This window comes from Bacillus cereus group sp. MYBKT14-1 (assembly GCF_051915185.1).
GTDB classification, from domain to species: domain Bacteria; phylum Bacillota; class Bacilli; order Bacillales; family Bacillaceae_G; genus Bacillus_A; species Bacillus_A cereus.
This window is the reverse complement of record NZ_JBQAEF010000007.1, coordinates 230,292-287,787: the sequence shown is the minus strand read 5'-3', so window position 1 is coordinate 287,787 and position 57,496 is coordinate 230,292. Positions and strand designations below refer to the sequence as shown.

Here is a 57,496-nt window from a genome sequence, read left to right as displayed (position 1 = left end):
AATGATTGTCCTTTTCTTGCCATAAAAAAATCCCCTCCAGATAAAACAGTATTGAGTCCATCATATCAGATGGACTCTTTTTTTACTGTCTACCTATAGGGGATAATACCAAAAAAAGGTCTCTTTTATTTGTCCATGTTCATTGAAAACAGCTACAGCAACTCCTGCTAGATTGAGTGGCCTTGATCCGACAACTTTTCTAAGTTCTTCAATATATCCCATTGTATGTAACCTCCGTAAGAAAAAATAAGAGCAAATAAACTATTCGTTATTATGTAAATATATTCCTCTTTATAAGGGGAGAGATGACATATAACTTATTTGTTTTATTTGGTAAAATATACATCAAAAAAGGTCAAACAAAAACTTTGACCTTTTTTGACCAAATGTTATAATAAAGGCAGAAAGAGATAATCTTTCATTCATAAATAATAAGGAGGAAAAAATATGCGTAATTTATTTCCAGAGATAACAAAACGTCAAAATGGCATTTTTGATTTTGGGCCTTCTTTATTAGAAGGGATGACAGATGCTTTCTTTAAGCCACTGAACATGGATACTTTTAAAGTAGATGTTCATGAGCAATCTGGTAAATATACTGTGAAAGCAGATTTACCAGGTTTTCAAAAAGAAAACATTCAAGTTGATTTTGAACAAGATATATTAACGATCCAAGCAACGAATCATAATGAAGTAGACGAAAAAAATGAGAATGGCACATATATTCGTAAAGAACGTTCTATAGGTTCTGTAACTCGACGCTTTAATTTTAAACAAGTTGAGGAAGAAAATGTTAAAGCAAATTATAAAGATGGCGTATTGACAATTGAATTGCCAAAATTGAAAGAAGAAAAAAGTAGTAAGACAACAATTAATATTGAATAAAAGAGCTGATAAATTCAGCTCTTTTTTTACGTAGTTAATGAATAAATGAGTTGAAATCGTAATGAGATGAATAAAGTTTTAACGTATAAAAAAATTTCACGATTTGCTCCCCCTTAGGTTATTAAAAAGGGTATATTTAAAGGGAAAGGAAAAAGAACACCTAGACATACTGCTTAAGGTGAATTAGTAATAGAGTCAAAATACATAGTAAGGATAGTGGCATTTTAGATTAGGATAATAGATTTTTCTGGAACAAACTTAGGCGATTATGAATTTTTTAATTAGTAAGGAAGTGGTTAAATGAGCTTATTAACGTATACTGAAGAATTTTTTAATTATGTAAGAGAGTTTTTACTTTTAAGATTTTTACTATTTGCTTTAGTTTTAATCATTATTTCTTTTGTAATAAACCGTATTATTGATTGGTTTTTTAGGAAATCAAGCTTTTTTGATGAAGAGGTAGAGCAGACGATTCAAAGTGTAATTCGATCTATTTTTAGATATATCATTATCATCAGTCTTATCATATATTTAATTAGCCAATTTGTAGATATAAAAAGTATTATTGCAGGTGCAGGGATAGCTGGAGTTGTCATCGGTTTTGCTGCACAACAGATGCTAAAAGATGTTATATTAGGCTTTGCAAGATTAGCGGACAAAGAGTTTCGGGTTGGTGATTTTGTAACTTTTAACGGAACAAATTCAGGAACTATTGAAGAGATTAGTATTCGTTTTATGCAAATTCGTGAATGGTCAGGAAAATTACTTACCATCCCGCACGGAGAGATTAGAACGATACAAAATTTTAATAAAGGATGGATGCGTGTAATTGAACGCATCACGGTAAGTTATCAGGAAGATCCAACAAGAGTGAAGGAATTGTTAGAAGAAGTATGTGTTATATGCAATGAAGAATTGAATCAAACTCTTTATAGAGTAGAGGATAAGGCTGTTGAACCATTTAAATACGTCGGTGTTACAGACTTAAATCCTAACTTGAAATATGTTGGCTATGAATTTTGTATTACAGGTTTAATAAAGCCAGAAGATTATTTTGAAACTTCTAGACAAGTAAGATTTGAATTAATGTCTATGTTCCATAAGAATCAAGTGCAAATGCCAGCAGCGAATATGGTTGTTACTACTGAAGGTTTACAGCATATCCATGGTGGACAATCTTTATCGGACAGCTAAAGTAGAATCGTTTGTTAACAAAAATTCTGCTTCCAACATTGGATAGAATAACAATAATAAAATGATTGATATAAAGAAAGGGCTGAAGGAATTCGGTTCTTTTTTTATTTATAGAATTTAGAAATTTCTTAATGTTATAATTGTAGTTGGTGATGAGAATGAACTTTGAAGAAAAAGAGATGCGTCGTTTAGAAGCATTAAAAGAAATTGCTGAATTATTAAATGAAGCAACAAACTTACAGGATATGTTAGAAAAAGTGTTGCATACATTGTTACAAGTAATGAATTTACAAACAGGGTGGATATTCTTTATTGATGAAAGTGGAAAGCACAGCATGCTTGTAGACGAAAATTTACCAGAGGCTCTTACGTGGCAAAAGAAGAAGCCGATGTGTGAAGGAAACTGTTGGTGTGTAGAACGTTTTGTGAATGGGAGATTGGAAAAAGCGACTAATATTATTGAATGTAAGCGAATAGAAGATGCAATTGAATGTAATTGGGGAGAGACAGAAGATGTTACACATCATGCGACAATTCCGCTTAGGTCTGGATCAGAAAAATTTGGTCTACTAAATGTGGCTGCACCTCATAAGACTCATTTTTCTGAGGAAGAGTTAGCGTTATTAGAATCAATTGCATTTCAAATTGGAACGACAATACAACGTATTCAATTAGTTGAGAAAGAACGTAAATATGTAGTGGTAGCGGAAAGAAATCGACTTGCACGTGATTTACATGATTCAGTAAAACAATTGTTATTTTCTATTATGCTAACAGCGAAAGGTACTCTGAATATGACGCAAGATAGAGAGTTGCAAGAGATGTTAAGTTATATTGGGGAATTATCACAAGAAGCATTACAAGAGATGACGCTATTAATTTGGCAATTAAGACCTGAAGGATTGGAGAAAGGATTAGCAGAAGCAATTCAAAATTACGGGAAGTTATTAGGAGTTCAAGTGGAAGTTCGAATTGATGGGATGGTTTCAATTGGGGATGAAATAGAAGAAGTTTTATGGCGTATTAGCCAAGAGGCGCTACATAATTGTAAAAAGCATGCTTCGTGTGAAAAGGTACATATTCTTTTGAAAATAGAAAATAACCAGTTACATTTTTATATAGAAGACAATGGAATAGGATTTATACAAGAACAAGTAAGGGAATCAGCACTTGGCCTGAAAAGTATGAAGGAACGTATTCAGTTAATGAAGGGATCGTTTCAAATTATAACAGAGCTGAAAAAGGGTACAAAAATAGAAATTCAATTGCCGATTTGAAGGGGAGAATAAGGTTGAAGATTAAACTGCTACTAGTTGAGGACCATCATATCGTTCGAAGAGGACTTGTATTCTTTTTGAAAACGAGAGAAGAATTTGAAATTATTGGGGAAGCGGAAAATGGCGAAGAGGCATTACATTTCATGCAAAAAGAAAGACCAGATGTCGTACTAATGGATGTATCGATGCCGAAAATGGATGGAATTGAGGCAACAAAACGTCTAAAGCAATATGATGAGACAATAAAGGTACTTATATTAAGTAGTTTTTCAGAGCAAGATTATGTTATACCAGCACTTGAAGCTGGAGCAGATGGTTATCAATTAAAAGAAGTACAACCTGAGCAACTTGTCGCTTCTATTATTGCAGTACATCAAGGAAATGCGAATTTTCACCCGAAAGTAACACCTGCATTAATGGGGCGTTCTGCAGTAAAGAAGGAAGTAGAAAATCCTTTTTCAATGTTAACGAAAAGAGAGCAAGAGGTACTTCGCGAAATTGCGAAAGGAAGAAGCAACAAGGAGATTGCAGCAGAACTTCATATTACAGAACAAACTGTGAAAACACACGTTTCAAACGTTTTAGCTAAATTGGAAGTGGATGATCGTACGCAAGCCGCATTATACGCAGTGAAACATGGGGAGAATTATTCATAAGCATGAATAATTCTGTTATATCGTATGACAGAATACAAAGGAGCAATTAAAATTTATAGTAATCCCTAATATAGGTTTTTCTTCTTTCGATAATTAGGTACAATAAAGTGAAACTCTAATCAGTGGGGGACCATCCCCACTGATGATTAGTTTAACTAATCGGTTTTTACAGGATAAAGCTACGATGGAAGGGGAGGATATGCTATGCCTGGTACAAGAAGTGGGATTGGAAAGATTCAGGCTTCGTTAAATGGTTTATCACCGAAATTGCGAAGTATTGCCGAACATATTTTGAAACATCCACAAGATGTTGTACATAAATCTATTACAGAATTAGCTGAAGTTACGAATAGTTCCGAAGCTACGATATTCCGCTTATGTAAACACCTTGGTTTGCAAGGTTTTCAAGATTTAAAGATTACATTAGCTCGTGAAATTGTACATACACCGATGCAAAATATTCATGAAGAGGTATCAGCAGAAGATAGTATGGTAACTGTTGCTAAAAAAGTTTTTCATTCGCATATTACAGGACTGCAAGATACTTTACATTTGCTTAATGAAACGGCACTTGAGCAGGCTGTACGAGCCTTACAAGAAGCAAGTCGAATTGAGTTTTATGGAAATGGTGGCTCTGGTATTATTGCAATGGATGCGTATCATAAGTTTATGAGAACGGGTATTTCTTGTATCGCTCATACTGATTCGCATTTTCAAATTATGGGAGCAGGTTTACTCTCGGAAAATTCAGTTGTTATTGGTATTTCTCATTCTGGTAGCAATAAAGGATTACTTGAAGCGTTAGAAGTAGCGAAAGCAAGAGGAGCCAAAATTATTGCGATTACGAGCTATAAGAAATCAGCATTAAGTCAACTTGCTGATATAACGTTATATACATCAACACGTGAGACTGAATTCCGCACAGAAGCAAGTTCATCACGATTAGCACAGTTAAGCTTATTAGATACTTTGTATGTAGGGTTGTCGTTGCAGCGACAAGAGGAAACTCTAAAAAATTTACAAAGTATACGTGAAACGATTTCGATGAAGCGAATATAAAAAAAGCTCTTCAAATGAAGAGCTTTCAGACTGTAGACAAACTATTTTTGGAGAGTTCAAATGCTAAAAATAGTTTGTTTCTTATTTTAGGGATAATTTATCCAATGGAATTTATATGTAGTGCTTTCTATACTATAAGTGAGGAAGATGTCTTATGAAAATATCTGTTTATGTTGCAAGTGCATTTAGCAAGGATCATAAAGGCGGAAATAAAGCAGGAGTGGTATTTATTGAGAATACAAATACATTGACCACTACTCAAAAAATCGAAATAGCCAAACAACTGGGTTATGCGGAAACCGCATTTATATCAGAATCTGAAATTGCTGATTATAAATTTGAGTATTTTACTCCAAAAGAAGAAGTTGATTTATGTGGTCATGCCACAATTGGCTCTTTCGCGATACTGATGCATTTAAATAAAATTTTCAGGAATCGCTATACGATTGAAACGAACAGCGGTGTTCTTACTATCACTATAAAAGATGACATCATATTCATGGAACAAAATAAACCGAGATTCTATGATGTTGTATCTCCAAACGAGTTCATCGACTGTTTTGATAGTAAAGATATAGACAATAAATACCCAATTCAAATTGTCTCCACTGGCTTAAAAGATATTTTAATTCCTATAAAAAGCGAAATACAATTACATGCACTGCAACCTAATTTTGAAAAAATTAAAGAAATCAGCAAGTATTATAATGTTGTCGGGATGCATTTATATACTTTTAATGACAATCGAATTATATGCAGAAATTTTGCTCCACTATACGACATTAATGAAGAAGCAGCGACTGGAACTTCAAACGGTGCATTAGCTTGCTATCTTTATGAACAGCACTATTTGCAAAAAGAAGTCTATGTATTTGAACAAGGTTATTCTTTACACTCGCCTTCCGAAATATTAGTTAAATTAGCAACCAATAGCAAGAATAAAATAGAAAAAGTTTATGTTGGTGGCAAAGGCTATTACTGTGAAACTAAGTGTTTAAATATAGAAAATATTGAGTGAAGAGCTTTTTTATCGATGAGAAGTTTGTTACTTTATTTTCTTTTAGAAATGTATGACTTACTTATAGTCAGTGATAAACTCTCATTTTTAAAAATTTAAAATAAAGACCGATTTATGTAATAATTCAAATATTGTTCATAATTTCACAAATTGTTTATGAAGTGTCATGTTATGATGAAGATGTAATGATGATTGAACACTTAAATTTGGTACAATAACTAGCCAAAGTAGTGAAGAAAGTAGTTGTGAGATAAACTCATTAAAATGCTAAAACACTAAAGGGGAGATCACATATGAAAGCAGTAGTGGTTAATAAAAACAGCAAAGCAAACATCGAAGTGATTGAAAAAGAATTACGTCCGTTACACTCAGGTGAAGCGTTAGTAGATGTAGAGTATTGTGGAGTTTGCCACACTGATTTACACGTTGCGAATCATGATTTTGGTAACACTGATGGCCGTATTCTTGGTCATGAGGGTGTAGGTATTGTTACGAAAATAGCTGATGATGTTACTTCACTAAAGATAGGTGACCGTGTAAGTATTGCATGGATGTTCCAATCTTGTGGACGTTGTGAATATTGCGTAACTGGTAGAGAAACATTTTGCCGTGAAGTTAAAAACGCTGGTTATTCAGTGGATGGTGGTATGGCTGAACAATGTATCGTTACAGCTGATTATGCGGTAAAAGTACCAGAAGGATTAGATCCTGCTCAAGCATCATCAATTACTTGTGCTGGTGTAACTACATATAAAGCTATTAAAGTATCAGATATTAAACCTAGTCAACCTATTGTAATCTATGGCTGCGGTGGATTAGGTAACTTAGCTATCCAATATGCTAAAAATGTATTTGGTGCAAAGGTAATCGCAGTAGACATTAATGACGATAAATTAGCCTTAGCGAAAGAAGTTGGTGCTGATATGACTATCAATCCAATTTCTCAAGGTCCTGCTGATAAAATTGTGCAAGAGAAGTTTGGTGGCGCTTATGCTGCGGTAGTAACAGCAGTCTCTAAAGTAGCCTTTAACTCAGCAGTTGATGCAGTACGTGCTTGCGGTAAAGTAGTTGCAGTAGGGCTACCAGTAGAAACAATGGACTTAAACATCCCACGACTTGTACTGGATGGAATTGAAGTAGTTGGTTCTCTAGTTGGTACTCGTAAAGATTTGGAAGAGGCGTTTATGTTTGGGGCAGAAGGAAAAGTAGTGCCGGTTGTTCAAACTTGTTCGCTAGATAAAGTACAAAATGTATTCGAAGAAATGGAACAAGGTAGAATTCAAGGGCGTATGGTAATTGATTTTAAAAAACATAATTGTGATTGCAAATAATTCACTTTAAATATAAAAAACATGAGTCTAGCAAAGGACATGTAAAAAAGTTAGACAGCATAAGAAGATGATCCCTGTATTTAATAGGGATCATCTTCTTTATTTTCTACTAATATCGATGCCAATTAATACTTCATTAATGAGAAATGATTAAAGGTTTACTTTATTTGCAAACGAAAAGGAATCTTTATGTTTAACAAATTTTTTATGATCTGGAACGTTTTGAATTGCTACAATTTGCGAATCTCTTGCTTTCAGTGCATCTTGAATCCCGATGGTCATAAGCTTAATAAATAGAATCGTAATAAAGAATGAAGCGAGAGTATAAAAAATAATCCACCATGAAAGATTCATTTCATTACGATTTAATCCAATAAGACCTGCCCAATCATTAGATAGAGAAACAGGTTTGAGCACTCCGTCATAGAGTTCACGCATTTGTATGCCGCCAATTACAATGTTAAGCAACGCTAAATGGATAACAAGTATGAGTGTTTGGACGATATGTTCCATAAATAATACAAATAAGCGGTCAAGTAATAAGACTCGTAAGTGTTTTTTTATAATATGAAAACGACTAGCCCCCAGTAATTGTGAACTTAAGATGTAATCTTGTTTCATAAATTCATCAACCTCTGAGGATATGTATAAAGAAAGTGTAGGCAGAGCGACGAAAATAAGTACGAGTACTTGATAAAACGTAAATGAAATATTTGGATCTACCCCATCAGCATTTGATGTGATTATAATATTAACGGGCGTGATGAGTATGAATGCGATAAATAGAGTTGGAATGTAATAAAAAACTTCTGAGCATGACTGGAAAAATCTCTTGAGTTTTGGAGCAAATAAACTTAAGAGGATTCCTATACATGTTCCGCATAAAATTCGAAAGAAGCTAATTGCCATGGCTAATAAAATAGTGAATTTTGCTCCTTCTACAATTTGTAAGAAAACAGACTCTCCAAAACGATCAGATCCAAAAGGTGGAATTAACGATGGCGGAAAGGGGGCTTTTCCAAGTAATTCGTTATTGTCATTGTAAAGTAACTGAGGAGGTTTTGGGATGTTATCTTTAAAGAACCAACTATAAATAAAACTAGCTGAAATAAGTATGAATAGATAAGTAAAGCCGATTAAAAAGCGTTTTGATTTCCAAATAGATTTCATAATGATACTCCTTTCAATTGCTTTTTCCATCTATTCATCATGAATGAGACTATTTGGAAAATAGCATAAAATGGTAAAATAATCATAACAAGTATGATAAATGCAGCTGGAGGTGAAACAAACGCCTTATTAAATAAAAATTGAATAATGCCTTCCATATTAAAAACAAATTCTAAAATGAATAAATTAGAAAGTAAGAAAACAAAAATCGTTTTTAAATGGTGGAAGAAGTGGATAGATATATTTTTGAATAAATGAATGCATAGTATATAACTTGATGAAAGGCCTTTTCCATATGCAACCTCTACGTAATGTTTTCCTTGCTCTTCTTTTATGTATAACACCATCATCCGAAACATTTGTAATGTAGGTAAGACAGCTAATGATAAAATAGGGAGTAAATAAGCTCGATTTTCATTAAAGGAAATAATAGTGACAGGAGATTCCCCAAATTTCTGAAGTACCCATATGAAAAATATTTGCAAACAGATCATCATCATCATATCAGGGACAGCTTCTAATATGAACACAATTCGGTTTATCCATTTTTTTATATAATCTTTTGCTAAAAAATAAAAAAATGCCATGCTAGATGATAAAAAGAGAGCAAGAAAAAAGGCTAAAAATAATATAGTAAATGAATATAGGTAAGGTTCTAAAACAGTTGGAAATAATGGTGTTTTTTTGAAATGGCCAAACTTCGGGTCTGATCCTATAATCACTAATGATTCAGGGGAAAAAACTTGTTTTAACATAGTAACGGTCTGATTAAAAAAATAAATTAGTTGAAAGGTAAATCCTTGTTGAGTGATAAATAAATAAGGTAAATTTAATAATAGTAAGAGTGATAAAAGAATTGATGAAAGCTTAATTGTGAATTGAGATATTTTATTTAACATTAAATCCCTCCGACATCTTTTTACAACATTATACAATAAATTTCGTGTTATTGTTTTTATTTTTCTGAAAAATAAAAATACTTTTCGGTTTTATAGTATGCAAGATATATTTACAAGATAAAAAAGTGATAGTAGGGGGCCACGCTCTATGTTTATCAAGATAAAAGACTAGTGAACCTAAAACAATAAATATGAGTAAAATGCACAGAATTCTCATTCTGCGGTTAGTTACTTTTCTTGGCTTGATGGTGATGTTACGTGACCGCTAAAAATGAATATTGCTTTTCAACTTTTTCTTCAAGCAAATAAGTAGAACGTATGGAGGATTATGTATGTGTTGTTAATGAGAGGAAAGAGTGTATTGCGTAACGAATATAACGTAATTTTACCGCATGGAAAAGCTAAATTTAGTATATAAGTGAAATGGAATGAGGGGATTTATTTTTGGTATGAAAAAAATTTTCTTTTTATAACTTGATAAATGAAAAAATATTTTATATACTAATTCATGTAAACGGTTTACTAAATCGTATTTTGCTAGTAATGAAGGGAAGATTCGCATGGAAACAAGGGGGAGAGTAATCGGGATTGATATCGGTACCACAAGTACAAAAACGGTTGTGTTCACAGAAAAAGGAAAAGTCATTGCATCACATGCAATCGATTACCCAATTATTCAACCGAATGTAGGATGGGCTGAGCAAGATCCTGATGTAATATGTGCCGCTGTATACAAAAGTGTAAGCGTTGCCATTGAAAAAGGTAATGTATTACCAGAAGATATTTCTTCAATCGGTATTAGTACAGCTATGCACGCATTAATTGCAGTAGATGAAAATGGTACGCCATTAACGCGTTCTATCATTTGGGCAGATAATCGAAGTACGAAGCAATCAGAAAAATTATTACAACAAATGAATGGGCATGAAATTTATAGACGTACAGGTACACCGATTCATCCGATGTCACCACTTTCTAAATTGTTATGGATGAAAGAAGAGGAACCAGAGTTATATACAAGTGCCTATAAATTCATTTCCATTAAAGAGTATGTGATTTACCAATTATTTTCACGCTACGTAGTTGATTATTCGATTGCTTCTGCTACAGGGTTATTTAATTTAGAAACATTAAACTGGGATGAAGATGTTTTAACTATGTTACATATGTCATCAGAAAAATTATCAACCCCTGTACCAACTACATATATTTTATCAGGTATGAAGCCAGAGTTAGCACAGAAGATGGGGATAAGTGCAGAAACACCAATTGTCATCGGAGCAAGTGATGGGGTTCTTGCAAATGTAGGAGTTGGTGCGATATCACCGGGTGCGGCTGCAATTACGATTGGAACGAGTGGTGCGGTTCGAACAATCTCATCAAATATAAATACAGATGAGAAAGGGAGAACGTTTTGTTACGCATTAACAGATGAGCACTGGGTAATCGGTGGTCCAACGAATAACGGCGGAATATTACTGAGATGGTTACGTGATGAATTTGGTAGTCCAGAGCAAGAAGTAGCAAGAAAGCTCGGCATTGATCCTTATGATTTATTAATTAAATATGCAGAAAGCGTACCAGCTGGAGCGGATGGGCTATTGTTCTTACCTTTCTTATCTGGAGAACGCGCACCTTACTGGAATGCAAATGCTCGTGGTACATTCTTTGGAATCAATCTTCAACATAAGCGAGAACATTTTATACGTGCAGTGATGGAAGGTGTTTGTATGAGTGTATATTCAGTAGCACTCGCAATCAGGGATTGTACAGGGCCACTTACTGAAATACGAGTTTCAGGAGGGTTTGCAAAATCTGCATTTTGGAGACAAATGTTGTCCGATATGATGGGAAAAGAATTGCTTGTACCTGAAAGTCATGAAGCATCTGCGCTTGGGGCAGCGGCAGTTGCTTTATATGCTGTAGGAAAAATTGATTCTCTTGAAGAGGTAAAGGATTGGATTGATATTGTCCATCACCATGTACCGAATAAAGAAAATACGGCTATATATTTAGAAATGTTTTATATGTATGAACGACTTTACAATCGCTTGAAAGAAGAATTTGATTGTATAGCTGCTTTCCAACGTAAACAATAGGGGGATTGGGAGAAATGGTAGTTGGGATCGTACTAGCGGCAGTTGTCATACTACTTTTACTTATTACGGTAGTAAAATGGCATCCATTTGTCGCATTAATTTTAACAGCAATTGGTGTAGGATTAGCAATGGGAATGCCTTTAATTGGAACTTCACCAAAAGATCCAGGGATTATTGATTCTATTAAACTAGGGCTTGGTAATACGTTAGGGTTTTTAGCGATAGTTTTAGCACTAGGAACGATGCTTGGAAAAATGATGGCCGAATCTGGTGGTGCTGAACGTATCGCTAACACATTAATTAATCGTTTTGGGAAGAAACGAGTTCACTGGGCGATGATGTTCGTTGCATTTTTAGTAGGGATTCCGGTATTTTTCCAAGTTGGATTTGTACTATTAATTCCGTTAGTATTTACAATTGCGTTAGAAACTGGGGTATCACTTATTACAATTGGTATTCCGCTAGTAGCAGGACTGTCAGTCGTACACGGACTTGTTCCACCGCATCCAGCGGCAATGGCGGCAGTTGGTATTTTTAAAGCAGATGTAGGGAAGACAATTTTATATGCGTTAATTGTCGGACTTCCAACTGCAATTATTTCAGGTCCACTTTACGGGAAATGGATTGGTGCTCGTATACATAAGGAAGTACCATTAGATATAGCGGAGCAATTTGTTGAAAAAGATAATAAAAAAGAGCTTCCTAGCTTTTGGAATACATTGTTTACAATTTTACTTCCAGTATTTCTTATGCTTGGTGCATCAATAGCAGAAGTTGCATTAAATAAAACGAGTCAACTAGCACAAGTATTACACTTTATTGGAGATCCGATTGTGGCTTTATTAATTGCAACCATTTACTCTTTCTTTAGTCTTGGATATGCAAAAGGTTTCTCAAAAGATAAAGTGTTACAATTTACAAATGATTGCCTTGGACCTATTGCAAACATATTGTTAGTGATTGGTGCAGGCGGCGCATTTAATAAAGTATTATTAGATTCTGGAATTGGAACGACAATTGCAGATATGGCGAAAGAATCACATATTTCACCGATATTATTAGGGTGGGGAATTGCGGCACTAATCCGAATTGCAACTGGATCGGCAACTGTTTCTATGATGACAGCAGCTGGTATTGTTGCGCCGATTGCAGCAAGCACACCAGGTGTAAATGTTGAATTATTAGCACTTGCAACTGGTGCAGGGTCATTAATTTTATCACACGTGAATGATTCAGGATTTTGGATGATTAAAGAGTATTTCGGAATGACTGTGAAAGAAACATTATTAACATGGACTGCAATGGAGACTATATTATCTGTAGTAGCACTTGGGCTAATTTCGATATTAAATATATTTGTATAGAATAGGAGATTGATTAATATGAAACTAGGTTTAATTGGATTAGGAAAAATGGGATTCCCATTAGCTGAACACTTATATGAAGACAAGCATGAAGTAGTTGTATACGATGTAAATAACGAGCTTGTTGAAAAGGCAGGAAAACTAGGAATTACTGCACGTCATACATTAAAAGAAATGATTGCTGAACTAGAAGCTCCTCGTACAATTTGGGTAATGGTGCCTGCAGGAGAAGTTGTAGAGTCAGTACTAAAAGATGTATATCCATTATTAGATGAAGGTGATATCGTTATTGAAGGCGGAAATTCATTCTATAAAGATACGTTACGCCGTGCTGAAGAAGCAAAAAGCTTCGGATTACATTATGTAGATATCGGTACATCAGGCGGTGTAGAAGGAGCTAGATATGGTGCTTGCTTAATGGTTGGTGGAGAAAAAGAAATTTACGACCAATTAGAACCTTTATTTAAAGATTTAGCAGTAGAAAATGGCTATTCTTATGCTGGCCGTGTTGGTAGTGGTCATTTCTTGAAAATGGTTCATAACGGTATTGAGTACGGCATGATGCAAGCAATCGCTGAAGGATTTGAAGTACTAGATAAGAGTGACTTTGATTTCAATTATGAAGATGTTGCAAAAGTATGGGCTAACGGATCAGTTATCCGTGGCTGGTTAATGGACTTAACTGAAAAAGCATTTGCAGAAGATCCGAAACTAGATGGCATTAAAGGTGTAATGAACTCTTCAGGAGAAGGAAAATGGACTGTTGAAACTGCACTTGAACTTCAAGCTGCAGCACCAGTTATCGCTATGTCATTATTTATGCGCTATCGTTCTCAGGAAGATGATACATTCCATGGAAAAGTAGTTTCAGCATTACGTAATCAGTTCGGTGGACATGAAGTTGTGAAAAAATAAGGATGTTTTTAAAAAGAAACTTGTGTATAAGCGCAAGTTTCTTTTTTATAGTTTAAGAAATTACTAATTTAAAAATACCAATCAATCATCGTTTTTTTGTCACAAATGATAGCTTCAACGTTCATTGAATGAACAATATATTCTATATTTTCTTCTTTAGCTAATAATAAGGTTGTAAAGGAATCGTATATACTCATAAACGCATACTCATTATCTTCGCCAGTAATAATTAACTCATTATTGCTAATGTCCCAAATATCTAATGGAGTAGTATTATTTACCTGTAATAATCGGTTTGTATCAAGAACTGGTTCAGAGAAATATAGATTTTTTGCACCTTTAGAACCGAGGAGTTTAAGTAATTTGTGTAATAAAAATATAGACGTATAATCTTCTGTTGGGTAATAAAGATCTTTTTTTAAGTTTGAATGTAGCTTTTCAGCTAAATCCTCTCTTTTATATTCTTCTGAAAGGGCACTAATGGAAGTCAACATGGCCATTGCTAGGTCTGCGTATGAATGTAATCCACTACAAGACATCATTTCCTTCCAAGAAACGGATTTCCCATTATAAATGATTTCTTCAGCGCTAGGATAGATGTGCTCATATGGTCTTTTTCTCACAGACTTTTTCCATCCTAAAGGCATTTGGATAAAAGGATGTAGCAATATAGCTGCAGATTTAAAGTTTCTTGATAGTTGTTCTAAAATTGGTGATTTGTCATCTAGCCAAATGTAATCCAACAAAATATAACCTCCTCTTAGACTTTGAAATGTACGGATTCCCGTATTATGTTTTTTGTATTGATTGTATCAAATATAAAGCGAAGCATGAAATATGTCTCAACATAAAAGTAAGAATAAATAAAATGAAGTTTTCATAAATAGTAAAAGGGTGCTTATGTCATCAGTATAGCTAAGAAATGTTGTTACATATGAGAAGAGCGTGTTAATAAAATATGAGGTGGTTAAATGGGAAATGAGCAAGTGAAGTCTGTAAAGGAAGAAAAAAAGTTATGTCTTTGTATGATCGTTAAAAATGAGTCTAGAATTATGGAAAGATGTTTAAATGCAACAAAATCAATTGTAGACTTTGTTTCTATTTGTGATACTGGATCGACGGATAATACGCCTGAAATTATTGAAAATTGGTGTAAGGAAAATGAGATACCTGGGACGGTTCATCATGAGCCGTTTAAAAACTTTGGTTATAACAGAAGCTTAGCTGTTTCGTTAGCGCAAAAAACATACCCAGAAGCAGATTATTTATTAATATTAGATGCGGATATGATTTTAGAGGTTGATCCGAATTTCGATAAAACGAGCTTAACGGAAGATCATTATCTTACATTACAATATGATGTTCATATTAAATATTGGCTTACACGTCTTTTAAAAGCTTCTTTACCATGGAAATCTGTCGGTGTTACTCATGAGTATTGGGATATAGATCGTTCAAAAGTTGGAGCGAATTACAATACGAGGGTAGCTCGGTTAGAGACTCTTGTCGTGAATGATCCCGGAGATGGCGGGAGCAAAGCTGATAAATTTGAAAGAGATGAGAGGTTGTTGTTACAGGGAATAAACGACCCAGAAACAACGCCAGATTTGCATATAAGATATTTATTTTATTTAGCTCAGACTTATTTTCATTTAAGTCAATTTGAGAATTCAATTAAATGGTATAAAAAACGAGTGGAAGCAGGAGGATGGGTTGAAGAGGTATTCTATTCGTTATTGCGAATAGGATTTTGTTATGAGCAGTTAGCAAATCGTTCAGCAAATAAACAAAATGAAGTGACAGATGCGGATGAAAAAGAAACTGTTAAAGGGCAAGAAGAGCAATATTTAGCATTAGCTGTTTTTTATTTTCAAAAAGCTTGGGAATATAGACCAACCCGGGCTGAACCATTATACCAACTTGCAAGGTTGTATCGATTACGATCTCAAAACAATATTGCTTTGATGTATGCTCTGCAAGGGAAGGAAATTCCTTTTCCAAAGGATGATCTACTATTTGTAGATTATCATGTGTATGATTACTTATTTGACTATGAAATTTCTATTAGTGCTTTCTATATACCTCATAAAAAACATTTAGGGGCGGTGTCGCAAAAGTATTTGGAATCGATAAAAGAAAAGATTCCATTTCATATAGCAAATATAGTAGAGAATAATGCGAAATTTTATTAAATACATTTTCGATTAAAGGAGTAGTGGAGTAACCATGGAATTAATGCGATGGGCGATTGAACTAGGAGAATCGGTGCATGGAAATACGTATGAAGAATTGATGCCACTACTAGACTATTATTATGATCGTGATCATTTAAAAGCGTATTGTATCGCAAATCTTCTTTTAAACATGGATGTATTAGATGAGGACCGGGAAAGAATCGAATTAAGAAGATGCATCGCTGCTTATTATGCTGGATTATATAAAGTAGCAAGAAAACATGCAAATGAGTTGGTACTTAAACATCCAGATGTAGATTTATATAAAAATAATTTAAGATTAATGGAAGTTTATTTGAATAAAGAATATGATTATTGTCTTTTTATATGCCCAAAGACATACGGTAGTTTCATAGATGTTGCGCGAGCTTTAAAGTGGCGGTTGGAGCAGGAGGGAAATACAGTAATTATATCAGAAACAATACTGGAAAATGTAAAGAATACAGTTGTTTTTGGAGCCCATACATACGCATATAACCCGAACCTTCTTCCGAAAGATGCAATTATTTATAATTTAGAACAGCTATACGAAGGAAGTCCATATGCGCACCCCCTTTATTTAATATTATTAAAAGATAGAGTGATTTGGGATTATAGTAAACAAAATATAGAATGGCTTAAACAAAAAGGGGTAGGAAAAGAAATAAAACATGTAGAAATGAACTATGCTCCAACTTTGGAAATAAAAAAAGATGCGTTTGAAGATGAGATTATTGAAGATATTGATATTCTGTTTATAGGTGCTCTTAATCCGAGGCGGCAAGCTATTTTTGACCACCTAAAAGCGGTTGCGCCGAATTTAAATATAGTTTTTAAAAATAATGCGTGGGGAATTGTTAGAAATGAATTGATTGCTAGAGCTAAAATTATATTAAATATTCATTTTTACTTATCAGGAATTCTTGAAACACCTCGCGTGTCTTATGCAGTCGCAAATAAGAAATTTATTATTTCCGAAAATAGTAATCCAGAAGATGAGGTAGAGTGGCCAGGAATTGTATTTACTCCGTACGAAAAAATAATTGAAAACGTAATGAAATATATAGAATTACCAGAAGAACGGAAAAGATTAGCGGAAAAAGCATATAATCATTTTGAAGCAAATGAAAGTTTAGGTACATTGAGCATGAGAGATGAATCAAAGTAATTGTACGAAACTCATACGAAAGTATGAGTTTTTTTTTGTTTATCATACTATTTTATGAAACAAGTTAACTCTTTATATTGTGTTTTGTATAGAAATTTCTGATAATATATAAGTAGAACTTGAAAACAAAGGGGAGAAATAATCATGAAACTAGTCGTTATTAACGGTACACCAAGAAAATTTGGTAGAACTCGCGTGGTGGCAAAATATATTGCGGATCAATTTGAAGGGGAATTATATGATTTAGCAATTGAGGAGTTACCTTTATACAATGGAGAAGAGTCGCAACGTGATTTAGAGGCAGTAAAAAAATTAAAAACGTTAGTGAAAGCTGCGGATGGGGTTGTATTATGTACACCAGAATATCATAATGCGATGAGCGGTGCGCTGAAAAACTCTTTAGATTACTTAAGTAGTAGTGAATTTATTCATAAACCAGTTGCGTTGTTAGCGGTTGCTGGTGGCGGTAAAGGTGGAATAAATGCATTAAACAGCATGCGAACGGTCGCTAGAGGTGTTTATGCAAATGCAATTCCAAAACAAGTTGTGCTTGATGGATTACATGTGCAAGATGGTGAACTTGGGGAAGATGCAAAACCATTAATTCATGATGTAGTTAAAGAATTGAAAGCATATATGAGTGTATATAAAGAGGTGAAAAAACAACTAGGAGTGGAATGATATGTCCTCACTTTATCATGATTCTCGCTTGTATTACATTCTAGGAGCCAATAGTCTATCTGCTATTGGTTCCGGAATTGTTATGATAACGATTCCTTGGCTGTTAATTAAAGAGAGTGGAGGAGAGACAACATTTGGTTATGTTTCTATCATTGCAACCCTCATTATGTTTTTATTAACACCATTCATTGGGCAAAGTATTGATCGTTTTTCAAGAAAATCTTTATTGCTATGTAACGAAGGAATCGGAATAGCCGTAATCGGAATAATGGTTATATGGGGATTTGCTGGGCAACCTTATCATTCTATTCACTATATTCTTATTTATATAGCCGGATCATTCTACTATTTATTGTTTTATCCTACAATATTTGCGTTCAACCAAGAGATATTTCAAGCAGAACATTATAAAAGTTTAAGTGGAACGATGGAAATACAAGGACAGTTAACACAAGTTATTTCTGGAGCGGCTGCGAGCTTCTTAATTGAAATTGTATCTTTGAAGTGGATTTTGTTAGTAGACATGTTAACTTTTGCTGGAGCATTTTTTCTTTTCTTATGTATACCGTACGTAAAGAAAAAAGAAGTGAAAAGAAAAATAACATTTAAGAAGCAATTGTTTGAAGGAATTCACTTTATGAAAAAACGTCCTAAGCTCTTTTGGTTCTTACTGGCCACTTATATGCCGTTTATAGGCGTTATGATGGCAAATTATTTAATACCAGTTTATATTTCGGATATACTTAAAGCCAATGCCTCTGTATACGCAATAGAGGGCACGATGTACGGTGTCGGAGCGGTTGTTGCAGGAATCTGTATTCCACTCATAATGAAATATGTAAAAACAGAAGTTTCAATCGTTATGACGATGTTCATTTATGTAATTTCAATTACCGCAATGATTATTGAACCTTCCGTAATTTTCTTATATGGACTTGCAATTTTTCATGCAGTTGGAAATGCGGGTACAAGAGTGGCGAGAAATGTATTGATGATGGAGGAAATTCCAAACGAAGTAATGGGACGTGTAGACAGCTTATTTCGCCTAATTGGTACTGGAATACGAATTGTATTATTAATGCTGTTTACAGCGGGTGTATCTAAAGCCGGAGTAATGCTTCCGTTTTACGTATTAAGCTGCATATTGATCTTCTCATTAGGAATCGCTATTTATTATGTACTATCACAACGTAAAGTAGCGGCGAATGTTTCTAATAAATCAATCGTTTAAAAAACACTTCTGCCGCCCTTTCTTTTTCTGTATAATAAAAAGAAAGGGAGTGCAAACTTATTTATGAATAAATGGATCTTTCTTATCATTTTATTATTACCGCCACTATACATCATTTATATGACGTTTAGAATGAACAAAGTTGCTCGTGAAAAGTTGAGCTATCACTCTCCGTACGTTCTTATACTGGGTGCAAAGTTATTTGGAGATAGACCGTCTTTATCTCTTCAAAATCGTTTGGATGTAGCGGTGGAGTATTTATTTTCCCATCCTGAAGCGAAAGTAATTGTTTCAGGTGGTCAAGGAGAAGATGAAGATATACCGGAAGCTCACAGCATGAGAAACTATTTAATGGTACACGGTATAGATGAGAGTCGTATTTTAATAGAAGATCAATCTACAAATACGTATGAAAACTTAAAGTTTAGTATGGATTTATATAATGTGAAACATGCAGTAGTTGTAAGTAATACGTATCATTTATATCGAACGAAAATAATTGCAAAGCGTTTAGGCATGAAGATGGAGGCACTAGCTGCTGAAACACCAATTCGTTCTAAGAGAAAAATGTATGTTCGCGAATATGCTGCTATTATGAAAACAATATTGTTCGACCGTTAGAGCTCAAATGTGAGCTCTTTTTTAATTTAAAAGCGTATCATTTGAAATGAATGCCATATTCCATCAAAATAAAGGAAACAACATTAAAGGAGTTGTATTTGTGATTCAATTTAATCATGTGTCAAAATCGTATGAAGATGGCACGAAAGCAGTGGATTCATTGCATTTAGAAATTAAAAAGGGAGAATTTTTTGTTCTCATCGGTCCGAGTGGATGCGGTAAAACAACGACAATGAAGATGATTAATCGTTTAATCGAAACGACTGAAGGATCGATTTTAATCGATGGAAAAGATATTCAACAATATAATATAAACGAATTACGTTGGGATATAGGATACGTGTTGCAACAGATTGCTTTGTTTCCTCATATGACAATTGCTGAAAATATTGCGGTTGTTCCTGAAATGAGGCAATGGAGCAAAAAAGAAATTAAAGCACGCGTCGATGAATTGTTACATATGGTTGGATTAGATCCGGATATTTATCGAAATCGTATGCCTGATGAATTGTCAGGAGGACAAAAACAACGTGTCGGTGTCGTGCGAGCATTAGCTGCAAACCCGAAAATCGTTCTTATGGATGAACCATTTAGTGCGTTAGATCCATTAAGTAGGGAACAGCTTCAGAAGGATATTGTACAGTTGCAAAAAAAGATTCAAAAAACAATCGTATTTGTAACACATGATATGCAAGAAGCATTATCACTTGGAGATCGCATTTGTATTATGAAAGAAGGAAAAGTTGTTCAACTAGATACACCAGAAGGAATTATACATAATCCGAAAAATGAATTTGTAGAGGAGTTTATTGGAAATCGCGGACGAACTTGGTATCAGGGGAAAAGTATAGCAGATGTATTGCCGCTTGATCAAAGTGTGCAATTAGAAGGGCAGGCGCTATCATTACATTCTTCTTTACAAGAAGCGTTAGTTCGTGTGCGTGATGAGGAGGTCGTTCCAGTTGAAAAAAACGGTCAATATATTGGAGCGTTAACAAGTCGTCATATTGTCAATTACATTGTTGAACAAATGAAGGAAAGAGGCTAAACAGTGACTAATTTTATACAAACGTTCCAAGAACGAAAAATAGAATTACTAACTGCATTAAGTGAGCATTTACAAATATCGCTTATTTCATTATTTTTTGCAGTAATTATAGCGGTGCCACTTGGCATCTTATTAACAAGAAAAGAACGAATGGCTGAATTTATAATAGGAACTTCTGCAGTAATGCAGACAGTGCCATCACTTGCATTACTCGGACTATTAATTCCATTAGTAGGAATCGGAAAACTTCCAGCGATTATCGCATTAGTTGTGTATGCACTATTACCTATTTTACGAAATACATATACAGGAATAAGGGAATTAGATGAATCTCTAATAGAAGCCGCGAAAGCTATGGGGATGAATAGTTGGAGAAGATTGTGGAAGGTAGAACTTCCTCTTGCATTGCCTATCATTATGGCCGGTATTCGTACAGCGATGGTATTAATTGTTGGAACGGCTACATTAGCAGCTCTCATTGGTGCTGGTGGGCTCGGTAAGCTTATACTATTAGGTATAGATCGAAATGATCATGCACTTATCATTTTAGGGGCCGTACCAGCCGCGTTACTCGCTTTATTCTTTGATATAGTACTTCGCATACTTGAACGACCGAAACGCTCTTCTAAGCGTGTTATATTGACGATATGTATTGTTTGTATAATGATTGCTTCTCCATTTCTTTGGAGTACAGAAAAGAAAGATATTGTTATTGCGGGCAAACTTGGATCAGAACCTGAAATTTTAATTCAAATGTATAAGCAGCTTATTGAACAAGATACAGATTTACACGTACAATTAAAACCAGGTCTTGGAAAAACAGCATTTGTATTTGAAGCGTTGAAATCAGGGGAAGTAGATATATACCCAGAATTTTCAGGAACAGCTTTATCTACTTTCGTGAAAGAAGAACCAAAGAGTACAAATCGTGATGAAGTATATGAGCAGGCTCGCATTGGAATGGAAAAGAAATATAATATGATTATGTTGAAGCCAATGGAGTATAACAATACATATGCACTAGCTATGCCGAAAAAAATAGCAGATCAAAAGAATATAAATACAATTTCTGATTTAGGGAATGTTGCACAGGAAGCCAAAGTAGGATTTACATTGGAATTTGCTGATCGTGAAGATGGTTATAAAGGAATGCAAAAATTATATAACTATAAGTTCTCGAATGTTAAAACGATGGAGCCGAAGCTGCGTTATAGCGCAATTGAATCTGGAGATGTTAACGTAATTGATGCATATTCAACAGATAGTGAATTGGAGCAATACGGACTGAAAGTGCTGAAAGATGATAAAGGGTTATTCCCACCTTATCAAGGAGCACCATTATTAAGAAAAGAAACGTTACAGAAATATCCTGAACTTGAAAAGGTATTAAATAAATTATCTGGAAAGATTACAGATGAAGAAATGCGAAAAATGAATTATGAAGTTAACGTAAATGGTAAAAGTAGTGAAGAAGTCGCAAAACAATTTTTACAAAAAGAGAAGTTACTTCGTTAAATTTACAAGAAATATACAAATTTATATGTTTGAAATGACCGTTCATTACAAAATGAGCGGTTTTTTTGTGCATACTTATACATTTTTTCAAAAAAGTATTCCATTTTTGCTCATTTTCTTTTAGAATAAGTAATGTTTTCCTGAAAAAATATAAGAGAAACGTCTATTAGAGAAAAAGGTGACTTTAATAGTTGAACGAACATAACACCTAGAATGACAGATGGGGTGGTACAAATAGAAAAGAAGTTAGGATTTTTTCCATTAATCGCATTAGTAGTTGGAACAATGGTTGGTGGCGGTGTTTTTAGTTTACCGCATGATTTAGCAGTAGGAGCAAACAGTGGTGCAATAATAATTGGCTGGTGTATTACAGCGATGGGAATGATTCCACTTGCGCTCGTATATCAAACATTAGCAAGACAAAAACCGGAACTTGAAGGTGGAATTTATAGTTATGCACGTGCTGGTTTCGGTGAATATATTGGGTTTAATAGTGCTTGGGGATATTGGCTAGCAGGAATCTTAGGTAATGTCGCAACAATTATGTTACTGTTTAGTACATTAGGTTATTTCTTTCCAATTTTCAAAGGAGGAAATAATGTTGCGTCTATCGTTGGGGCATCACTTTTATTATGGACACTTCATTTTTTAATTTTATTTGGAATCCGTGAAGCTTCTATTATGAATGTGATCGCAACAATAGGGAAGTTAGTTCCAATCGTTTTATTTATTGTTGTAATGGTAACAGCCTTTCGCTGGGACACATTTACACATGATTTTTGGGGAGAAGGAACGATCTCACTTTCCGCTATACTTGGCCAAGTGAAAAATACAATGCTTGTAACACTTTGGGTTTTCATTGGAGTTGAAGGAGCGGTTGTATTATCTGGAAGAGCGAAGAATAGTCGAGATGTTGGTAAGGCAACAGTATTGGGACTTATTTTAGTAATGTCCATTTATATTTTAATTTCTGTCCTGTCAATGGGAGCTATGACAAGAGGCGAACTTTCTGTGTTAGAAACTCCGTCCATGGGACATGTATTAGAGCACGTTGTTGGTCCATGGGGTGCAGTTGCGATTAACATCGGATTAGTTGCTTCACTTGTCGGTACATTAATTGGCTGGTTTTTACTTGTTTCTGAAATTTCTCATGTAGCAGGAAAAGATGGCGTATTTCCGAAAGTCTTTACGAAAACAAATAAGAAGCAAACACCGCACATGGCATTATGGATTTCAAATGGTGTTGCCCAAATTATATTTATCATCGTTTTGTTTTCGGAATCAACATATCAAATTATGTATTTCATTGCATCAACATCAATTTTATTACCATATTTATTATCAGCGTTATTCCAATTTAAATTAGTCATTACAAACGAACTAAAAGACGCTAAATTAAAAAACGGAGCGTTAGCTTTAATTGCTTCTATTTACTCTGTATGGCTTCTTTATGCAGCTGGTTTAAAGAATTTACTACTCGTTTCAATTGTGTATGGAATTGGAATTATTGTTTACACGTTTGCAAGAAAAGAACAAGGGAACCGTTGCTTTGTAGGTGCAGAGAAGTATGTGATGTGGGCAATTATTGTTGCGGCTATCACATCAATATATATGTTATTAACTGGAAATATAAAAATGTAAAAAGTCCTTTTGATTTAAAGGGCTTTTTTCTTTGTTTAGAGAATATTTACTACATAAGATATTCAGGAGGGATGAGAATGGAAGAAAAAGAACAGTTGTCTAGAATAATTGATTTAGCTAGTGAGTTAAGGAAAGTATTAGTGCAAGAATCTTTTTTTAATCATCATCCTGAACTAAGAGGAGTCATTGAAAATTTAGCAAGTTCTGTTGAAAATTTGGCGGAATTACAAATAAGTAAAGATGAAAACGCTGAAGATCGATTACGTTACGTACTTGCGAAAATGAAAATTGCTCATAATGCAATTTTACAAGAGAAAAAAGCATTTCCTTCTCATTAATATAAGTTTTTATTTTGAACCTGGCGGATAACGTCAGGTTTTTTATTTCTAGTTTTTCGTTTCTTTCATACACTAAGAATAGTATGAAAAAAGAAGGTGACTAAGGTGAAATTACATAAAGCTCTTCAGCCAAGTTTTATAAAACGAATGTACTATATGAGATTTTTAGGGAAATTTACAAAAGCTGAGAAAGAGAAGAGTGGAGAGAATTTCTTTGTACACTGCTTATCGCCAATACCATTCACTTTACAGGAACAATTTACAAATGAACCATATGTATTTGAAGGGTTATGTAGCAATAAAAAGAATGAAAAAATCTTTTCGGAATTAAAGAAGAGGAAATTAGAAAAGCAATTAGTAATGTTTCGTCTTTATTATGAAAGAGGAAATGTATACGTGGAGTTAATATGTACAGAAGAACCGAAAGAAATAGCAAGCAGCTATAAAATGATTCCGGCACCTAAAGTTACAAATCATAAAAAAAGAGAATCTTTAGAGCGAAAACTTAGCAACGGTTATTTATCATTTCTTATGCCAAAATTTCCGAAAGACTTTGAGCCTCCCGAATTATTGTGGCACGATGGAAGACTGTACGGAAACATATCCCTAAAGTCATCAATTAGCTCAATCGCCTATTTTGAACAGAAACGTGAATGTAAATATATAAACTGCAGTGACTGGACGAAGTATGTAGAAATAGCGGTAGAAGATCAATTATATTTTGTAAGTGATTATGTATATGAGCAATTAAAAAAACGAATGCATGAAGAAGGTAAGCTAGTTGAAGTAGAGGATATAAAAATACAAAAAGATGAATGGGAATGGGATGAGCGTGAGTCGTCCTTTTTACAGTATGTACAAAGTATGGTGCATAATAAAGGGTTATATTTGGATGAAACGGATATTTATAATTTCCATATAAGTGTAAAAACAAATATGTTAACGATTCTTGGTGGTATACCGGGCGTTGGGAAATCACGTTTTGTGCAAACTTATGCAGAAGCATTAGGGTTACAGTATGGGGAAGAGTTGGTTTGGATTCCAATTTCGCCATCGTATCAAGAACCACATGATTTACTTGGTTACCTTCATCCAAATGGTACTTTTATTGAATCTGAAGCGAAGTTAGTTAGGACATTAATGAAGGCGAAAGAAAATCCAAATCAACTGTATATAATCGTTTTTGATGAAATGAACATGTCTCATATTGAGCATTGGTTTACTCCGTTTCTATCTGTTCTTGAACTTGAAACAAAAAATCGTATTTTAAACTTGTATGAGGGTGTACAGGACATAGAGAATTCAATTCCATCAACAATTGAAATTGGAGAAAATATTATATTTGTAGGTACTGTAAATTTTGATGAAACAACGAAAGAGCTCTCTGATCGATTATTAGACCGAACGAACCTAATAACGTTACAGAAAATTCCGTTTTGTGAGATGGGCATGGAACAGGGGAAAGTCGTATTACATCCACCTTTGAAAGTAACGGCGGGAGAATTTCGGATAAATTGGATGAGAAATAAAGCGATGATTGAAGTGTTTTCTGAAGAAGAATTAGAGCTATTAGATAAGTTGCATGTCGTATTGTCATCACATGACGCGTCTAAGGGAATTTCTTTCCGATGTGCAAATGCAATTGCGACTTATTTGCAAAACATACCGTTTCAAAATAACCATACCTATATGATTAGTAGAGAAGAGGGGTTTGATTTACAAATAAAGCAGCGTGTATTGACGAAAATCAGAGGGACCGAAATGATGGTTGGGCCTTTACTTTCTGAAGAAGCAAAAAGGGGGGCGACCTTAGTACCTCTTTTGCAATCTACACTTGCAAACAGAGTATCTACATTTGAACATTCTTTAGCATATATACGAGAAAAACGTAGAGAACTGGAGTTGTATGGATATGCAAAATGAAGGGCGTTATGAAACAAAAATCGTTGATACGAATGAAACGCTCCCTTTTGTATTAAAGTTAATCATTGGAAATGAGGGGAAAGGAGATTATATTTTATTAAATCGTCTTTGTACATCTACTACAGCATTAGTTCAATGTATTTATAAAGTACAAGAATTAAAACCAATAAGATTGCAGTACAATTATGAAATCCCAATGAATATTACTTTTATATGGAATAAAGTATATGAGGGACAGAAAAATATAAAAGAGGCTCAATATGAAATAAATGAAAAAAAACAAAGAGTATTAATATATGAACACGGGAAAACAGAATTCTTTTATCCATGGCGCTGTGGTCTATACCATTTTGAAGTGCGTATAGAAGATACAACGTATTATGGCGCATTTCAAATCGTACCGAAAAACTTTTTTGATGATCAATTTGAAATGATTCAAGACTATGTGAAGTCAATTTTAAATGAGTTGATTTTGGATAGAGGTTACTATAAAAAAACCTTCTCTGCACTTAGCGATATTGAGGATTCTTCTTATTTAGTGTTACTTAGAAAGTTACCGCAAAAAATGAAAATGATAAAGCAAATCTTTAAGAAAATAGAATCAAGCTCAAAATTTATAAATGAATATAAATGGGAAGGAAAAGAGCGAAAGCCAACAAGAAAAGGAACTATAGTGGCAGAACGAAAACCTTATGCCAAACATTATAATCGTAAGTTTATGGAACAAAAAAATAGTAAGGAAAATGCATTTCTTAAATATAAAGCGATGCAATTTTATCATTATTTAATTGAAGCTAAAAGTTTTTTACGTCAAACAATTGAAATATTAGAAAGAGAAAAAAAGAAAAAATCAGAAGAGTTTCAAGCTGTAAAAACGATTATACAAACAATTGAGCGTAATGGATCAGTAACCGATAGAGAGAAGCAAAAATATAAAAATATACATTTACTAAAAGAAGCCGATTTACGAAAGAGCTCAATGAAAATACAAGAATATAAAATATTGGCGCATATTGTGCATGAAAATGTACAATACTTTCAAATGTTAATGCACTCTTCATTTTGGAGGGAAGTTACTGAAACAAGTAACATGAACTTACATGATTTATCGATACCACATCAACAATTACTACATCATTTAGAAGTACTCCCGCAATATACGGATCAATCTCCATCATTATTATTTGTTTATAAGCCAACGTTTTTAGTGTATGAATATTACGCTTTTTTTATCGTTATTTTACTTTTAGAGCAAATTGGTTTTGAGGCTAGAAACTCCATCCGTGAACAAATACAAGAACATTTTTATGTAGATGGATTACAAGATGGAACGACAGTAGTTTTAGAACGAGATGATATAAAGGTGCATGTCGCATTTAATGACTTAATTGAAACACATCCTCTTATTGCATTAAGTAAAGGTAGTAATTTTTACAATGGTGAGGATACGAAGAAGCCAGATATTCGCTTAGACTGTTATGTAAAAGAAGATGGGAAATACGTATATAAATCTTCTATTATTATTGAAGTGAAGTATAGTCCAATGTACAATATTTTTCAGCACGTCGGAAATACGAAAGCAACTGAGCAAATGTATAAGTACTGGTCTATAAAGTATGTAGAAGAACAGGATGGAAAGCGAGTCTATTATCGAAGGTCAATTTATGAAGTCATTTGTGTATATCCAGGAAGCCATATGCATAGTAAAAAAATTGAGTCTGGATGCGGTGTTTTCTTGCAGTTATATCCATATAAGACGAAACAAGGGGAAGAGAAATTAGCTGGAAAACATGGGATGGTACAAATTTTTGAAAAATGGCTAAAAAGCATTAAGAAGTAAAAGAAATCCTTTTTCATAAAGGATTTCTTTAGATTAAGAAGAATTATATGCTGTATGGAAAGAAACGTAGTGTAATTTAGATTTGAAAAGTGCTACAAATGTGTTATTAAAAGGAATGTGAGCGCGGGATAAAAGTCGATTAAATTGGAATCTAATTCATTTTGCAGAATATAATAAGTCATAAATATTTTTAGTTGCATACGAAGATTTGTTCTTATATGATAGATAGTGAAAGCGTTATCAAAAAAACAGAGCGGCGATGGGAAAGGCGGTTAAATATGTTCCAGCGTGTTCAAACAAAGGAAGAACATTTTGGGTTCGAGCAACTATGGGGAGATTTTTGTGAAGAAAGAAACTTAATGTTCGTAGAACGTAATTTAAATCCATCACGATTTTTATTAATAGAAGATGAACATCCTATTGGTACAGTAGAATGTATTAAGTATACGGTACCTGAACAATCGAATTCTGAGTTTTTCTATCCGTTTTCTAAAAATGATTTAGTAAAAGATTTGAAGAATGTATATGAAATAGGCAAGTTAAGTATTTCGAAAACGTCTCGTGGAAGAGGACATTTCAAAAGGCTAACAGCTATTTTATTTATACATGCGTTAGAAACAAAAGCTGAATGGTACATTGCAGCAGTAACAAAAAGAATGTATATGTATTTACTTACACTTGGTTTTCCAATTGAACCAATAGATAATCCTTTTCAGTTTCATGATACTTTACAAGGTGTACCAGTAAGAATTCATGCTCGAAAAGGGGTTACGCATTTGTATTCTTTAAAAGAATTTCGTGATGTGATTCAAGGGAATGCTCATGCACAGGCATTAATTACAGAATACAGTAAAAATATTATGTTAACGAAATAAAGCGAAGTGAATATGTATAATAAAGAGAATAATATTTGTATAGGATATAACTCTTCATTAAAAAAGACCCTTATTATTTTAATAAGGGTCTAAAAATTATAATCCAAATATACTAAAAATCATTTTGCGGCGCTTCGGTTTCTTTTCTCGTTCATATGTTGGTTTTGAATCCGGAGTAATATAAATGGGTTCTTCTTTCGTTAGGGCAGCTTCTAACTTTTGAATTCGCTCTAACATTTCCTCCATTTCACGACGGTGTTGTAAAAGTTGGTACGTGACGACATCATTTGCCTTATCTTGCATTTGTTCTTCCATTCGATCAAGTCTTCTCGTAATAGTGTTTAATTGATTAGCTAATTGCTCAAAATCATTCGATGATATGTTTTGAACAATTGTATTAACTTGAGTTTTTAATTCCTCAACTTCATTTGAGGAAGCCTTTTGAGTAGATTGAGAATTTCGAGATTTCTCTATTTGAAATCGATGGTGTTCTAACATTTGATCGACATCCTCTTGTGTGAAAATAAAGTGGCCATATTTGTTTTTCTCTATCGTAAGATTTAATTGTTGCGCGATCCGGACAACAGCCTTTGGGCTAACACCTAATTTCTTTGCGATAAATGGTGTTTTATATTCCAAAATAATCCCTCCTATATATATCCTGTTGAATGATTTCGAGCTATGAAGTAAGTTCCCTTCTAGTGCGACAAAAGAAGTGTGGAATCGGCAAAGAAAGTGTTTTTTCACGAAATTGAGTTGAGGAGAATAGTTCTTTTAAATAAAAATGTCTTATCGTAACATTTAGAATAATTTGACGAGTGTAAATGAATTAGATTATCATAATGATAAATATCTTTTTTATGTATGCATATAATATATAAAAAGGTGGTTGCTAATGTAGAATTTTGTTAGAGTATTAGAATGCTTACTTCACTTGAATAAAATTAAGTAGGAGGTGGCTTCCTTGCTTACAAAGTAAGTAAGGAAAAGTATTTGGACATATATAGTATAAGTATAGTGATTGTTTTAATTGCCTTAACGGCATTTTTCGTTGCAGCAGAATTTGCAATTGTTAAAGTGAGAAGTTCACGAATTGACTATTTAATTGCAGAAGGAAATAATCGTGCAACATCGGTCAAAACAGTCATTACAAACTTAGACGAATATTTATCTGCTTGTCAGCTAGGAATTACTGTTACAGCTTTAGGAATTGGGTGGTTTGGTAAACCTGCGTTAAAGCAAATGTTTGATACGCTTTTTGCAAATTGGAATATCTCTACTCAACTAGCAGACATTTTTGCTGTAATTTTAGTATTTTTGTTAATTACTTTTTTACATGTTGTAATAGGGGAATTGGCCCCAAAAACATTTGCAATTCAAAAATCTGAACAAGTGAGTTTGCTTGTTTCTAAACCGTTAATTTTCTTTTATCGTATTGCATTCCCATTCATTTGGCTATTAAATGGTTCAGCTCGAATCATTACGAAGCTGCTAGGGCTGAAACCGCCGAAGGGGCATGATGAGGTTCATTCAGAAGAAGAATTACGGTTGTTAGTTTCAGAAAGTTATAGAAATGGTGAGATTAATCAATCTGAATATAAATATGTGAATAAAATTTTTGAATTTGATGATCGGATTGCAAAAGAAATAATGGTACCTCGAACTGAAATGAATATTATAAGTAAAGAGATGCCTGCTGAAGAAGCTTTGCAAAAAATGTCTCGTGAAAAATATACAAGGTATCCAGTTGTTGATGGCGACAAAGACCACGTAATAGGTTTTGTGAATTTTAAAGATATTTTTACTGAATTTGTACAACATAAAGCTGTTAATAAGAAGACAGTAGAGCAATATATGAGACCAATTATTTTAGTTATCGATTCTATTCCAATTCATGATTTGTTTTTAAAAATGCAAAAAGAAAGAACACATATTGCTATATTGATAGATGAATATGGTGGAACATCTGGACTTGTTACTGTTGAAGATATTCTGGAAGAAATTGTTGGAGATATTCAGGATGAGTTTGATACGGATGAGCAGCCAGAAATTCAACAAGTTAGTGAAACGAAGACGATACTAGAGGGAAAAGTACTTGTTAGTGAAGTGAATACGTTATTTGGTTTAGGGATTGATGATGATGGTGTTGATACAATCGGTGGTTGGATTTTAACGAAGAATATAGAGATTGCTGAAGAGGATTCCATTGAAATTGAAAATTATAAGTTTTGTGTGAAAGAATTAGATGGACATTATATAAAAAGATTAGAAGTTACAAAGATAGTAGAATCGATTGTTATTTTAGAAGATGAAAAACAAATTTCGTTACAAGAGCAAATTAGCTCGTAAACTCTGCTATATAGCAGAGTTTTTTTGAGCATAATGTTTTTTGAGGGATAAGGGCTATGATACAATGACATAAGTCAAACCTTTCACTAGGTGAAGTATTGTTGTATACATATATTTGGAAGGAGAAGAATTATGAAAAAGCATTTATATATAAATGGAGATTGGAAATCTGTAAACACGTATAAACCATTATACGCACCATATTCTGAAGAAACATTAGCGGAAATTGCACAAGGCACGGAAGAAGATGTAAAAGAGGCTGTTACCGCTGCAAAAAATGCAATGACAAAAATGAATAAATTATCTGCATATGATCGTGCGACTATTTTAGAGAAAGTTGCACAAAAAATGGATGAAAGAAGAGAAGAATTTGCAGAGATTATTGCAAAAGAAGCTGCAAAACCAATACGTGCTGCAAGGGGAGAAGTAGATCGTACTGTTCAAACATACAAATTTGCAGCTGAAGAAGCGAAGCGTATATATGGTGAGACATTGCCATTAGACGCCGCACCTGGTGCAGATGGGCGTATTGCATATACAATCCGAAAGCCGATTGGGGTTATAGGGGCTATTACACCATTTAATTTCCCATTAAATTTAGTAGCGCATAAAGTTGGACCAGCAATCGCTGCCGGAAATACAGTTGTATTAAAGCCAGCTGATCAAACGCCATTATCATCGTATGCATTAGTTGAGTTATTTGAAGAGGCAGGATTGCCAAATGGAGCTTTAAATATCATTTCTGGCCCTGGCCCCACGGTTGGTGAGGCAATCGTCAAAAATGATTACGTTGCTTCTATTACTTTTACCGGAAGTCCAAAAGTTGGAATCGGAATAAAACAAAAGGCTGGGCTAAAACGAGTTACGTTAGAACTAGGCTCAAATGCTGCTGTTATTATTGATGAAGATGTAGAGTTAACAGATGAAATAATTGAACGTGTAAAATGGGGAGCATTTGTTAATAATGGGCAAGTTTGTATTTCAGTACAACGTGTTTTTGTACATGAAACGAAAATACATGAATTTCTCTCAAAGCTAAAGAAAGCGATGGAATCAGTTGTTGTTGGTGATCCATTGCTTGAGGAAACGGATGTATCAGCTTTAATTTCAAAAAAAGATGTAGAGCGAATTGATATGTGGGTTCAAGAAGCAATTAAGGAAGGAGCAACTGTTTTATGTGGTGGTAAGAAGCAGAATGCAAGAATTTTTGAACCGACTGTATTAACAAATGTTCCAGATCATGTATCTGTGCAGTGCCAAGAAGTATTCGGTCCACTCATGACAGTAAATACATTTAAAGAATTTGATGAAGCGATTGAGCAAGTAAATAATTCGCGTTACGGCTTACAGGCAGGAGTATTTACAAATAATTTATTTAAAGCAATGCGTGCAATTGATGAGCTAGAGGTTGGTGGTGTCATGATTAATGATATTCCAACGTTCAGAGTAGATCATATGCCTTATGGTGGTGTGAAAGAAAGTGGCACGGGACGCGAAGGAATTAAATATGCAATAGAAGAAATGACAGAAATGAAATTAGTATGTATTAAAAAATAAAGTGGAAAAACTTAAAACTTGCACTAAAAAACGAGTAGGAAATGTTTACGATTCCATACTCGTTTTTTACGCTTCTAGTAACTATTTAATTAAGTGTAACTTTTACTTCATTTCTTGTTTGAAAATAGTATCTTCTACATAAATTTGTTCTTTATCTATAGCAGTAGCATGAGTTAATACTAAACCGATTGGTGTTTTTGTATCTTTATTTTGAACAATTGTAAAAGGAACATTTTTTTCGTTTGCTAATTTAATGTATTTTGATAAATGTGGGTAAGCAATGCCACCATTTAGGAGGAGTTGTAATGATTGAGAAGAGCGCATGCTACCCGCCACTTCAGAGTATACATTACTTTGCATTACTTGACCGATTGTTAAAGCGATTTCCACACGCTCACGTAATGTAGTTAAATACATATTACGTTCTTCTGGTTTGTTTTGCTTTTGGCCGTAAATGCCTTCTTGGAGATAATCTTCCACATTTTTATTTACCATATTTTTCACACCTTTCATTTTCTATTGTACGCAAGAATTAAAAATGATGCAAAAAAAAGTCGTTTTGACTACGGAAATAATGAAAATATGTGAAGGAAAAAGGGGATTTGTATACAATTAGTTAAATAAGAAAGAAAAAATAATTTTATCAACAGAAATTAACAAAATGTGACAAAAATCTATTAACGAATCGTATTTTTTGTGTTAATATTCAAAATATAAAGGGTATTCGTCGTATGGAAATGGAGGGAATGGAGGTTTTTCCAATCGATAAGGATATTAAAGAAATATTTTGTTCACACTTGAAAAACAATAGGCACCAATTCGTAGAGAACTGGAAAAACAAAATGATAATTTCCGAAAAAGATCCATTTAAACTAGAAGTAGTTCAAAATGGAGAGGATTTACTAGAGTTAATTATCGAACTTACTATGGAAGATAAAGATATAAATTATCTTCAACCGTTATGTGAGAAAATTGCTATTGAACGTGCTGGAGCAGATGCGAATATTGGAGATTTTGTTTATAACGCAAACGTGGGAAGAAATGAACTTTTCGAAGCGATGTGTGAATTAGATGTTAGCGCTCGTGAATTGAAACCAATTATGGCAAAAATACATACTTGTTTTGACAAATTAATTTATTATACCGTTTTAAAATACTCGGAAATTATATCGAAGAATTTAGAGGAAAAACAGCAATATATTAACGAAACACATAAAGAAAGGCTGACGATTTTAGGGCAAATGTCAGCTAGTTTTGTACATGAATTTCGTAATCCGCTTACTTCCATTATGGGGTTTGTTAAATTATTAAAGGCGGATCATCCGAGTTTATCGTATTTAGATATTATTTCGCATGAATTAGATCAATTAAATTTTCGTATTTCGCAATTTTTACTCGTATCGAAAAAAGAAATGTGGAATGAATCGGAACGGTTTTGGCTTAATGACTTGTTTCAAGACATTATACAATTCTTATATCCGAGTTTGGTCAATGCGAATGTTTTGATTGAAAAGAATTTACCGTATCCAATTCCGCTTGTTGGTTATCGGAGTGAAGTGAGACAAGTATTTTTAAACATATTAATGAATTCAATTGATGCTCTTGAATCAATGAAAGAAGAACGAAAAATTATCATTGATGTATTTGAAGAAGATCAAGCTATTCGAATTGTGATAAAAAATAATGGACCAATGATTCCAGCTGAAAATGTAGAAACGATTTTTGAACCATTTGTAACTACTAAAAAGTTAGGAACTGGTATTGGATTATTTGTATGTAAACAAATTGTGGAAAAACATAATGGATCCATTATGTGTCGATCAGATAACGATTGGACAGAATTTCAAATTGCATTTCAAAAATAAACAGTCTACACCAAATGAATGGTGTAGACTGTTTTAATTTGTGAGTATAACGGCTTCTAATTTAGGATCTTTAGTTGAATAACCTACTATTGAAATTGTATAAATAACATTTGGTTCAACATTGAATTTTGGTATAGTCAATAAAACGTTTTTATTATCTGCGAGTGAAATTTCAATATCTGCTGTACCAGGGTTAACTTGCAAAAAATCTGTTATTTGTTTAAAGAGTACATTTTCAAATAAATGATCCCCATCTTTTAAATCTACGTTTACAACAGGGGTATCTGGAGCGAAATGTGCAAACCGTATTTTGGCTTGACCAGCTGGTAAATGTGTATTATCAAGTATAGGCTGTAATTGTAGGTGATTATCACTATTTATTGCAGCAAGAGTATAAGTATGATTTCCCATTATTGGTACCAACGCTGAAAAGATTGGAGTTTCATTTCCGACAGGAACAATATCTATACGGTATTTACCTTGCACTAATGATAAATAAGGGCTGAATTGCTTAAATGAAATATTTTTAATAACCTTTTGTCCGTTTACTAAAATGTCAACCGCTGGTATATTTGGATCGGCATGAAAAATTCTTATATGTGACGGTAAAGCAGCTTCTTGTGAGTCTCTTGTTTCATACGCCTGTACAAGTTTTGATAGTGCATCGTAATATTTCATATATAATTCTATATATTTTTTAGGATTACGAAACTGATAGTAACGTGCGAGTTGTTCGTATTGTGTAACTTCTTGTCCATATTTTTCGATTTCAGATTGAGACATGAACATTCCTCCTTTGTCATCATTAAAACTATATGCGAAGCAAGAAAGCGGTTATGCAAAAAAAATGATTTTATAAAGGGAAAATTAAAAATTGACAACAAATATGTTTTCATAAAGAGGTGCTGGTGCTTACGAGAATTTCGCAGAGTAAAGCAGTACATATGACTGTACGAAAGTAAAATAAATGCCAAATTGAAAGTGCATTTCAATTAACATATTGAATACATGTCCAAAAATCGCTAGAAAACTAGGGATTTTTTTAATTATAGGCAAATACACATACAAAGTGATAATTGTCCTACATAAATTATAAAGGAAAGATACTTTGAATCTGAGGAAAGGAGTGCTACTTCGGGATAGGGATATCCCGATAGTAATTGTGAATGAAGTTATGAAAAGGTTTTGTGTTATAGGCTGTAGGATGAATTTGTAAACTTCATTTTTCTATTTATTTTAGCAATTGACAGTATTAACCCATAAGAGAGCGTCATGACGAACTGATTAGTGTGGTTAATCGGTTCTTTTTTTATAGTTTAAAACTGAAAAGTTTACATAATGAATAGGAATCTGAATTGATTAGTAAGGTGGGTGTCGAAATTTGTTTTAAAATATGCAATTTAAAGTAGGATAATAGGAAGGAGTTTAACGGGAGTTCCGTCGAAGTGTACAGAATGTCGGCATTTAAGGACAGTTGGCATTATGCTATAAAAACATTTGGTGATGTAGTCATTTCATATAAAAAGGAGGGTTATTTGGGCGTATAGAAAAGGGTTGGTCTTCGGTTTTTTAGTTCTGAATTTTCTGTTTTATAAAAATTTTTAAGCACTCATTTGTATATTTTATAATAGTTTTTTGATAAATTCACTGCTTTTGCAGAGGATTCTTTTTTATGAAAGAAACGTCAATTTTCTTCATATATATATACAAATTGGAGAAATGGGGGAGCGCTATGCGCGATTACTTAATTAAACCACTTGTTGGTCAGCCGTATCCAATGATTTCACATGGAAAAGGTGTTTATTTGTATGATCAAAATGGCAATAAATATTTTGATGGTTCGTCAGGAGCAATTACGGCAGGTATTGGGCATGGCGTAAAGGAGATTGCAGACGTTATTAAAAAGCAAGCTGAGGAGATTGCTTTCGTTTATAGATCACAGTTTACGAGTGAACCAGCTGAAAAATTAGCGAAGAAGTTAAGTGATTTAAGTGTAGGAGATTTGAACTGGAGTTTTTTTGTAAATAGTGGCACGGAAGCGAATGAAACAGCTATGAAAATTGCAATTCAGCATTTTCAAGAGCGAGGTATTCAAGGGAAACATAAAATTTTATCAAGATGGATGAGTTATCACGGTATTACGATGGGTGCTTTATCGATGTCTGGGCATCCACTACGTAGACAACGTTTCGTATCTATTTTGGAAGATTATCCGACTATACCAGCTCCATATTGTTTCAGATGTCCTGTTCAAAAGGTATATCCAACTTGTCAGCTGGCATGTGCGACTGAACTAGAAAGATCAATTGAAAGAATTGGTGCAGAGCATATTGCTGCTTTTATTGCTGAGCCGATTATCGGAGCAGCTGGAGGCGCGGTTGTTCCGCCGAAAGACTATTATAAAGTCATTAAAGAGATTTGCGACCATTACGATATTTTATTTATTGCGGATGAAGTAATGACTGGGCTTGGTCGTACTGGAGCATGGTTTGCGATGGAGCATTGGGGCGTAGAGCCGGATATTATGACACTTGGTAAAGGGTTAGGAGCGGGATATACACCGATGGCAGCGACAGTTGTAAGTGATCGTGTTATGGAACCAATATTACGTGGATCACGTTCAGTAATGAGTGGTCATACGTTAAGTGCAAATCCATTGTCTGCAGCAACGGCTTTAGCTGTTATTGAATATATGGAGAAACATAATCTTCCTGAAAAAACAGCAGAAAAGGGAGAGTATTTAATAAAAGGCTTACAGAAAGTTCAGCAACAATCGACAATCATTGCTGATGTGCGCGGAAAAGGGTTGCTAATCGGAGTAGAATTGCAACCGTTTACAAAAGCGTCAGAGCTTATTTCAGTTGCAGCTAAAAATGGTCTGCTTTTATACCAAGCAGTTTCAGGGCAAGCAGGAAAAGAAGATAGTGCACTGCTTGTAGCACCGCCAATGACAACTACATATTCCGAGTTAGATGAATTACTTTCAATTTTCTCTAAAAGTGTGGAAGAGATGATGCAAAAAGGAGGGCATAGTATCGCATGACAACTATTACAAATACATTCGGTAAATTAAAAGAAATTGAGGAAGTAATTTCTTTGTTCCATGATGATATGACATTGATGTTTGGGGGATTTGGAGGGATTGGATCCCCTCCATCTTTAATACAGGCAATTTTAGAAAAAGGCGTTACAAATTTAAATTTAATTGGAAATGACACTGGATTTCCTGATGTAGGTATCGGTCGTCTTGTTACAAATGAAAGAGTTAAATCAATAATTACTTCTCACATTGGCTCCAATCCAAATGCAGGAAGGCAACTAAACGAGGGAAGATTACAAATTGAGTTTTCTCCGCAGGGAACATTAGCAGAGCGTATTCGCGCTGGTGGCGTTGGTCTTGGTGGTGTTTTAGTTGATGTTGGTGTTGATACGATTGTGGAAGAGGGAAAACGAACAGTTGAAATGAATGGTAAGACCTACTTAGTTGAAACAGCATTAACTGCTGAAGTTTCAATTGTATATGCGAAAAAGGCAGATCCGTTTGGTAATCTTGTATTTGACAAAAGTGCACGAAATATGAATCCCCATGTAGCTATGGCTGGGGATATAACAATTGTAGAAGCAGAAGAAATAGTCCCGCTTGGAAGTTTAGATCCAGAGGAAATTGTCGTTCCAGGTGTTTTCGTAAATTATATTGTACCGTCGGAAGGAGTGAACTGGAAATGGGTATGGGCGTAGAAGTGAGGGATAAGATTGCTAGGCGTGCGGCGAAAGAAATACAAAATGGTATGATTGTAAATTTAGGTATTGGCATACCATCGCTTGTACCAAATCATTTGCCTGACGATATAAATGTTATGTTTCATGCGGAAAATGGAATCGTCGGCATGGGACCAACGCCAAGTAAAGGGAATGAAGATGAAAATTTGTGTAATGCAGCAGGTTTACCAACTTCTCTTATAACAGGAGCGAGTTATTTCGATAGCTGCACAGCGTTTGGGATGATTCGAAAAGGTTTGCTAGACATAACGATTCTTGGTTCATTACAAGTAAGTGAAAATGGTGATTTAGCAAACTGGATTGTACCTGGAAAACGTGTTCCAGGTATTGGTGGAGCAATGGATTTAGCACAAAAAGCGAAGCGGGTCGTTGTTGTAATGAATCATGTTGATAAGTACGGAAATGCAAAAATTGTTTCAGAGTGTACATTGCCATTAACTTCAAAGAAATGTGTAGATTTAATTATTACTGATATGGCAGTCATGGAGGTAACTCCGAGTGGACTTATATTACAAGAATTAATGAGCCCATACACAGTAGAAGATGTAAAACGACATACAGAAGCTGATTTTCAAATTAGTTCTAACTTACTAGTAATTGAATGAAGGGAGATGTAATATATGGAGCAATTAAAAAAGCAAGTTTGTGATTATATTGAGAGCCATGAAGAGGAAAGTGTGAAATTTTTAAAACGATTAATTCAAGAAAAGAGCGTATCTGGTGATGAAAGCGGTGCGCAGGCAATTGTGATTGAAAAATTACGTGAATTAGGTTTAGAGCTCGATATATGGGAGCCTTCTTTTTCTAAAATGAAAGATCATCCTTATTTTGTATCACCCCGTACAAGTTTTTCAGATAGCCCAAATATTGTAGCAACTTTAAAAGGAAGTGGCGACGGGAAATCTATGATATTGAATGGGCATATTGATGTAGTTCCAGAAGGGGATGTGAATCAGTGGGAACATCATCCTTATAGCGGTGAGAAAATCGGAAATCGTATATATGGCCGTGGAACAACGGATATGAAGGGCGGAAATGTCGCACTTATGCTTGCGATGGAAGCGATTATTGAATCTAACATTGAATTAAAAGGAGACATCTATTTTCAAAGTGTAATAGAAGAGGAAAGTGGCGGAGCAGGGACATTGGCAACTATATTACGAGGATATAAGGCAGATGGTGTCATTATTCCGGAGCCTACTAATATGAAGTTTTTCCCGAAACAACAAGGTTCCATGTGGTTTCGTCTACGTGTAAAAGGGAAAGCTGCACACGGTGGAACGCGCTATGAAGGGGTTAGTGCAATTGAAAAAAGTATGTTTGTTATAGAACATGTAAGAAAGCTAGAGGAGAAAAGAAATAGTCGAATTACAGATCCGTTATTTAAAGAAATTCCGATTCCAATTCCAATTAACATTGGGAAAATTGAAGGAGGGAGTTGGCCAAGTTCTGTTCCCGATGAATTAATTTTAGAAGGAAGATGCGGTGTTGCGCCGAATGAGACTATAGAGGCGGCAAAAGAAGAGTTTGAGAATTGGATTGCTGAATTAAATGATGTGGACAATTGGTTTGTTGAAAATCCAGTAGAAGTAGAATGGTTTGGAGCGAGATGGGTTCCTGGTGAACTAGAAGAGAATCATGAACTCATTACGACACTTCATCACAACTTTGTTGAAATCGAAGGGAACGAACCAATTATTGAAGCATCTCCGTGGGGGACTGATGGAGGTTTATTTACACAAATTGCAAACGTACCAACAATTGTATTTGGTCCAGGAGAGACGAAAGTAGCACACTATCCAAACGAATATATAGAAGTTGATAAAATGATAGCTGCCGCAAAAATTATTGCATGTACATTACTAGATTGGTGTGAGGTGAAAAAATGAAATACTATGAATCTTTTAGAGAACAGACGAATTGTTATACAGTAGAAGGTGTTTTAGATTATTTTAATAAGCGTATTCGGGTAGATCACTATACAGGAAATGTTGAAAGTATTATACAGACCATTGACGAACTAGCAGAGAAACATTCTTTCACTAAATGTATTATTAAAGGAAAGGGAGAGCATGTTTCAACATGGCTCTCTTTCGGTTTTTTGTTGGAAGCAACGATACCTCATTATTTTCAAGGGCACGATGCATACTTTTTTGTGAAATATAATAATGATGAAAGACGAAATAGTATGCATTGGACTGAGGAAGATACTATATTAAGCGGTGTAAAAGGAAAAGAAATAAAAGAAAAAGTAGTTCCAGAGAAATTTTTGCTGAGAAAAGCGACTGAAGAAGATGCAGAAGAATTAGCAACTGTATTCGGAAAAGTATTTGAAGTGTATCCGACACCTTTAAATGAAGCGAGTTATGTATTACAGACGATGAAAGAAGACGATACAATTTACTACGTGTATGAATTTGAGGGGAAAATTATTAGTACAGCATCTGCAGAAATGAACATAAAGGAAGGGAATGCAGAATTAACGAATTGTGCTACTTTACCTGAATACCGTAAACATGGATTTATGAAAAGTTTACTAATTAAATTAGAGGAAGAACTTCAAGAAAGATCTATTTTCTGCTCCTATACAATTGCTCGATCGCTTTCTTTCGGAATGAATGCTGCCTTTCATCAATTAGGCTATACGTATACAGGAAGACTGGCGAATAATTGCTACATTTTCGATAAGTTGGAAGATATGAATATATGGGTGAAAGATCTATCTAGCTATTCGAAAGCAGTAAAACTTCCGCCTCAAAATTTGGCTGTAAAGCAAAACAGTTAGGTGGAGCTGGGTGTTTGAAAAAGCCGTACTAATTAGAGTTTCGAGTTATCTAATGAAAATATAAAATTGATTAAAATTATAGAACGGAATCGTCATGCTTACAATCGCACATAGGTGTGCCGAAAATTCGGCATGTAATTGCTGGATTTTCGGCAAGAGGGGGGATGACATTGCTAGCAGTTTCGACACAAGAAGTCATTGAAGCGATTTTGGGCAGTATTGATGAGGCTATACACGCTGTAGATGAAAATGGAATTACAATATTTTATAATTCTGTAGCTGCAAAACACGATGGATCGAAGATTGAAAAAGTGTTAGGGAAACATCTGTTAGAAGCGTTCCCGTCTTTATCAAGGGAAACGAGTACATTGATGAAAGTACTAGATACAAAAAAACCTATCGTACATCAGGTACAACATTATCAAAATTTAAATGGTGAAGATGTTTGTACAGTAAATACGACGTTACCTATTTTTATAGATGGGAATATTGCTGGGGCTGTTGAAATTGCAAAGGATTACTCTACAATTCAAAAGCTTACTGACACAATTGTTGACTTACAGTCGAAAATAAAGCGATCATCTAGAAAAAAAGCGATTAAAAAGCACGCTGCATTTGAGACGATAGTGACAAATGATACGCGGTTTAAACAGACGAAAGAGTTAGCACAAAAAGTAGCACCAACAGACGCGAATGTTTTAATATATGGTGAAACAGGAACAGGAAAAGAACTGTTCGTACAAGCAATTCATGAAGCTTCTAAAAGAAAAAACAAGCCATTTATTGCACAAAACTGTGCAGCTTTACCAGAGTCGCTATTAGAAAGTTTATTGTTTGGAACGACAAAAGGAAGCTATACGGGAGCGATTGAAAGAGCTGGGCTATTTGAACTTGTTGATGGTGGTACATTATTTTTAGATGAACTGAATTCAATGCCTCTTGATTTGCAGGCAAAAATGTTGCGAGTGTTAGAAGATGGAGTCATTAGAAGAATTGGTGATAATAAGACGAGAAAAGTAGATGTTCGTGTTATTACCGCGATGAACCAGCCTCCAGAAATATGTTTACGAGAGAATAAAATTCGCACTGATTTATATTATCGCTTAAACGTATTTTCATTATATATCCCACCGCTTCGTGAAAGAACTGAGGATGTACTATTATTAGCATCTTATTTTTTGAAAGAATATAATAAAAGTTATAAAAAAGGTGTACTTCAAATTGATGAGGAAGCGAAAGATAGACTGCAAGCTTATCAGTGGCCTGGAAATGTACGGGAGTTAAAACATACGATTGAACATGCGGTTATTATTGCAGAAGGGAATACATTAACAGCCAATTGTTTACCACGTACATTTCGGAAAGAGAAGTTTTCGAAGAAGAAGGGTATAATGCCACTTAGAGAAGCACTTCATCAAACAGAAAAAGAATTAATAGATCAAGCGTTGATTGAAACGGAAGGGAATATATTACAAGCCGCAAAAATGTTGGGTATCCCTCGTCAAACGCTTCAATATAAACTGAGCAAGTACGACAAAACCGCCGAATAATCGGCGGTTTTTGTGTGTTTGCACCAATAAAAGAGCGTTTACATATATAAAAAGTAATGAATATGATGTTAAGTATTGATTTCATACAACGCTTAAAAATATTTTTTCGCTTATGTAATAGGGTTCTCCGCACATTTACTTATCAACAATGTAAAGTTGGCATAACTATTGCTTATATAAAGGATGAGCGTATAAAAAGGGGGAATAGCAATGTTACATGATGTATACAAACCAAATCGTCACTGGAAGGATATCGAATTATGGAAAGATGTTACTGAAGAGCAATGGAATGATTGGGTTTGGCAATTAACGAATACGATCAAAACGTTAGATGACTTAAGAAAAGTAATTAACTTAACACCTGAAGAAGAAGAGGGCGTTAAAATTTCAACGAAAACGATCCCGTTAAACATTACACCGTACTATGCTTGGCTAATGAATCCTGATGATCCACGCTGTCCGATTCGGATGCAATCAGTACCGATTTCGGAAGAGTTATATAAAACAAAATATGATTTAGAAGACCCACTTCACGAAGACGAAGATTCACCAGTTCCAGGGCTAACACATCGTTATCCGGACCGTGTACTATTCTTAGTAACAAATCAATGTTCTATGTATTGTCGTTACTGTACACGTCGTCGTTTTAGTGGACAAATTGGAATGGGTGTACCGAAGAAACAATTAGATGATGCAATTGCTTATATTCGTGAAACGCCACAAGTACGAGATGTATTAATCTCCGGTGGTGACGGACTTCTAATTAACGATAAAATTTTAGAATATGTATTAAAAAATTTACGAGAGATTCCGCATGTTGAGATTATTCGTATCGGAACGAGAGCACCAGTAGTATTCCCACAACGTATTACAGAAAACTTATGTAACATTATTAAAAAATACCATCCAGTATGGTTAAATACACATTTCAATACATCTATTGAAATTACTGAAGAATCGAAAAAGGCATGTGAAATGTTAGCGAATGCTGGTGTTCCAGTCGGAAACCAAGCAGTAATTTTAGCTGGTATTAACGACAGCGTTCCAATTATGAAAAAACTTATGCATGACTTAGTAAAAATCCGTGTACGTCCATACTACATTTATCAATGTGACTTATCTGAAGGTATCGGTCACTTCCGTGCACCAGTATCTAAAGGTCTTGAAATTATTGAAGGTTTACGTGGACACACATCTGGTTATGCTGTTCCGACATTCGTTGTTGATGCGCCAGGCGGAGGCGGTAAAATTGCACTTCAACCAAACTATTTAATCTCACAAAGTGCAGATAAAGTTGTACTTCGTAACTTTGAAGGTGTTATTACGACGTATCCAGAGCCAGAGAGCTATATTCCAGGAAGAGCGGAAGGATACTTTAAAGAGATTTATCCGAACTACGAAGAAAAACGTTCAGATGTTGGTATCGCAGGTCTTATGAGCGATAAGAAATTTAACCTCGTTCCAGACGACTTACAGCGTATGAACCGTCGTAAAGACTACGAAGATAATGATACTCATGCATCTTTAAAAGATAAACGTGATAAGCGCGATCAATTAAAAGATAAAAAATATCAAGCACAAATGGCTAAGTTAGAAGAAAACGACAAAAAAACTGAGGGTGATGCAGTATGAATTGTATGTGGTGTGACAGTACAGAAGCGAAAGAAAGCTTGAATACTGTATATTGGGAATTACCAGATGGTACGAAAGCCATTGAAATCCAAGAGACACCATGTATTTCTTGTTCCTCGTGCGGGATGGACTATCAATCAGACCATACAGTAAAAGAAATTGAAGATCAATTATTCTTAATTTACACGAAAGATTTACCAAAACAACTAACATATGAAGAATTAATGGGAAGACCGCGTCTATTAAAAAGAAATTATTTCGACTTTTAACCAGCTTTTATGCTGGTTTTTTTCTTTTTTGCCTTGTATAATGTACCCAAGTTAGAAAGGTAGGGAATATTTTTGAAAAAGACATTTTACCATTATATGATGAAGCATCGTGCAGCTTTATTTAGAAATGAAATTTCAGATTTAGCAGAGGCGATGTATGATGATTTAAGTTTTCCGAAGCAATCTGAAGACTATGATGAAATTAGTTCATACTTAGAGTTGAGCGGAATGCTAGAAAGTATGTCTATATTTGATGAAGCCTGGGATTTATACATACAAGATAGATAAAAACTATTTGAAAACATACAGAATACATTACTTTATTTAAAGTGAAGTATTCTGTATGTTTTTTTATTATGAAATTTGTTGATTTAAAGCTAGTCTAGTTACTAGCTTTTGTTTGAGTGTAATGTGAATTTTATAAGATTATAATTTTTATTGAAAAAATTTATGAATATAAGCTTCTGTGATAAGCGTTTTTATGTAGGTTGCATATACTGATATCAAAATCACGACGTCAAAAAAAGGAGAGATAGAGATGGCAAGAAAAAAACAACCTAAATACAACGTAGGGGACATAGTCGTGATTACGCTATATGGAACCGTTGGGAAAATCACAAATATGAAGGTTTTAGATGGAGTTTATGTATACGAAGTCAATAATCACGATGGATTTTACGTAGAGCAAACATTGCAGCACGTTACAGAGCAAGATATGAAAAAGGGCGATACGGAGTGGATTGAATTAAATTATAATTTCACGTTTGGTGATCTTGTGCAAGTAACTGGATATGATAAAGATGTTTTCCGTATTGTTGGTTTTCGTACAGAAGTATGGAGATATAAGAATGACGCATGGGAAGATACAATTTATGAATTGTCACGGATTACGGATGGTGAATGGTTAGAAGCGGATGAATCAGATTTAACGTTACTCGCCAATGCTCAAACGGCAAATGCAATTTTGAAGAAAATGAAACAAGATAAAGCCGGTATGAATAAATTAGATTTAGGAAAGTTAAAGTCAATTAACAACTCGAAAAAAGTGAGTGTTAAGACGAATCGTCAAGAAATCATTGATGGATTACTTGATATTTATAACGATTATCAATTATTGTTCGATACATTTAAAGATGAAGAATATAAAATTGTAATGGATGTTGTTCATAATTATTTAGTTAAATTGACAGAGAAAAAATAGTTAACTAGAAAGAGAGAATAAATTGAACAACAACATATGCAGTATAAGGTATGCCTACAACTATTAAAAAAATAAAAAGCCACTTTATAAGAGAGTCTGCCCATTGATCTTCATGCATGAACTCTTCTTTTGTTTGTCCTACTTCATATTGATTTTCCATTATTATTTCCCCCTTTGAATAGCTTGTACTACAATCGTATGCATCTCGTCCAAAGCTTATGACCTATAAAAAAATAAAATCTATTTTTCTAATCTCATATACATAATTTTGAGATTTTTTCATAAAACAGAAATAAAGGAGTGATGCTCATGAAGGAAATTGAAGTCGTGATTGATACGGAAGAGATTGCGGAGTTTTTTTATGAGCAACTAATTGAAAGAGGGTACGTCCCAAAACGAGAAGAAATTGAAGATCTCGCAGATATTACATTTGAGTATTTATTAGAGAAATGCATGATTGATGAAGTTTTTGATGAAGAGGATGAATGAAAGTAACGACGGGCATAACTCGTCGTTTTTTACTCTTTACAAACCTGTCACAAATATAGTCAATAATTATTGGTATAATGAAAAGGAAATTTTACTCAAGAGGTGAAGGAATGTTCAAAAAAATTATTGATTCTTTATTAGGAAAGAAAAAATATCGTTCGTATTCAAGTAGTGATTATCGTCGTAGAGGGCGCTCGTATTCAAGTAGCGATTATAAACGACGTTCATCTGGTTATGGACATCAACATTATAAAAGAAAACGTAAAAGCCGTAGCTTCTTTTCAAGTAGCTGATGAAATGGCGTCGTGTACTAGCATTATTTGATAGACCACTGCGAAAAAATACAATTGTTGCAGAGCGTTATAAAATTGAATCAGTAATTGGAATGGGCAGTTATGGGGTTACATATGTCGTTAATGATTTACAAATAAATAGATATAAAGTCTTAAAACAATTAAGACAAAGTAAACAAAGATATGAGTCTGGTAGAAAATCATTTGAACAAGAGAAAATGATTTTACAAACATTAAATCATCATGCAATTCCTAGTCTATATGATCATTTCCTATGGGAGAAAAAGAGCTTCTTTGTGATGGAGTACATGCCTGGTAAAAATTTTGAAGATTATATTTTCATAGATGGGTATGTATATACAGAACGTGAAGTTTTTGAGATTTTATATGAAATATTAGAAATTGTATCGGTGTTTCATAGTGAAGGCATTATTCATCGAGATTTACGCATTCCAAACATACTAATGAAAGAAAATCAAATTAGTATTATTGATTTTGGATTGGCTAAATGGAAAGGTGAGGATGATGAGCGAGCTACAACTTACGAAGGTGAACAAGCTTTGATGCGAGAAGTTCACTTTCGTAGCGACTTTTATGCGCTCGGTCATTTCTCATTATTTTTATTATATGCAGGATATGAATCTAATGAAAAACAGGAAAAACCATGGTACGAAGAATTAACTTTGGAACATTATAATGGTGAAATGCTTATGCGAATGTTACAAATAAAAACGCCGTACTATGAGAATGTACAAGATTTAAAACAAGATGTAGCTTCTGCTTTAGAAAGGATGGAGACTCCATGTTTCAAAAGTTTTTAGCAAGCGTTGGTATTGGAAGTGCAAAGGTAGATACTGTTCTTGAAAAAGATGAGTATATTGTTGGGGAAGAAATAGTTGGAAAGGTTCATATAACTGGAGGTTCAGTTAGCCAACAAATTGAAAGCATTTACTTAACATTATCGACGTCGTATGTACGAGAAGTGGATGATAAAAAAGTAACAGCAACATATGATTTAGAGCGAGTACGCTTAACAGAACCTTTTTCTGTAGAACCGAATGAAAAAGTTGAAATTCCATTTTCTTTTCCAATGCCAATTGAAGCACCACTTACACTTGGTATGAAAACGGTTTGGATTCATACAGGTCTTGATATTAAACATAGTATAGACCCAAGTGACCGCGACTACGTTCAAGTGTTACCTAATGTATTATTAAGTAGTGTTTTAGATAGTGTAAATGAATTAGGGTTTAAAGCACGTCATATAGAATGTGAAGAATTACCGCATCGATTACGTAAGCAAGTTCCATTCGCACAAGAATTTGAGTTTATTCCGGTTTCTGGAGAGCATTATGGGAAATTAGATGAATTAGAATTATTAATCTTGCCACGTGCATACGACCGACTAGAAATTATTATGGAAGTAGATAGAAAATCCCGTGGTTTAGCTGGATTATTCGCTGAGGCGCTTGATCTTGATGAGAAGGTGATTCGTTTTACCGTAACAAGAGAAGATATCCCTGAGATGAAGCAAAAAATTAATAATTATATTTTTTAATAAACTATGCATAAAAAAGAAATGGAGAGGAAAACTAAAACAACCGCTCCATTTTTTTGCATAGTGAGGTTATGTATGTGAAACGATATCGACATTTATACTTGCTAAGTTTTACGTTACTCATTTGTTTTGTCGTATTATCACTTTCGTATCATACCGCTTGTATTGAGAACTTTGACAATATAGTCGCACATTTTATTCAAAGCTTTCGAAACGATTATTTGACGATCTATTTTACTTGGGTGTCTTTTATCGGTTCCAAAAGAATATATTTTCCATTACTCATTATTCTTGTAATGTATTTTCTCGTTAGAAAAAAGTTGCTTAGTGCGTTACTCCTAACAATTAATTACTACGGATCTCGTTATTTAAACAGTATGCTTAAACTATGGTACGAACGAGCAAGACCTGATGTTACGCAGCTTGTTACTGCAACTGGATATAGTTTTCCGAGCGGTCATACGATGAATGCTACTGCTTTTTTAGGATTTATTGCATACGTCACAATTACTGAAGATCGTATTTCATTGCATAAAAAATTATTAATTATTCTTATAGCAAGCTTTGTTGTATTATCTATTTCAGTTAGCCGAATATATCTTGGCGTGCACTATCCATCTGACGTATTAGCAGGATGGGCAGCTGGCGGTAGCTGGCTCGTTTTATGTGTTATATTTCATAAAACGTTCATAAAAAAAGAACCTATGTCATAATAGGTTCTTTTTTCATTGGCTCAACATGAATGTGTGCATGGTAAATTCCGAACTTTTTGCGAAGCATAGCCTCGATATTGTCAGTAATACAGTGACTTTCTCCAACATCCATGCGAGCATCTACTTCAATTGTAATATCAACATACGTTTGATTCCCGTACATACGTGCTCGAATATCTACAATGTTTTCCACACCGCCAATATGCTCAATAGCATCAGCGTATTCTTCCATTTTATCAGGATCAATTCCATCTGTTAGCATATGAGAAGATTCTACGAAAATCTCCCATGCAGTTTTACAAATAATAAGACCAACAATTAAAGCGGCAATAGGGTCTAAAATAGGCATTTGGAACTGAGAACCGACAATACCTACTACAGTACCAATACTTACGAGTGCATCTGATAAATTATCCTTTGCAGCGGCTTCTAATGATTTACTTTTTGTTCGTGCTGCAATTTTTTTCGTATACAAATACACGCAGTACATAACGACAGCAGAAAATAAAGCAACCCATGCAGCGAGTACATTAGGCGCTGCTTGTTTCGGATTTAAGAAAGATTGAATGGCACTAATAACAACTTCTAATCCGACTGTTGCCATAATGAAGGACGCAACAAGTGATGCGATTTGTTCGGCACGCGAATGCCCATACGGATGATCTGGGTCACGAGGTTTACGAGATATTTTTAGACCAATTAATATCGCTAAAGAAGCACCGATATCCGTTAAGTTATTTAAACCGTCAGCGCGTAATGCGCTAGAGAGGGTAATATAACTGATGATGATTTTCATAGAGGATAAAAATATGTAGGCCATAATGCTGACAATAGCACCTTTATCAGCTTCTTTATGAGAAAGAGTATCCATTTTAATCACTCACCTTTCTTTAAAGGAATTTCTTTCTATAAATAGAGTATCAAACGAAAGTCGTGTGGGTCTATACAAACATTGTTGACGTTTTATAGCTTTTTAAGAAGGGGATAACAAAGTTTCGTAAAGGAAAAATATGTTGAAAAGTACAAAGTCAAGGTGTGAACCGAATTGGAGTTTATTTACTAAAGAGATAGGAGGGTAGATGGATGAGGAAACGAATACTTTTCTTACTACGTATTATTCTTATCATGACAAGGTGTAATTCATTAAACGATGAAAAAATTCAAAAGATAATTGTGAAAATAGATGAAAACCCTCTGAAAAATATTTTCCAGAGGGCTTTCATTTTAGTATGCTTCTAAAAACTCAGTAACTTGCTCTTCTGTTTTTGCATTAGCACTATGTAAGTGGCCTAGCTTCTCACCGTTTTGGTATACAAGTAAACTTGGAATACCCATTACTTGATACTCTTCAGCGATACTTGGAAACTCATCTTTATTGATAGAGTACCATTCAAATTTATTGAACTCTTCCATTACATCTCCGATAAAGTTGTCCATACGTACGCAATCTGGGCACCATGTAGTAAAGAACTTAACAACTACAGGCTCCTCGCTTGCGATGATGTCTTTGAATTCCTTGTCAGATTTGATTTCTCTCATGTTTTGTTGCTCCTTTTTCACTTGTAATATTTTAGTTTTTTTAGGCGGTGTTTCTGGTTAGAAACGAAAAATTTTCTTTCCCAATAATTCTTTTGCCAATTGATCCACCACAGTCTTTTGAAATCCTGATATAACTTGCGAGTAGGTGTTCGGCGTGATACCTACTTGTATGTTCCAATCGTTCACTTACCATCTTTGGATGAATATGCCTTAGATTATGGAAACGAATATCAGGAACCTCACTTTTCTTTATAAGCTTTTTCTAGAGCTGTGTCAAACTTCTGAAATTACATGGGTTATCGTTATAAGGTGGGCATACCAAAATATATTAGTATTATTTTTATAAGACAATATAATAAAAGAGGAACAAGGTAAGGGACAGTGTGACTTTTTAACAGATAGCTGTGTAATTGAATAAGATAAAAGTAATTATTTAATGTTGGGATAGGTTATAAATGGAGAACCAATTAAAAGAAATATTTGGTGCATTGATAGCAGCTATAGGTACAATAACTTCCGCTATTGGAAGTACACCATTCTATTTTATAAGTAGTAATGTAAGGGAGGATCTGAATGTATATGGAAACACATTACAAGCAGTTGGTAACGCTTTAGAAGCTGATGGTCAGGGCGAAATATCTCTTGAAAAAATTGGGAACGAAATACAATCAACGGGTAATGTAACTGTAATATCAGGATTGGTTATTGATTTTAAAGATGAAACTAAAATTAAATTAGTGATTGCTGGAAATTGGATACAGGCTTTAGGAGGACTTACAGCATTAGCAGATGAATTTGAAGATGCTTCAGATAAAGATGAAACTTTTAATATTGTAGGAAATTTATTACAAGCTATAGGGAATTCCTTGCAGGCAATTGGAGGAGTTTACGAGCTGAAAAGTATTAGAGGAGAGCAGCATGATAGTAAAGAAGATCTAGTAAGTGATACAGGGGAAAATTTAGACAATCAAGTAAATAGTGACCCGGATAAAAAGAAAGAAGGTCAGTCAATAGATATCATAGGAAGTTGGATCCAAGCTGTAGGTTCTGTATTTTCATTAATTGGACAAATACGTGAAGAAAGTGAGGAGTTAGAAGGGGATGATAAATAGACTAGTTTTAAAAGAATCTCATATAGTGCGCATATTTAATGGTAAGAAACTTTTTTATTGAATTCTAAGTTTAAAATTATATGATGCAGTAGGTAAAATGGGTTTAAGGAGTATTATTAGTTTAATAAAAAAGAGCTGTTAGTAAAAACTAAAAGATTTCATAAAAACTGGTAATAGAAACTGCTTTTTAGAAAATAACTTATACTTATTAATAATGGAATAGTAAATTTAAATTGAGAGAATGAAAGAGAGCTCCTATGGAAAGAGGCTCTTTAATTAATAAATTATTGTAATGGAACCAACGCTAAAATCAAATTAATTCCGCTATTTGCGGGCAGTAAGATCCCTACCTCAAAATTAAGCGCAAGCAAAGAAGTTAGGTGGGGATCAGGCTGCCCGTAAACGCCCAATTGGTGAGGACTGATTAAAGTTTCACTTTATTAATACATTTTAGTGTTATCACTATATTTTTGAAAAGACATATGAATAACCTTGCTTTTTGAAGAATGATTTCTATATAAAAACCATAAGCTATTTTGTAAGAAAAGAAAAGAAAATAGCTTATAATTTATTAAATGCTCATTAAGAGTGCCTTTTGTATATGTTTGCAACCTTGGATGTGACTGCTTTTTTATTGAACATAATGACCGTTTAAATAGAAGGTTAATAGTGCGGAAGACATTAGAAGAATTAGAAAAATGTTATTAAATGAAGGAGTAGAATATGTAGCTGTTCAGATTAGAATGGATGGATTTTCTAGTGATGAAGTAATTGTTAACGACAAATATAACATATATTCGAAACTAGCATATTACAAGGAAACGTACAATGAGGATTTAGAACATAGATGGAATCCAGGAGTTCGTATTTTAGGATTTGCATATGGTTATTCGTTCTCAGGAATTATACATGAATTAGGATTATTAATTTAGTAGTGATGAAACTTATGGTGAATATTTCAATAGATACCATTATCCAACTGGTGTCTTTTTTAATGTTAAGGAATAAAAAAGAGAGCTTAAGCCCTCTTTTTTATAACTATCTAACTTATTATGCACAAATTGGAATTCCTAATGCTATTAAAGTCAATGCTACTTGAAGAGAAAGTTCTAATCTAGCAATTTCGATTCCAGCAACTGAAACGACTAAAAGAGGTTGTCCATTAACGAACAAAACACAACTTTCCATGCTTACACCTCCTTTCTAGTAATCTAATATAGTATATGGATTAAACTTAAAAAGTGTAATAGTTAAATGTATGGATTTAATATAATTAATAAATTAAACTATTATATTTAATAAATTAAAATTAACCTAACAGCTGCTTTTTTGTCACTTTATAAGAAGGGTCAGAATATATTAGAAATATAAAAATTATAGGAGTGATAGATATGTTCTTTGCAAAGTTGCGTGGTAGAAATGAAGTTCCACCAGTAGAAACAGATGCTCGAGGAGAGAGTTTCTTTAAATTAAGTCGGGACGAGCTTAGCCTAAGGTTCAAGTTAGATTTATTCAATATAGAGGATGTAGTAGCTGCCCATCTGCATCTTGGATTAAAAGGAACGAACGGCCCTGTTGTAGCCTTTTTATTTGGACCGATAACAAATCCAGTTTCAATAGAGTGCGCAACTCTTACGGGAATGATTACTCAAGAAGATTTGGTTGGACCGTTAGCGGGTCAAACATTAGGCACTCTTGTAAATGAGATTATATCTGGAAACATATATATTAATGTTCATACAGTACAACATCCTAATGGTGAAATTCGTGGACAACTAAAGTATTGCTAATGAATAATGGTAGTAGGAACATTTAGCGAGAAACAAAAAGCATCCGTTGAGGGTGCTTTTATTTGGAGAATGATATTTATATTAAAAATGTTTAAACTTAATAAAAGCTAGTGAATTAGCTTTCAGCACTCACTGAAATATAGAATCATAACATACTTTGTAATAAATTATACGGAAGTGAGTTGAAAATCATGTTTTATTCATATTTTAATTCTGAAACTGGTATGCGACCAGCATATGGTACATCTATAACGTATAGTGGAGCACAAAGTACAGTCCAAGCTATTCAACAAGCATTGCAAATGCAACAACAATTGCAAATGCAGCAGCAAGGTGTACAACCGTATTATTCATCCGTAGAGTATTTTTACCCAGTACATCAAGTTACACCGTACGGAAGTTCTTTTCTGACTATTCCATATGGGACTGTATACAACTTATAACTAGTAAGGAATGAAGTGGTGTATATAAATAAGGGTGCAGGTTAATAGCGCCCTTATGAATAATAAAAATAGCTAGTCCAAACCTTATAAATCAATCTTACATAATATGTAGTAATAAGTTTGAAAGGGGAATTAGTATGTCTTGTTATTACTACTGTAAGTATTGTAAAGAGTATAAAAAGAAGCATCATGATTGTTGTAAGAACACTAGTAAGTGCCATGATAACAAGGACAATCTTGTTAGAGCATCGGCATTTAGAGCTAGAAATACTGTGAATCAAAATGTTCCTGCTAATACTTTTGTGAAAGTGTTATTTCAAAATGAACAATTTGATTTAGCGAATGAGTATAATCCAGCAACATCTATTTTTATGCCGAAGACTAAAGGTGTATATTCTATTATTGGAACGATTGGTTTCTTTCCAAACGATCCAACTTTAAATTATAGAGCGCGTGTAGAAATTCGTGTGAATGGAAACGCAGCGATAGCTATAGATAATGACTTTTTTGGTCCAATAAGTTTTGGAAATGTCGTAAGTGTTTCGACGATTGTTCAATTGAATGCAGGGGATGAAGTTGAGATTTATGCACAAAGTAGTATAGATGGAGTTTTAAGTCCTTTAGAAGATGGTGCACATTTTGAAGCAGCAAGATTTCCTTCTCCAATTAAATAAAGTCATTAAACAATGAGTTTGCAGAAGCTTAAAGGTAAACCCTCACCGAAATGGTGAGGGTTTTTTAATCTATTAAAAATAGTAACAGGTCGTCCAAGCTATTCTAATCTATATAGCATACTATGTAAAAATAAGTGTAAAGGGGGACTAACTATGTCTTATTATTACTGTAAGTATTGTAAAGATTACAAAAAGGAAAGTCATGATTGTTATAGGAAAAGTAGTAAATGTGATAGGAAGTATGTAAAGGTCAAGTGTTGTGATGATAAGAAAGAGGAGCTTGTAAGGGCATCGGCATTTAGAGCTGTGAATACAGTTAATCAACCTGTTCTAGCAAATACTCCTGTTAAAGTATTATTTCAAAATGAACAATTTGATCTAGCGAATGAATATAATCCAGTAACGTCGATTTTTACTCCGAAAACTAGAGGGGTATATAGTGTATTAGGAAATATAACATTTTCTCCAAATGATTTTAATGTAAATTACAGAGCTAGAGTAGAAATTCGTGTAAATGGCAATCCGGCAATAGCGATAGATAATGATTTCTTTGGAACAGGAGTATTTTTTAATAATGATGTTTCCGTAACTACTATTCTTCAATTAGAAGCAGGAGATTTAGTTGAAGTTTTTGCAGAAAGTAGTATTGCTGGCGTAATTGTACAAAATGTTAATGGTGTAAATACGGTTCACTTTGAAGCGGCAAGATTTCCTTCTCCAACTAAATAAAACTGATTATTAAATGTTTTTTAGTAGGTTTAGTTAATCCCCTTACCAAATGGTGGGGGATTATTATTGTTTTTCTAAAATATATAAGTAAATAGGTAAAACGTAGTTTAATTTGTAGGGGCTTCAACCTTCTTCAGATAATAAACAGAATAATAAGTAACATGCTTGTAAAAACGCATTGTTAGTAAGTTTACTAGTTTTCTTATAGAACAAGAAAGACGGAATACATAAAAGATCGTATCATTATGTTTTTTCTTTACTATATAGAAATTATATATTGAACATAGATTTGTGTAGGGAATGCTAATACACTGAAAAGAATAGCATAAAGGCGATTACACTATATAAAAACAAAATCAATCCTAAGATGAGTAGTATTGGATGCAACTTGAACATATTTGACCTCCTTGAGTATATAAAGAATTTTAATATATTGTTGGTCAATTTAGAAGGGGGACGGTTACATAAAAAAAGAGCATACATAAAAAGTACGCTCCAAAGAAAGATAGGTTTTATGAGTGGATAATCTCCATACGATAATATATGTTCTTTTCATAAAAACGTGTAAAAAATCAATGAATTATCAATGGAATATCATAACATGAGTAATTTTAGTCTAGGAATGCAGTTATTTTCTTTCTCGGTTATTTTAGGTAATAAAGTTGTGAAAATCGTGCATTATGCGGACTAACAACGGGATAGCGATCGTACTTCCGTTACATATTTCTTAAAGTCTGGGTATTGCGTGATAGTTTGACATTTAGGGGTGCATAGTTGATTAATTATAGACACATTTGTAATTACTTCGTTACAAGGACCGAAAAATGTAATTTTTAGCTTTGAATTTGGTGGGATTTTGAACACGATAGGTTTTTTTTCCATGAAATCAGCTCCTAATATTGAGTATTATTAATTTAATGGATATAGAGTCGTATTAGTATAATATGAAATTTCAGTGGATTTGCTTATAATAAAGAATTTTATAGTAGTAAAAGTGCTTAAAGATGTAAAGGGGAAATTGAGAATGGGAAATAAAATGTTTAATTAATATAATCAATAAATACGCAAATGGTTAATATAACTAATGCATTTTTTTGTTTGTTACATATTATGTTAGTAAGAATGGTATAAGGAGGTAGTATAAAATAGTGGAAGAAAATGTACAAGCTCAGCTTTCGCCACCGTGGATCACATATTTTAATGAATTAAAAAATTCAATAGGTGCTGATCCAACTGTTACAGTTGGGCCGCTTATTCCTGTTGGTGGTAATTATATTATTTTAGTGCATGCGTTAAGCAACGAAAAAGCGAGAGCATTAGCAACGCTTTTAAAATCTTTTGTACAATTTGGGAATGTAAGTGTGACAGTTATTGTAACGAATAATGAGAATGAAATTGTAAATCCATTTCCTTGTCCACTAGATGCATTTGAAATAGCTCATTTATTTCAAGTAGCACTAGAAAATAATCCTTATTTTGAACAAGTTGTGGTACAGCCTCAGTTCCCTGGCGGACCGAATGTTGTTTTTCCGGTTTTCGCTGCGGAAGTCATTCAGTTTTTCAATGACGATATTTCTAACTTATGTCAAACGTTTACAGGTGTTGCGGCCAATGTGTTTCGTGATGTAATGAATGATGAGGTTTGTGGTATCCCAATTCTATTTTCCACAAGTTGTGTTATGAGCAGTGAAAACTCACAATTACAAAATACAGATTTAGCACCAAAGTTGTTTTATTAAACTGTAAAAAGACATTTTCAGTAATAGAAAATGTCTTTTTTATGCACCAATAGTGTTCAGGTTGGAAAATTGCAATTTAATAGGAGTAAACTTCAATTAATTAAAATTTTTCTAAATCTCAAATTTCATGTAGAGGTAGTAATTTTGACTTAAGAATATATAGAAAATGAGGGATGAAATTTTTTAGTTGAAAGGAAATCGATACTGAAAGTTATAATTTAATAATACAGGAGATTTTTTTTAATATCTGTAAAAATGATTGATAGGACGAGATTACATAATAAATGAATAGTAGGGTATATTTCGAATGTTTTATGTGGCATACATGTTAAAGTTGATAGAAATATTTCTGAAAGAGAATATATTTTGAAAAACAGTAAAGATTCTTTTTATTTATATTATAGATAGCTAGTTTTAGAGAGAGGAGGCTTACAATAAAACAAGTTATGAATAAGACATTCAAAAGGA

At 33.9% G+C, this 57,496-nt stretch carries 57 protein-coding genes and 3 pseudogenes; 47 read left to right on the top strand and 13 right to left on the bottom strand.

Annotation, left to right across the window (positions count from 1 at the left end; genetic code table 11):
* Nucleotides 1-126 precede the first annotated feature (126 nt).
* Nucleotides 127-222: pseudogene (locus tag ACTFO4_RS19295) on the bottom strand (DNA mismatch repair protein MutT); the annotation flags it as partial.
* A 225-nt stretch (nt 223-447) separates the two neighbouring features.
* On the opposite strand from ACTFO4_RS19295, the gene ACTFO4_RS19290 reads away from it, so the two are divergent.
* The 7 genes from ACTFO4_RS19290 (at nt 448) to adhP (ending at nt 7,420) form a co-directional block, all read left to right on the top strand.
* Nucleotides 448-885, top strand: coding sequence for an Hsp20/alpha crystallin family protein (locus ACTFO4_RS19290; protein WP_001245055.1), 438 nt, complete (start codon nt 448-450; stop codon nt 883-885).
* A 300-nt stretch (nt 886-1,185) separates the two neighbouring features.
* The gene (locus tag ACTFO4_RS19285; RefSeq protein ID WP_017674119.1) at nt 1,186-2,079 is read left to right on the top strand and encodes a mechanosensitive ion channel family protein; all 894 of its coding nucleotides are present in this window, start codon (nt 1,186-1,188) and stop codon (nt 2,077-2,079) included.
* 179 nt (nt 2,080-2,258) lie between these two features.
* A complete protein-coding gene (casK, locus tag ACTFO4_RS19280) occupies nt 2,259-3,356 on the top strand; it encodes a two-component system sensor histidine kinase CasK (RefSeq protein WP_170879395.1) in 1,098 nt (365 codons plus the stop codon).
* 14 nt (nt 3,357-3,370) lie between these two features.
* Nucleotides 3,371-4,012 carry a two-component system response regulator CasR gene (gene casR, locus ACTFO4_RS19275; RefSeq protein WP_000694623.1) on the top strand — a complete coding sequence of 214 codons (642 nt, stop codon included), beginning with the start codon at nt 3,371-3,373 and terminating at the stop codon, nt 4,010-4,012.
* 204 nt (nt 4,013-4,216) lie between these two features.
* Nucleotides 4,217-5,071, top strand: a complete 855-nt coding sequence (locus ACTFO4_RS19270) for a MurR/RpiR family transcriptional regulator (RefSeq protein WP_001119642.1) — start codon at nt 4,217-4,219, stop codon at nt 5,069-5,071.
* Nucleotides 5,072-5,225: 154 nt separating this feature from the next.
* On the top strand, nt 5,226-6,089 hold the full coding sequence (locus tag ACTFO4_RS19265; RefSeq protein ID WP_017674118.1) for a PhzF family phenazine biosynthesis protein: 864 nt from the start codon (nt 5,226-5,228) through the stop codon (nt 6,087-6,089).
* A 293-nt stretch (nt 6,090-6,382) separates the two neighbouring features.
* Complete coding sequence (adhP, locus tag ACTFO4_RS19260) at nt 6,383-7,420, top strand: alcohol dehydrogenase AdhP (protein ID WP_000649120.1); 1,038 nt, start codon at nt 6,383-6,385, stop codon at nt 7,418-7,420.
* A gap of 150 nt (nt 7,421-7,570) precedes the next feature.
* On the opposite strand, the gene ACTFO4_RS19255 is transcribed toward adhP, so the two are convergent.
* Together ACTFO4_RS19255 and ACTFO4_RS19250 are read right to left on the bottom strand one after the other, a co-directional pair.
* Nucleotides 7,571-8,590 (bottom strand): ABC transporter permease, encoded by a 1,020-nt coding sequence (locus ACTFO4_RS19255; protein ID WP_000836565.1) that lies wholly within the window; start codon nt 8,588-8,590, stop codon nt 7,571-7,573.
* Nucleotides 8,587-9,489, bottom strand: a complete 903-nt coding sequence (locus tag ACTFO4_RS19250; protein ID WP_440014100.1) for an ABC transporter permease subunit — start codon at nt 9,487-9,489, stop codon at nt 8,587-8,589. Before ACTFO4_RS19250 ends, ACTFO4_RS19255 begins: the two co-directional genes overlap by 4 nt.
* A gap of 560 nt (nt 9,490-10,049) precedes the next feature.
* On the opposite strand from ACTFO4_RS19250, the gene gntK reads away from it, so the two are divergent.
* From gntK to gnd, 3 genes are read left to right on the top strand one after another with little or no spacing between them, the layout of a single operon-like run.
* Nucleotides 10,050-11,588 carry a gluconokinase gene (gntK, locus tag ACTFO4_RS19245; protein ID WP_000450007.1) on the top strand — a complete coding sequence of 513 codons (1,539 nt, stop codon included), beginning with the start codon at nt 10,050-10,052 and terminating at the stop codon, nt 11,586-11,588.
* A gap of 14 nt (nt 11,589-11,602) precedes the next feature.
* Entirely contained in the window at nt 11,603-12,952 is a 1,350-nt protein-coding gene (locus ACTFO4_RS19240; RefSeq protein WP_000260208.1) for a GntP family permease, read from the top strand.
* An 18-nt stretch (nt 12,953-12,970) separates the two neighbouring features.
* Nucleotides 12,971-13,867 carry a phosphogluconate dehydrogenase (NAD(+)-dependent, decarboxylating) gene (gene gnd, locus ACTFO4_RS19235; RefSeq protein ID WP_000765997.1) on the top strand — a complete coding sequence of 299 codons (897 nt, stop codon included), beginning with the start codon at nt 12,971-12,973 and terminating at the stop codon, nt 13,865-13,867.
* Between the two features lie 68 nt (nt 13,868-13,935).
* Here gnd and ACTFO4_RS19230 read toward each other — a convergent pair whose 3' ends face one another.
* Nucleotides 13,936-14,613: a DUF2711 family protein gene (locus ACTFO4_RS19230; protein ID WP_326235303.1), complete on the bottom strand. Its 678-nt coding sequence runs from the start codon at nt 14,611-14,613 to the stop codon at nt 13,936-13,938.
* 225 nt (nt 14,614-14,838) lie between these two features.
* Between ACTFO4_RS19230 and ACTFO4_RS19225 the strand changes: the two genes are divergently transcribed.
* The 12 genes from ACTFO4_RS19225 to ACTFO4_RS19170 all read left to right on the top strand — a co-directional run bounded on the left by ACTFO4_RS19225 (nt 14,839) and on the right by ACTFO4_RS19170 (nt 28,961).
* Nucleotides 14,839-16,059, top strand: coding sequence for a glycosyltransferase (locus ACTFO4_RS19225; RefSeq protein WP_000526219.1), 1,221 nt, complete (start codon nt 14,839-14,841; stop codon nt 16,057-16,059).
* Nucleotides 16,060-16,093: 34 nt separating this feature from the next.
* Nucleotides 16,094-17,248, top strand: a complete 1,155-nt coding sequence (locus ACTFO4_RS19220) for a hypothetical protein (RefSeq protein ID WP_017674115.1) — start codon at nt 16,094-16,096, stop codon at nt 17,246-17,248.
* Nucleotides 17,249-17,392: 144 nt separating this feature from the next.
* Entirely contained in the window at nt 17,393-17,929 is a 537-nt protein-coding gene (locus tag ACTFO4_RS19215; RefSeq protein ID WP_000780355.1) for an NADPH-dependent FMN reductase, read from the top strand.
* A 1-nt stretch (nt 17,930) separates the two neighbouring features.
* Complete coding sequence (locus ACTFO4_RS19210) at nt 17,931-19,160, top strand: MFS transporter (RefSeq protein WP_000097165.1); 1,230 nt, start codon at nt 17,931-17,933, stop codon at nt 19,158-19,160.
* Between the two features lie 63 nt (nt 19,161-19,223).
* Nucleotides 19,224-19,781, top strand: a complete 558-nt coding sequence (locus ACTFO4_RS19205) for a YdcF family protein (RefSeq protein ID WP_001045715.1) — start codon at nt 19,224-19,226, stop codon at nt 19,779-19,781.
* A gap of 100 nt (nt 19,782-19,881) precedes the next feature.
* Complete coding sequence (locus ACTFO4_RS19200; RefSeq protein ID WP_326235304.1) at nt 19,882-20,829, top strand: ABC transporter ATP-binding protein; 948 nt, start codon at nt 19,882-19,884, stop codon at nt 20,827-20,829.
* A gap of 3 nt (nt 20,830-20,832) precedes the next feature.
* Complete coding sequence (locus tag ACTFO4_RS19195) at nt 20,833-22,344, top strand: ABC transporter permease/substrate-binding protein (RefSeq protein ID WP_000181014.1); 1,512 nt, start codon at nt 20,833-20,835, stop codon at nt 22,342-22,344.
* 213 nt (nt 22,345-22,557) lie between these two features.
* The gene (locus tag ACTFO4_RS19190) at nt 22,558-23,985 is read left to right on the top strand and encodes a basic amino acid/polyamine antiporter (RefSeq protein ID WP_000129444.1); all 1,428 of its coding nucleotides are present in this window, start codon (nt 22,558-22,560) and stop codon (nt 23,983-23,985) included.
* 77 nt (nt 23,986-24,062) lie between these two features.
* Nucleotides 24,063-24,323: a hypothetical protein gene (locus ACTFO4_RS19185; RefSeq protein ID WP_000391445.1), complete on the top strand. Its 261-nt coding sequence runs from the start codon at nt 24,063-24,065 to the stop codon at nt 24,321-24,323.
* Nucleotides 24,324-24,428: 105 nt separating this feature from the next.
* A complete protein-coding gene (locus ACTFO4_RS19180; RefSeq protein ID WP_000766187.1) occupies nt 24,429-26,246 on the top strand; it encodes an AAA family ATPase in 1,818 nt (605 codons plus the stop codon).
* Nucleotides 26,236-28,086: a hypothetical protein gene (locus ACTFO4_RS19175; protein WP_063536284.1), complete on the top strand. Its 1,851-nt coding sequence runs from the start codon at nt 26,236-26,238 to the stop codon at nt 28,084-28,086. The genes ACTFO4_RS19180 and ACTFO4_RS19175 overlap by 11 nt, the downstream gene beginning before the upstream one ends.
* 278 nt (nt 28,087-28,364) lie before the next feature.
* A complete protein-coding gene (locus ACTFO4_RS19170) occupies nt 28,365-28,961 on the top strand; it encodes a hypothetical protein (protein ID WP_000487796.1) in 597 nt (198 codons plus the stop codon).
* 96 nt (nt 28,962-29,057) lie between these two features.
* Here ACTFO4_RS19170 and racA read toward each other — a convergent pair whose 3' ends face one another.
* Nucleotides 29,058-29,600 (bottom strand): chromosome-anchoring protein RacA, encoded by a 543-nt coding sequence (gene racA, locus ACTFO4_RS19165; RefSeq protein WP_326235306.1) that lies wholly within the window; start codon nt 29,598-29,600, stop codon nt 29,058-29,060.
* 354 nt (nt 29,601-29,954) lie between these two features.
* Here racA and ACTFO4_RS19160 point away from each other — a divergent pair, with 354 nt between their 5' ends.
* Both ACTFO4_RS19160 and ACTFO4_RS19155 read left to right on the top strand, forming a co-directional pair.
* Nucleotides 29,955-31,310, top strand: coding sequence for a hemolysin family protein (locus tag ACTFO4_RS19160; RefSeq protein WP_000356250.1), 1,356 nt, complete (start codon nt 29,955-29,957; stop codon nt 31,308-31,310).
* Nucleotides 31,311-31,442: 132 nt separating this feature from the next.
* The gene (locus ACTFO4_RS19155; RefSeq protein ID WP_326235307.1) at nt 31,443-32,867 is read left to right on the top strand and encodes an aldehyde dehydrogenase family protein; all 1,425 of its coding nucleotides are present in this window, start codon (nt 31,443-31,445) and stop codon (nt 32,865-32,867) included.
* 102 nt (nt 32,868-32,969) lie between these two features.
* Here ACTFO4_RS19155 and ACTFO4_RS19150 read toward each other — a convergent pair whose 3' ends face one another.
* Nucleotides 32,970-33,362, bottom strand: coding sequence for a YueI family protein (locus tag ACTFO4_RS19150; protein ID WP_000247558.1), 393 nt, complete (start codon nt 33,360-33,362; stop codon nt 32,970-32,972).
* Between the two features lie 236 nt (nt 33,363-33,598).
* Between ACTFO4_RS19150 and ACTFO4_RS19145 the strand changes: the two genes are divergently transcribed.
* Nucleotides 33,599-34,732 (top strand): BA2291 family sporulation histidine kinase, encoded by a 1,134-nt coding sequence (locus tag ACTFO4_RS19145; protein ID WP_000425086.1) that lies wholly within the window; start codon nt 33,599-33,601, stop codon nt 34,730-34,732.
* A gap of 33 nt (nt 34,733-34,765) precedes the next feature.
* On the opposite strand, the gene ACTFO4_RS19140 is transcribed toward ACTFO4_RS19145, so the two are convergent.
* On the bottom strand, nt 34,766-35,515 hold the full coding sequence (locus ACTFO4_RS19140) for a DUF4397 domain-containing protein (protein ID WP_440014094.1): 750 nt from the start codon (nt 35,513-35,515) through the stop codon (nt 34,766-34,768).
* A 949-nt stretch (nt 35,516-36,464) separates the two neighbouring features.
* On the opposite strand from ACTFO4_RS19140, the gene ACTFO4_RS19135 reads away from it, so the two are divergent.
* From ACTFO4_RS19135 to ACTFO4_RS19090, 10 genes are all read left to right on the top strand, one after another.
* Entirely contained in the window at nt 36,465-37,775 is a 1,311-nt protein-coding gene (locus ACTFO4_RS19135; protein WP_001205882.1) for an aspartate aminotransferase family protein, read from the top strand.
* Nucleotides 37,772-38,470 (top strand): acetate CoA-transferase subunit alpha, encoded by a 699-nt coding sequence (gene atoD / locus ACTFO4_RS19130; protein ID WP_000208102.1) that lies wholly within the window; start codon nt 37,772-37,774, stop codon nt 38,468-38,470. Before ACTFO4_RS19135 ends, atoD begins: the two co-directional genes overlap by 4 nt.
* Complete coding sequence (locus ACTFO4_RS19125) at nt 38,455-39,117, top strand: CoA transferase subunit B (RefSeq protein WP_000525278.1); 663 nt, start codon at nt 38,455-38,457, stop codon at nt 39,115-39,117. The genes atoD and ACTFO4_RS19125 overlap by 16 nt, the downstream gene beginning before the upstream one ends.
* A gap of 15 nt (nt 39,118-39,132) precedes the next feature.
* Nucleotides 39,133-40,401, top strand: a complete 1,269-nt coding sequence (locus tag ACTFO4_RS19120; protein WP_000436698.1) for a peptidase — start codon at nt 39,133-39,135, stop codon at nt 40,399-40,401.
* On the top strand, nt 40,398-41,297 hold the full coding sequence (gene ablB / locus ACTFO4_RS19115) for a putative beta-lysine N-acetyltransferase (RefSeq protein WP_086385972.1): 900 nt from the start codon (nt 40,398-40,400) through the stop codon (nt 41,295-41,297). The genes ACTFO4_RS19120 and ablB overlap by 4 nt, the downstream gene beginning before the upstream one ends.
* 164 nt (nt 41,298-41,461) lie before the next feature.
* Complete coding sequence (gene rocR / locus ACTFO4_RS19110; RefSeq protein WP_416809332.1) at nt 41,462-42,847, top strand: arginine utilization transcriptional regulator RocR; 1,386 nt, start codon at nt 41,462-41,464, stop codon at nt 42,845-42,847.
* Nucleotides 42,848-43,057: 210 nt separating this feature from the next.
* Nucleotides 43,058-44,479 carry a lysine 2,3-aminomutase gene (gene ablA, locus ACTFO4_RS19105; RefSeq protein WP_000902142.1) on the top strand — a complete coding sequence of 474 codons (1,422 nt, stop codon included), beginning with the start codon at nt 43,058-43,060 and terminating at the stop codon, nt 44,477-44,479.
* Nucleotides 44,476-44,748, top strand: coding sequence for a YokU family protein (locus ACTFO4_RS19100; protein WP_000995763.1), 273 nt, complete (start codon nt 44,476-44,478; stop codon nt 44,746-44,748). Before ablA ends, ACTFO4_RS19100 begins: the two co-directional genes overlap by 4 nt.
* Before the next feature lie 72 nt (nt 44,749-44,820).
* On the top strand, nt 44,821-45,036 hold the full coding sequence (locus ACTFO4_RS19095) for a YozE family protein (RefSeq protein ID WP_000750717.1): 216 nt from the start codon (nt 44,821-44,823) through the stop codon (nt 45,034-45,036).
* A gap of 250 nt (nt 45,037-45,286) precedes the next feature.
* The gene (locus tag ACTFO4_RS19090) at nt 45,287-45,949 is read left to right on the top strand and encodes a hypothetical protein (RefSeq protein ID WP_000101499.1); all 663 of its coding nucleotides are present in this window, start codon (nt 45,287-45,289) and stop codon (nt 45,947-45,949) included.
* A 4-nt stretch (nt 45,950-45,953) separates the two neighbouring features.
* Here the strand turns inward: ACTFO4_RS19090 and ACTFO4_RS19085 are convergent, their stop codons facing one another.
* The gene (locus ACTFO4_RS19085; RefSeq protein WP_000431486.1) at nt 45,954-46,109 is read right to left on the bottom strand and encodes a DUF3930 family protein; all 156 of its coding nucleotides are present in this window, start codon (nt 46,107-46,109) and stop codon (nt 45,954-45,956) included.
* Between the two features lie 149 nt (nt 46,110-46,258).
* Between ACTFO4_RS19085 and ACTFO4_RS19080 the strand changes: the two genes are divergently transcribed.
* The 5 genes from ACTFO4_RS19080 to ACTFO4_RS19060 all read left to right on the top strand — a co-directional run bounded on the left by ACTFO4_RS19080 (nt 46,259) and on the right by ACTFO4_RS19060 (nt 49,002).
* Complete coding sequence (locus ACTFO4_RS19080; RefSeq protein ID WP_000658451.1) at nt 46,259-46,438, top strand: YozD family protein; 180 nt, start codon at nt 46,259-46,261, stop codon at nt 46,436-46,438.
* Nucleotides 46,439-46,548: 110 nt separating this feature from the next.
* Nucleotides 46,549-46,731: a hypothetical protein gene (locus tag ACTFO4_RS19075; RefSeq protein WP_000473371.1), complete on the top strand. Its 183-nt coding sequence runs from the start codon at nt 46,549-46,551 to the stop codon at nt 46,729-46,731.
* Nucleotides 46,731-47,552, top strand: coding sequence for a serine/threonine protein kinase (locus ACTFO4_RS19070; protein ID WP_061457154.1), 822 nt, complete (start codon nt 46,731-46,733; stop codon nt 47,550-47,552). Before ACTFO4_RS19075 ends, ACTFO4_RS19070 begins: the two co-directional genes overlap by 1 nt.
* Nucleotides 47,534-48,289 (top strand): sporulation protein, encoded by a 756-nt coding sequence (locus tag ACTFO4_RS19065; RefSeq protein ID WP_440014091.1) that lies wholly within the window; start codon nt 47,534-47,536, stop codon nt 48,287-48,289. The genes ACTFO4_RS19070 and ACTFO4_RS19065 overlap by 19 nt, the downstream gene beginning before the upstream one ends.
* A gap of 77 nt (nt 48,290-48,366) precedes the next feature.
* Nucleotides 48,367-49,002 carry a phosphatase PAP2 family protein gene (locus tag ACTFO4_RS19060; protein WP_326235310.1) on the top strand — a complete coding sequence of 212 codons (636 nt, stop codon included), beginning with the start codon at nt 48,367-48,369 and terminating at the stop codon, nt 49,000-49,002.
* On the opposite strand, the gene ACTFO4_RS19055 is transcribed toward ACTFO4_RS19060, so the two are convergent.
* The 3 genes and pseudogenes from ACTFO4_RS19055 to ACTFO4_RS19045 all read right to left on the bottom strand — a co-directional run.
* A complete protein-coding gene (locus ACTFO4_RS19055) occupies nt 48,992-49,873 on the bottom strand; it encodes a cation diffusion facilitator family transporter (RefSeq protein WP_000380385.1) in 882 nt (293 codons plus the stop codon). The genes ACTFO4_RS19060 and ACTFO4_RS19055 overlap by 11 nt on opposite strands.
* Nucleotides 49,874-50,226: 353 nt before the next feature.
* Nucleotides 50,227-50,541, bottom strand: coding sequence for a thioredoxin family protein (locus ACTFO4_RS19050; RefSeq protein WP_001206934.1), 315 nt, complete (start codon nt 50,539-50,541; stop codon nt 50,227-50,229).
* A gap of 57 nt (nt 50,542-50,598) precedes the next feature.
* Nucleotides 50,599-50,863 (bottom strand): annotated as a pseudogene (locus ACTFO4_RS19045) (site-specific integrase); the annotation flags it as partial.
* A 133-nt stretch (nt 50,864-50,996) separates the two neighbouring features.
* On the opposite strand from ACTFO4_RS19045, the gene ACTFO4_RS19040 reads away from it, so the two are divergent.
* Nucleotides 50,997-51,653: a DUF6944 family repetitive protein gene (locus ACTFO4_RS19040; protein ID WP_017674109.1), complete on the top strand. Its 657-nt coding sequence runs from the start codon at nt 50,997-50,999 to the stop codon at nt 51,651-51,653.
* A 666-nt stretch (nt 51,654-52,319) separates the two neighbouring features.
* Nucleotides 52,320-52,585, top strand: a pseudogene (locus tag ACTFO4_RS19035) (hypothetical protein).
* Between the two features lie 118 nt (nt 52,586-52,703).
* Here ACTFO4_RS19035 and ACTFO4_RS19030 read toward each other — a convergent pair.
* Nucleotides 52,704-52,841, bottom strand: a complete 138-nt coding sequence (locus ACTFO4_RS19030; RefSeq protein ID WP_000443219.1) for a DUF3956 family protein — start codon at nt 52,839-52,841, stop codon at nt 52,704-52,706.
* A gap of 203 nt (nt 52,842-53,044) precedes the next feature.
* Here ACTFO4_RS19030 and ACTFO4_RS19025 point away from each other — a divergent pair, with 203 nt between their 5' ends.
* From ACTFO4_RS19025 to ACTFO4_RS19010, 4 genes are all read left to right on the top strand, one after another.
* The gene (locus ACTFO4_RS19025; RefSeq protein ID WP_061457156.1) at nt 53,045-53,443 is read left to right on the top strand and encodes a CHRD domain-containing protein; all 399 of its coding nucleotides are present in this window, start codon (nt 53,045-53,047) and stop codon (nt 53,441-53,443) included.
* Between the two features lie 191 nt (nt 53,444-53,634).
* Nucleotides 53,635-53,886 (top strand): DUF3947 family protein, encoded by a 252-nt coding sequence (locus tag ACTFO4_RS19020; protein WP_000500098.1) that lies wholly within the window; start codon nt 53,635-53,637, stop codon nt 53,884-53,886.
* 137 nt (nt 53,887-54,023) lie between these two features.
* On the top strand, nt 54,024-54,560 hold the full coding sequence (locus tag ACTFO4_RS19015; RefSeq protein WP_001278088.1) for a C1q-like domain-containing protein: 537 nt from the start codon (nt 54,024-54,026) through the stop codon (nt 54,558-54,560).
* Between the two features lie 153 nt (nt 54,561-54,713).
* Complete coding sequence (locus tag ACTFO4_RS19010; RefSeq protein ID WP_000122943.1) at nt 54,714-55,289, top strand: hypothetical protein; 576 nt, start codon at nt 54,714-54,716, stop codon at nt 55,287-55,289.
* A gap of 687 nt (nt 55,290-55,976) precedes the next feature.
* On the opposite strand, the gene ACTFO4_RS19005 is transcribed toward ACTFO4_RS19010, so the two are convergent.
* Nucleotides 55,977-56,171: a hypothetical protein gene (locus ACTFO4_RS19005; RefSeq protein WP_000412555.1), complete on the bottom strand. Its 195-nt coding sequence runs from the start codon at nt 56,169-56,171 to the stop codon at nt 55,977-55,979.
* Between the two features lie 266 nt (nt 56,172-56,437).
* Between ACTFO4_RS19005 and ACTFO4_RS19000 the strand changes: the two genes are divergently transcribed.
* Complete coding sequence (locus tag ACTFO4_RS19000) at nt 56,438-57,028, top strand: hypothetical protein (protein ID WP_000392281.1); 591 nt, start codon at nt 56,438-56,440, stop codon at nt 57,026-57,028.
* Nucleotides 57,029-57,496: the final 468 nt, after the last annotated feature.

Excerpts from the sequence above, each read along its gene's own strand:
- ACTFO4_RS19290 (WP_001245055.1), top strand. The coding sequence starts at position 448 with ATGCGTAATTTATTTCCAGAGATAACAAAACGTCAAAATGGCATTTTT.
- ACTFO4_RS19285 (WP_017674119.1), top strand. The coding sequence starts at position 1,186 with ATGAGCTTATTAACGTATACTGAAGAATTTTTTAATTATGTAAGAGAG.
- casK (WP_170879395.1), top strand. The coding sequence starts at position 2,259 with ATGCGTCGTTTAGAAGCATTAAAAGAAATTGCTGAATTATTAAATGAA.
- ACTFO4_RS19270 (WP_001119642.1), top strand. The coding sequence starts at position 4,217 with ATGCCTGGTACAAGAAGTGGGATTGGAAAGATTCAGGCTTCGTTAAAT.
- ACTFO4_RS19265 (WP_017674118.1), top strand. The coding sequence starts at position 5,226 with ATGAAAATATCTGTTTATGTTGCAAGTGCATTTAGCAAGGATCATAAA.
- adhP (WP_000649120.1), top strand. The coding sequence starts at position 6,383 with ATGAAAGCAGTAGTGGTTAATAAAAACAGCAAAGCAAACATCGAAGTG.
- ACTFO4_RS19255 (WP_000836565.1), bottom strand. The coding sequence starts at position 8,590 with ATGAAATCTATTTGGAAATCAAAACGCTTTTTAATCGGCTTTACTTAT.
- ACTFO4_RS19250 (WP_440014100.1), bottom strand. The coding sequence starts at position 9,489 with ATGTTAAATAAAATATCTCAATTCACAATTAAGCTTTCATCAATTCTT.
- gntK (WP_000450007.1), top strand. The coding sequence starts at position 10,050 with ATGGAAACAAGGGGGAGAGTAATCGGGATTGATATCGGTACCACAAGT.
- ACTFO4_RS19240 (WP_000260208.1), top strand. The coding sequence starts at position 11,603 with ATGGTAGTTGGGATCGTACTAGCGGCAGTTGTCATACTACTTTTACTT.
- gnd (WP_000765997.1), top strand. The coding sequence starts at position 12,971 with ATGAAACTAGGTTTAATTGGATTAGGAAAAATGGGATTCCCATTAGCT.
- ACTFO4_RS19225 (WP_000526219.1), top strand. The coding sequence starts at position 14,839 with ATGGGAAATGAGCAAGTGAAGTCTGTAAAGGAAGAAAAAAAGTTATGT.
- ACTFO4_RS19220 (WP_017674115.1), top strand. The coding sequence starts at position 16,094 with ATGGAATTAATGCGATGGGCGATTGAACTAGGAGAATCGGTGCATGGA.
- ACTFO4_RS19215 (WP_000780355.1), top strand. The coding sequence starts at position 17,393 with ATGAAACTAGTCGTTATTAACGGTACACCAAGAAAATTTGGTAGAACT.
- ACTFO4_RS19210 (WP_000097165.1), top strand. The coding sequence starts at position 17,931 with ATGTCCTCACTTTATCATGATTCTCGCTTGTATTACATTCTAGGAGCC.
- ACTFO4_RS19205 (WP_001045715.1), top strand. The coding sequence starts at position 19,224 with ATGAATAAATGGATCTTTCTTATCATTTTATTATTACCGCCACTATAC.
- ACTFO4_RS19190 (WP_000129444.1), top strand. The coding sequence starts at position 22,558 with ATGACAGATGGGGTGGTACAAATAGAAAAGAAGTTAGGATTTTTTCCA.
- ACTFO4_RS19185 (WP_000391445.1), top strand. The coding sequence starts at position 24,063 with ATGGAAGAAAAAGAACAGTTGTCTAGAATAATTGATTTAGCTAGTGAG.
- ACTFO4_RS19175 (WP_063536284.1), top strand. The coding sequence starts at position 26,236 with ATGCAAAATGAAGGGCGTTATGAAACAAAAATCGTTGATACGAATGAA.
- ACTFO4_RS19170 (WP_000487796.1), top strand. The coding sequence starts at position 28,365 with ATGTTCCAGCGTGTTCAAACAAAGGAAGAACATTTTGGGTTCGAGCAA.
- ACTFO4_RS19155 (WP_326235307.1), top strand. The coding sequence starts at position 31,443 with ATGAAAAAGCATTTATATATAAATGGAGATTGGAAATCTGTAAACACG.
- ACTFO4_RS19150 (WP_000247558.1), bottom strand. The coding sequence starts at position 33,362 with ATGGTAAATAAAAATGTGGAAGATTATCTCCAAGAAGGCATTTACGGC.
- ACTFO4_RS19145 (WP_000425086.1), top strand. The coding sequence starts at position 33,599 with ATGGAAATGGAGGGAATGGAGGTTTTTCCAATCGATAAGGATATTAAA.
- ACTFO4_RS19140 (WP_440014094.1), bottom strand. The coding sequence starts at position 35,515 with ATGTCTCAATCTGAAATCGAAAAATATGGACAAGAAGTTACACAATAC.
- ACTFO4_RS19135 (WP_001205882.1), top strand. The coding sequence starts at position 36,465 with ATGCGCGATTACTTAATTAAACCACTTGTTGGTCAGCCGTATCCAATG.
- atoD (WP_000208102.1), top strand. The coding sequence starts at position 37,772 with ATGACAACTATTACAAATACATTCGGTAAATTAAAAGAAATTGAGGAA.
- ACTFO4_RS19125 (WP_000525278.1), top strand. The coding sequence starts at position 38,455 with ATGGGTATGGGCGTAGAAGTGAGGGATAAGATTGCTAGGCGTGCGGCG.
- ACTFO4_RS19120 (WP_000436698.1), top strand. The coding sequence starts at position 39,133 with ATGGAGCAATTAAAAAAGCAAGTTTGTGATTATATTGAGAGCCATGAA.
- ablB (WP_086385972.1), top strand. The coding sequence starts at position 40,398 with ATGAAATACTATGAATCTTTTAGAGAACAGACGAATTGTTATACAGTA.
- rocR (WP_416809332.1), top strand. The coding sequence starts at position 41,462 with ATGACATTGCTAGCAGTTTCGACACAAGAAGTCATTGAAGCGATTTTG.
- ablA (WP_000902142.1), top strand. The coding sequence starts at position 43,058 with ATGTTACATGATGTATACAAACCAAATCGTCACTGGAAGGATATCGAA.
- ACTFO4_RS19100 (WP_000995763.1), top strand. The coding sequence starts at position 44,476 with ATGAATTGTATGTGGTGTGACAGTACAGAAGCGAAAGAAAGCTTGAAT.
- ACTFO4_RS19090 (WP_000101499.1), top strand. The coding sequence starts at position 45,287 with ATGGCAAGAAAAAAACAACCTAAATACAACGTAGGGGACATAGTCGTG.
- ACTFO4_RS19085 (WP_000431486.1), bottom strand. The coding sequence starts at position 46,109 with ATGGAAAATCAATATGAAGTAGGACAAACAAAAGAAGAGTTCATGCAT.
- ACTFO4_RS19080 (WP_000658451.1), top strand. The coding sequence starts at position 46,259 with ATGAAGGAAATTGAAGTCGTGATTGATACGGAAGAGATTGCGGAGTTT.
- ACTFO4_RS19075 (WP_000473371.1), top strand. The coding sequence starts at position 46,549 with ATGTTCAAAAAAATTATTGATTCTTTATTAGGAAAGAAAAAATATCGT.
- ACTFO4_RS19070 (WP_061457154.1), top strand. The coding sequence starts at position 46,731 with ATGAAATGGCGTCGTGTACTAGCATTATTTGATAGACCACTGCGAAAA.
- ACTFO4_RS19065 (WP_440014091.1), top strand. The coding sequence starts at position 47,534 with ATGTTTCAAAAGTTTTTAGCAAGCGTTGGTATTGGAAGTGCAAAGGTA.
- ACTFO4_RS19055 (WP_000380385.1), bottom strand. The coding sequence starts at position 49,873 with ATGGATACTCTTTCTCATAAAGAAGCTGATAAAGGTGCTATTGTCAGC.
- ACTFO4_RS19050 (WP_001206934.1), bottom strand. The coding sequence starts at position 50,541 with ATGAGAGAAATCAAATCTGACAAGGAATTCAAAGACATCATCGCAAGC.
- ACTFO4_RS19040 (WP_017674109.1), top strand. The coding sequence starts at position 50,997 with ATGGAGAACCAATTAAAAGAAATATTTGGTGCATTGATAGCAGCTATA.
- ACTFO4_RS19030 (WP_000443219.1), bottom strand. The coding sequence starts at position 52,841 with ATGGAAAGTTGTGTTTTGTTCGTTAATGGACAACCTCTTTTAGTCGTT.
- ACTFO4_RS19025 (WP_061457156.1), top strand. The coding sequence starts at position 53,045 with ATGTTCTTTGCAAAGTTGCGTGGTAGAAATGAAGTTCCACCAGTAGAA.
- ACTFO4_RS19020 (WP_000500098.1), top strand. The coding sequence starts at position 53,635 with ATGTTTTATTCATATTTTAATTCTGAAACTGGTATGCGACCAGCATAT.
- ACTFO4_RS19015 (WP_001278088.1), top strand. The coding sequence starts at position 54,024 with ATGTCTTGTTATTACTACTGTAAGTATTGTAAAGAGTATAAAAAGAAG.
- ACTFO4_RS19010 (WP_000122943.1), top strand. The coding sequence starts at position 54,714 with ATGTCTTATTATTACTGTAAGTATTGTAAAGATTACAAAAAGGAAAGT.
- ACTFO4_RS19005 (WP_000412555.1), bottom strand. The coding sequence starts at position 56,171 with ATGGAAAAAAAACCTATCGTGTTCAAAATCCCACCAAATTCAAAGCTA.